Origin of the sequence: Halobacillus litoralis, from assembly GCF_009856355.1 — a bacterium.
In the GTDB taxonomy this organism is placed as follows: domain Bacteria; phylum Bacillota; class Bacilli; order Bacillales; family Halobacillaceae; genus Halobacillus; species Halobacillus litoralis_B.
Genome location: NZ_WMEW01000008.1, coordinates 54,511 through 108,352, shown reverse-complemented (window position 1 = coordinate 108,352; position 53,842 = coordinate 54,511). Strand labels below are relative to the sequence as shown.

Sequence of the window (53,842 nt, the reverse complement as noted above, 5' to 3'; positions counted from 1 at the left end):
TAAAAAGAACATCCTTCACGGCTGTGTAAGAATGCGTGTAGAAGCTTTCTGTGACCAGGAAGGGATCGAGTTCGTTGAAGAGACGTTCTCTTTAGAAGATCTGCAGGACGCGGATGAAGTCTTTCTATCCAGCAGTACGTCAGAAGTCATGCCGATTTTGAAGGTGGATGAGCTGACCATAGCTGATGGTACACCGGGGCCGGTTACCCGGACGCTTCAAAAGTGCTATGAACAGGATGCAGGCCTTCCGGAAGAGGCGTGTCTTTTCTCTATAGCAGCAGCTGAATAAAAGAAAATCTGCCGGCAGCCGGAGCGCTGCCGGCTTTCTTTGTGTGCAGCGGTTTCACGTATGCTATAATGCAGATGAAATCAAGGAAAGGGGCGGGAATCGTGCCGAATGTAAAACTGGAATTAACGCAGGACCAATATGAAAAACTAGTGGAAGCGGTGTTTCTTGGAACATGGATGGTCAACTCAACGAAAATGGAACTGGATGAGCAGTTTGAGGACGTCCGCGAAGCCGTTTTATCAAAATATAAAGAGGGCGGCCTGGAAGACAGGGTTACGCATCACGAGCAGCTGGGGGTCCACGATCTCGATGTGGATTATGAATCCAAACTGATGGATACCCATGTGGAAGAGTATGATGAATTCAGCTTCTGGGACAAGCTTGTGGAGAAACTTTCCGAGAAGGAATTGACCAACATCTATGGTCCTCTTGGAGATAAGCTCACAGAAGAACAGATGGAGAAGCGGATGAAAATTGAAGAAGAAATCGGCCGGAAACTTGAAGAAACAGGGGTCACACAATTATCATTTGAAAAATAAAACACAAAAAGCGTGATGAGAGCATCACGCTTTTTGTGCAGCATGTTTCTCTGGATCTGACCAGAGCCTGGCAATGGGACGGGCCCATTGGAAGGTCAGTTGGATGAGCGGGCCGAGCAGGATTGCTACAATCAAGGTCCCGAACCCTACAGGTGCCCCCAGTAAAAAGCCGATCAGCGCCATGCCTGACTCGGAAAAAATCCGGACAGAGCTTTTGGACTGGTTGGTTTTCTCGTTCATAATCATCATGAAATGATCGAGAGGGATGCGTGGGAAAGGGGTACGGAGGTATATGGAAATACCGACAGCCGCTGCCAGAAGACCGAGGGTGAATATCCCCCACTGGCCCCACCACACCTGCACATCCAGGTTTTCCAATGATCCATATAAAAACAGATCCAGGGTCCGGCCGCGCAGGATGATCGGAATTAACGATTCATACTGCGGCCGTTTCCGCTCAAGCCTGGCATTGACGAGAAGGAGGATGATAAAAGCTGCAATCATCACACTTCCGACCGTGACAGGTAAATGCATGGATAAACCAACAGCAATACTGTCGCCGGGACCGACGCCGAGGCCGGATTTTATTATTAAGGCAAGGCCGAGACTTGACACGACCAGGCCCACAACATAAATAATGAAGAGAAAGAAATACTTCATGATCGGCTCCTTTATACGTACACATTTGCTTTGTTCATCATATCGCTTGAAAAGTGCGATGTAAAGCAGAGCCGGCTGTAGATAAGGAGCATGGAAGGCTCCTATTATTATAGGAAGAGAGAAGGAGGATCCTCAATGAAATACGCTATTATTACTGGTACTTCCCGTGGACTGGGGGAAGCGGTGGCAGAAAAATTCATGAAGCAGGGCATCCACGTCTTAGGGATTTCCCGTTCAGGAAATGAAAAGCTTTCTTCACTCAAGGATGAACAAACGGGGAGTTTTGAGCATATTCCGGCGGACTTGAATGATACAGCGGACTTACAAAGAGCCGCCGCCGTAGTTAAGGAAAAAGCTTTTCATGCACAGACGGAATTCGTATACATCGTCAATAACGCCGGTGTCGTTGAGCCAATTGAAACAGCAGGGAATCTTGACGCGGAAGCGGTACAGAAGCACATGCAGATCAATTTGACAGCTCCGATTCTGCTCATCAATGAGCTGCTTCCGGCAGCGTCTGAGACCGGTGTCAAGCTGGGCATTGTCATGATAACATCCGGCGCTGCGGAAAAGAGTATTCATGGATGGAGTGTGTACAGCAGCTCCAAGGCTGCCTTAAATCGTTTTACAGAAACCCTTGCTCTTGAGCAGGAGGGCAGCGGCCATACGATCCTAGCCTTTAGTCCGGGGGTCATGGATACGGATATGCAGCAGGACATCCGTTCTTCCAGTGAATCTGCGTTTGCTGATGTGGACAAATTCAAAAAGATGAAGGAAGAAAATGCTCTTCGCTCTCCACAGGAAGTGGCAGATGTGTTGATGAATTTACTGCAGCAGGACGTTACCAACGGACAGGTGTACCGCTTATACGATCTCGTCTAATAATTGAAAAACCACTCTGGCAGGAGTGGTTTTTTTATAGATGCAGGCGGATGTGGGCCTGCTCTCTTTCAGCCTTTATCTCGACATGTCCTCCAATAGGAAAGGTGAAGATCGGGCTGGTGTGGCCGAAATCAGCATCCGCAATGACGGGTAGGGATGCAAGCTCCGGTTTACTTTCGATGACAGCCGTTAATGTCGGAAGGTCTACGTTCGACGCCTTTTGGAACCGGCCGATCACAAGGCCCTGGACTTGATCAAATCCAGGCTGATGGATCAGGGACTGCAGGTCGCGGTCGAATGTCTCCGGATTGGACAGTTCATCATCCTCTAAAAAGAGGACCGTACCCGCAAGCTCCGGCATAAATGCAGTACCCTGCAGCAGATTGAACGTACAAAGGTTCCCGCCGATTAAGGTTCCGGATGCCTGGCCCTCATGAATCACAACGGGACCCTGGTTGGGATAGAACGTACAATCCTCCTGATCGAGGTACCACGCATCATCGCTCCAGTGAGCGGCAGGCTCTATGTCTATGGCAGCGGTCGTCGTGAACATAGTGCGGAAATGTTCCAACGTGTAGGTCAGTCCTTGTTTCATTCCGAAAGTGGAAAAGTGGGGGCCGCTGTAGGTGACCAGGCCTGTTTTCTGATAGATGCTGTTTGACAAGGCTGTAATATCCGAATACCCGCAGAAAATTTTAGGGTGCGCCTGGATCAGGTCATAGTCCAGGTGGCTCAGAAGTTGATTGCTGTCGTACCCTCCAAGAGTCGTCAGGACAGCTTTGACGTGAGGATCCCTGAAAGCCTCGTGAATATCTAAAATTCTGTGTTCTACAGGATTGGATAGAAGCGCCGGTGCTTCCGCTGCGTAATTACTGTAGCTGACGGTAAAACCCATGTCCCTGAGTCGATGTACTGCAAGTTCCTGCTGATCGGGAGCGACGATGGACAAGCTTTTGGATGGGGAAATGACGCGTATTTCATCCCCATGCTTAAGTTTTTCAGGGATCATAAATCTCTCTCCTTTGTATGAATCTTTTTAATATACCAAATGGAGTGAAAAGTGTCCATGAATTGTTAAAATTTTGAAACGAAAAAGGTGATGATACGTAATGATAGAAAAGGGAGTGGGAAAAATGTGGGAAACTGTACTCGGGATCGCAAGTGTTCTTATCTTTTTCACTGTGGTTATTCTATTCTTTCGACGACATCCGCAAAGGAGTCAGCCAAAGACGCACCTGCATGAGACAAAACGTCATCCGTCGTTTTATACGTATACAGACTGGTCAGATGGCGGAGACGGAGGAGACAGCGGGGATTGAAAACAAAAAGAGGACGGAGGGATTTGTTATCATCCTTCCGTCCTCTTTTTAATCAGGAGGCTTGGGCTTGTTTTGCTGCTTCTTTATTGTTTTTCAAAAACATGTAAAGGGAAGCACCAAATATAGTGAGATAACCAGCGACACTCAACAAGTCGGGGATCTGGCCGAACAGCAGGATGCTGATCAATGCCGAGTAAACGACCGTGGAGTAGAAGAAGATGGAAATTTCACGTGCCGGAGCGAATTTATAGGCGATCGTCAGGCCGAACTGCCCGAGAGTAGCGAATGCACCCGCTCCCAGCAAATAGACCCACTGCTTCGCTGACATCGGTTCATAAAAAGCGATGGTGAACGGCAGCAGGCTTACCGTTGTGAAAAAGGAAAAGTAGAACACAATGGTGTAAAATTTCTCCTTGTCTCCAAGCACACGGAGCAGCGTGTAGGCTCCGGCAGCAAACACTGCAGAGAACAACCCGGCCGCATAAGGGATGAATTCCAGTGAAAAGGCCGGCTTAATAATAAGGAGTGTCCCTGCAAAGGCGGCAAGGATGGCGGCGATTTGATAAGGGCGTGTTCGTTCCTTTAAGAAAATGGCAGAAAATATAATTAATAAAAACGGACTCAGTTTATTCAGCATATCAGCGTCGGACAGCACGAGGTTATCAATGGCATAGAAGTACAGGACCATCCCGATTGTTCCGAGCGCAGACCTGGAAAGCAGAAGCTTCTGGTTTTCCTTTTTTCCGAACAGGCGCTCTTTATTGTAACGCACAAATCCAAAAGCGATAATGGCGGAAACGAGGTTTCGGAAAAGGGTCTTCTGTACCGTTGGAACGTCTCCGGACAGCTTGACTAAAGCAGCCATCATGGAAAAACCAAACGCTGATATAAGCAGTAATACAATGCCTTTATTACGATTTGTCATGATTCATGTTCCTCCAGTTGTTCTTAGGTTGTTCAAAAACACCTTTATCATCCTAATACAAATCAAAGAGGATGAAAAGCAGAAATACTTCCATGCTGTAAAAGGACAGGAGTCGTGTATAATGGAGACAGAAAAAATAGAGAAGGGACGATTGGTGTGATTTGTGCTCATCCCATCATTGTAAAAACAAGGACCATTCGTAACAATCAGCAGGTTTATGAGGAGAGGGAGGAACGTCTGGAGTTATACGAGGATTCGGTCGTATGCCCGGATGAAATACTCGAACGGAAAGACGTGCATGATGTCTCCTATAAAGCTTTTTCGCAGGGATCGGGCTTTCTTTATCTTCATACGATTAAAGGAGTCCGTACATTTTTAGTGAAGGAACATCCAGGAGCCTGGATGGATGCGTTCAGGACAAACGCATGACCAAAAGAAAAGTGCCGTTTGAGCCGACTCCCGCGGATGGTCGGGGGATTCAAGTGACAGCGGAGGGGAAACGTCTCTATCTCCGTGAGGTTCTCCCGGAGGACTGGGCGGAATTCCATCCGTATGCTTCGGACCCGGATACGGTTAAATACCAGCCCTGGGGGCCTCATACAGAAACAGATAGTAAATTTTTTGTCCGTCAGGTGTTGATTGATGCCCGGCAGAAATACCGCTCCCGTTATGTATTTGCAATCGTGGTAAAAGCGGACCACCATGTGATTGGAAATATAGAGTTGAACATTCAGGACTGGGATGGAGTAGGTGAAATTGGTTTCATTATTCATCACCATTACTGGGGGCGGGGATTCGCGACAGAAGCCTGCGGGCTGATGCTGGCCTACAGTTTTGACCACTGTGGACTCCATCGTGTCACAGCGCTGAGCAGTCCTGAGAACAAAGCGTCCCAGCGGGTGTTGGAGAAAATAGGAATGGTTAAAGAGGGAACACTGCGTGAGGATATTTTCGTGAAAGGTGCTTGGAGGGATTCCTCCATCTATGGAGTTCTCAGAAGTGAATGGGAAAAAAGAAAAAGCGGGAATTGATTTTATCCGTTCCCGCTTTTTCAGGCTGAAGGTAAATGCTTGGCAGGCCCGGGTTCCAAGCGGTCGTCATTCCTTTTACTCATCCAAAGACGGTCAGAGGAATCTCCGGGTATGAAAGAAATAAGCAGCCCCCCTGATAACAGCCTTCATGAGAAAAGGCTCTGGAACTTTTTTAAAGACAAAAAAGCCGGAACTGATTAACAGTTCCGGCTTTTATTTAATGATTGGATAATGAAGCATCAGCTTTATGATGGACAGCCAGCTTTTTGACAAGCTGGGAACTGTCTTTGTTGAGCCCGGCGATTTCGACTTCCTTGTTCTGTTCTCTGAACTTCAGAACAAGCTTATCAATTGCAGCTACGGCCGAATCATCCCAGATGTGTGCATCTGTGAAGTCGATCTGAACCGTATCCGCTTTTACGTTAAAGTCGAAGTGTTTCAACAGGCTGTCCGTTGAAGCGAAGAACACCTGGCCGGACACCTGGTAAACGATCTTGCTTACCGCTTCTTCAAAGTGCTCTTCAACATGGACTTTGGAAATTTTGGCCACAAAGAAGATGGCACTGAGAATGACACCAGCCAGTACACCTTTGGATAGGTCATGAGTATACACAACCGTTCCAACGGTGACCACCATCACGACAGTGTCCGTCACGGGTGTTTTATGCAGTCTCGTTAGAGCACTCCAGTCAAAGGTACCGACGGATACCATGATCATAATTCCGACTAGTACGGCCATCGGGATCTGAACAAGCAGATCGTTGAAAGCAATAATCAAAGTCATCATAAAGACACCGGCAACCAGTGTGGATAAACGGCCGCGTCCTCCGGAGGATACGTTGATGACAGATTGTCCAATCATCGCACAACCAGCCATACCGCCGAACAGTCCGGACACCACGTTGGCCACACCTTGTCCACGGGCTTCTTTGTTCTTATCACTGACCGTGTCTGTCATATCATCGACAATTTGAGCTGTAAGCAGTGATTCAAGCAGTCCGACAAAGGCAAGGGCAAGGGAAATCGGGAAAATAATCTGCAGCGTTTCAAAGTTTACTGGAATATCAGGTACAAGGAAGATCGGAAGTGTGCTTGAAAGCTCTCCCATATCTCCAACGGTTTTAAGTCCTGCTCCTGTCGTTACCGCAATGATCGTCATGACAACGATGGCAACGAGTGGAGAGGGGACAGCCTTTGTAAACCTTGGCAGTAGATAAATGATCGCAAGGGATCCGGCAACCATGGCATACATCGCAAGGCCTGCGCCTTCAAAGTGAATCAGCTGGGATGAGAAAATCAAAATAGCCAGGGCGTTTACAAAGCCGATCATCACCGATCTTGGGATAAACTTCATAAACTGCCCAATCCTTAAGGCACCAAGAATAAACTGCAGAATACCTGTCAGGATGGTCGCGGCCAGCAGGTACTCAAGGCCGTGATCCTTCACGAGCGTTACCATAAGCACAGCCATCGCTCCTGTTGCGGCCGAAACCATTCCCGGCCGTCCCCCTACAAATGCGATGACAACAGCGATACAGAAGGAAGCGTACAATCCTACCATGGGGTCGACTCCAGCGATGATAGAGAAAGCGATCGCTTCAGGAACGAGGGCCATAGCGACGACCATACCTGAAAGCACATCGTTTTTTACGTTTCCAAACCATTGTTGTTTTAATGTTTGTGTGTTCAATTGCGCACCTCTCTCTTAAAATTTTTCTGTATTACCCGCAGTAATACTTAATTCCGGCAAGAACGTTCAGATTATATCACCTATTGGTAGATTCACATAACCCCATGTAAGCGCATAAATAAACTTTTTTCTCTTCTTTTCTTCAAATATCTCTATGAAACTCTCTCTTGCCTGAGGAGGGGATTTTTTCTGAAGTGAAGTTTCCAATTCATGGAGAGGGTGTGGGCCGGTGAATATTTACATAGGCTTCCTATTCCATGGTAAAATGATGAAAAAAGAAGGGGGAGCCACTCATGTATAAAAATATATTGATTGCGGCCGATGGGTCCGATCATTCCATACGTACGGCAGAAAGAGCGGCAGAGCTTGCCGGTCTGCAGATGGGGGCACGGATCACCATCATCTATGTGGTGGACGTCGATCAGTCGAAAACTGATGTTCTTACCCAGGGAGATAAGGCGATGATTGATCAGAAACGCAAGCAGAGGCTTGAGCCGATTGAAGAGAGCCTGCGTGGCCGGGACGTTTCATATGAAGTGGTGATCCGTCACGGTGAACCTGGTCCGACCATTGTTCATTACGCCAATGACCACGATTTTGATATCGTCATCATCGGAAGCCGGGGATTGAACACGCTTCAGGAAATGGTGCTGGGTAGTGTCAGTCACAAAGTGGCTAAACGAGCGAAATGTCCGGTCATGATCGTAAAATAACAGGCAGAAGAGACGACTCTCTTCTGCCTGTTTCTTTGCTTACAGCAGCTTGTGGTAACGGCGTTCAGTTATTTTTTTCAAGGCCCTCTGCGTCAGTAATGCCAGCAGAAGAAAGATGATGAATAAAGCACCAGATACCGGCCAGAGGCCCTGCAGGCTTTTTATATTCAACACGATGACTAAAATCACTCCGAATACGAGTGCTTCGATGGCGAGAGGAACGATTCCGATAAACCGCCCCTTGAACACTTCCCGCTCATCTGTCCAGTCCAGTTTCGGGCTGTATAAATCCACCATCACCCCCGCGGCAGAGGCAATCCAGCTGATGAGTAGAGAAAGGATAAACCACGCTCCCCAAATCGGCAGAGGAATGTTGATCATCCATAAAGCGGCAGCACTTAACAGGATCAGCGAGATGGCATTCAGCAGGTAGGCCGTCAGCATTTTGCTCATGATCACCTTGGAAGGTGGAACAGGCAGATAAAGATGATTGAACCAGCTTTTTCCGTCTCTTGAAATCGAAGAGATGGAGGCAGGGTTCGATCCGAAAATAACGACCGAAAGCGCTGCGGAGGCCAGAATGACGGTTTTCCCGTTCATGTCGGCCAGCTGTGCGCCTGCTCCCCCGATAGGGCCGTCCATTTCCATAGTGATCAGGACAATGGCTAGTACAGGCAGGATCAGGCTTTGCACAAATATTTGAGTAAAGAAGGTGGGCGTGCGTAAGATCAGCAGGACCTCTTTTTTACACAAGCTGTAGATCAACGGTTTTTTCTTCACGTACCCTTCTACAGTATCCGCAGTAAACGTGTTTCTTTTTCCTCCGGATAAACCGAGCACCCCTTTGAAGTAAAGCTTCTGTCCGATAGTGAAAAAAAGAGCGATCCCTCCTGCGGAAATACCGATCATCAAGATGAGATACAGAATGCCCTGAAGGGATGCAGGGGCTGTAAGGGCCGAACTGCTGATGTAGGCAGTTGGAAAAAACTTCGTTACCAGCTCGAGCAGATTCCCCTGTTCAACCGCCAGCTGGTACATATCCTGATTTCCGCTTTCCAGGCGGATGACAACATTGATACCGATGACGAAAACAAAACCAAGAAGACCGGCAACCACCTTGCTTCGATCCTTATTTTTCGAGATATTCACAAAGCGCATGATGAACATGATGGCAATGGCGGTCAGTACGAACGGAAGCACCGGAAGAAGCAGCCAGATAAAAAAGGACCAGCAATAATAAAGAATCCCTGCCCCGCTGTGGAGGCCGTAAAACCCAAGAGCGGGAAGCAGGATAACCGCATTGATTCCGTAAAGCGAAAGGAACGGAACGGCGGCTTTTCCAGCTGCGATCTGATAGGGGTGAAAGGGAAGCGTGACAAACGATTCCACATCCTCTGCAAAGTAAAAAGAAGATAAGACCGTACCTATGGTGATAAAGCAGTAAAAAACGGTCATTAATACAAATAAGATCCCAAGGATGACTGCTTCATCCCCCGTCGGGCTGAAGGCTTCGTACATCACCGCGATCATTTCGTTTAACAGGGTGAGAATCAGCAGACCGAAGGGGATCATGACGACGGCTAAGATGAGATAGCCCGATTTTTCTGCTGTGCTCCGGTGAGCGAAGGACAGCTGCATTTTCACCATCAACTTCATCAGCTTCCACGTGTTACTCATTTTGTGTCAGCTCCAAAAACAGCTTCTCCAGATTGTTGTCTTCCTGGAACTGCTGCTTCATTTCCTTCATACTTCCACGAAATTGAACATGCCCTTTGTTTATAATCGCCACTTCATCACATAACTGTTCGACGACTTCCAGCACGTGGGTGGAGAAAAAGACGGTCTTTCCTTTAGCTGCGTGCTCCCGCATCATTTCTTTTAACGTGTAGGATGATTTAGGATCGAGTCCTGTTAATGGTTCATCGAGAATCCATACATCCGGGTCGTGCAGAAGGACACCACTGACGACAATTTTCTGGCGCATCCCGTGCGAATATGTATGAATCTGGTCATTCAGCGCTTCATAGATGTCGAAGCTTTTGGTTAAGTATTCAATTTTCTCTTTCCGGACGTTTTCCGGTACTCTAAAAACATCACCGATGAAATTTAAGTATTCCATTCCCTTTAACCGGAGGAAAATATCCGAGCGGTCCGGCACATAACCGAACTGATGCTTGGCTTTTATGGGTTCTTTACTGATATCCACGCCGTTCATCGATATGGAGCCTTCATCCAGTGGGAGGATGCCCGTCATCATCTTTATCGTTGTCGACTTCCCCGCACCGTTCGGACCTAGAAACCCGAAGATTTTCCCGTCCGGCACTGTCAAATCCAAATCTTTGACGGCTGCGTTCCCGGCAAAGTTTTTCGTTACCTGCTTGATTTCAATCATTCAATCCCTTCCTTCTTCAGGAGCTTATGAATGGTATACGAATCTTCGCTTCTGTCCGTTTCATATTTAAAGAAAAAGTTCATAATGCTCCTCGTTCAAATAGCGTCCGGGAAGCTTTATGGCTTTCTTTTCCACACCCCAGCATTGAAAGCCCAGCTTTTGATACAGCTCTCTTGCTGGTGTGTTCTCCGTAACGACGCTGAGATGAAGCACTTCAATTTCCACCGCAGCGGCATGCTGGATCAGTTCTTTGAGCAGCTGCTGTGCTCCACCTTTCCGTCTTACCTCGGGGGTGACGTACATCGCAACGATGGAGGCTTTGTGTCTGAATTTCGGGTGGGTTTCGCGCATCAGCGTTACGACCCCTGCCAGTTCCTCTTCAGAAAACAGCCCGAAGGTCCGGGTGTCTTTACTTTCAAGACGCTCAGCGGTCGTTTCAATCGGGTTTGGTCTTTGCTTTTCCTGTTCGTATGTCGTAATAAAAGCATCCGGGTTCGTCAGCAGAGCTTCGAGCCGCAGCTCATAGCAGGCTTCTGCATCCGACCGGTTTAATTCGCGTGTTTCCATGGGGGGAGCCTCCTTTTGTTGTTCCTAGCCTAGCCGAAAACTATGATAAAGTAAAGACATCCAGACCATAGGAGGGATCGTATGTCGGAGAAGGAAAAAATGTTGATGGGGGAGCTGTACCGCCCCTGGGATGATGAGCTGGTTATGGACAGGTCGCGGGCCAGGCAGATCACCCACGCATTGAATCAGACGAAGAACACCGAAGAGCATTACCGCCATCAGCTGATGGAAGATCTTTTTGGGACGATAGCCGGAGAGATGACTCTCGAACCGCCGTTTTACTGTGATTATGGTTACAATATTCATGTAGGAGACGGGTTCTTTGCCAATTTCAATTGTGTGTTCCTGGATATATGTCCGATTACGATCGGAGACCGTGTCTTGATTGGACCGAACGTTCAGCTGTATACCGCTCTTCACCCCATGGACAGGGAAACAAGAGCAAAGGGACTGGAATCCGGTCGGCCCATTACGATCGGTGATGATGTGTGGATCGGGGGAGGAGCGATTATTAATCCCGGGGTCACGATTGGAAACAACGTTGTGATCGGGTCGGGGGCGGTTGTTACCAAGGATCTCCCGGACAATGTGTTCGCCGCCGGCAGCCCGGCAAAGGTCATCCGCACAGTCGAATAAGGCTCCGGGGTAGTTTTGCCGGTATTTTTTCGTTATCATACAGAGGGATACTTGCATACGTAATAAGAAAAAGAGAGGATTGTATCACTATGATTAAACGTAAGAGTCAAAGAGAAATTGAAAACATGCACGAAGCTGGTAAGCTGCTGGCTGATGTCCATAAACAGCTGCGCTCCTTTATCAAACCGGGTGTCACAACGATGGAAGTCGAAAAATTTGTGGAAAACTATTTAGCCGAACGCGGAGCTACCGGAGAGCAGAAAGGGTATCAAGGGTACGAATTCACAACATGTGCCTCCATTAATGATGAAATCTGCCACGGATTCCCACGTGATGAGAAGCTGAAGGAAGGCGATATCGTAACCATCGATATGGTCGTCAACTTGAACGGTTACCTGGCTGACTCCGCCTGGACGCATGCGGTAGGCGAAATCAGCGACGAGGCTCAAAAACTGATGGACGTAACGAAAACGTCTCTATATAAAGGAATCGAGCAGGCAGTGCCGGGTAAGAGAATCGGTGATATCGGGCATGCCATCCAGGCATACGCAGAAGGAGAAGGATACTCGGTTGTCCGCGACTTCACCGGACACGGCATCGGCGAATCCATCCACGAAGATCCTTACATCCCTCACTTCGGCGCGGCTGGTAAAGGCGCCCGACTGAAAGAAGGAATGGTCATTACCATCGAGCCGATGATTAACATCGGGGACTGGGCGAGTCAGATGGATCAGAACAACTGGACGGCGCGCACAGTTGATGGCACGTTATCCGCGCAGTATGAACACACCGTAGCCATCACAAAAGACGGCCCAGTAATCCTGACTGAGCAGGAAGATGAATAAATAGAAAAAGCTTGTAGAGAAACCCCTTTTTCTCTACAAGCTTTTTTTCTTACCGCCTGGAGCGTAAGCCTCTTCCCTTTCCGCGGACGAGCGCCCGAGCTTCCGCAGGAGTGGAAGGAGGCACCGCTCCTTGGGAATTCTTTAAAATCGAAAAAGACTCTCCTCCATCCAGCTCCCCATTGCTGGATGGAAGGCAATATTCAACGTGGTTTTACACAGGCATCGGCACGAAGAGCGTTCGGTGGTGACGCCTGCGGCAATCATCCGACGATAAGCGGAACGTGCCCCTTCACACGACATGCGGACAACTCTAACTGGATGGGACGAACTTTTTCTACAGACGGAGAACAGCCATGAGCTGTTCTTTTCTGTGTTGAAAAGCGGACATAAAAAAACTCCCCTCGAAAGGGGAGTTTTTTATACGTTCTTATTTTTGAACGTTAGCTGCTTGTGGTCCACGCTGACCTTCTTCAATTTCGAAAGTTACAACTTGACCTTCTTCAAGAGTTTTGAAACCTTCTTCTTGAATAGCGGAGAAGTGTACGAAGACGTCGTCTTGACCTTCTACTTCAATGAAACCGAAACCTTTTTCTGCGTTAAACCATTTTACTGTACCTTCGACCATGTACAAAAACCTCCTGCGTGGAGAAACTCCACATTGTATTACTATTCTTGCTCATTCAAGTCCATCAAGACGACATCTTGCGAAACATCTTCTCTTGCATGACACTCTGATCGAACAACGAATAATTAACCATAGTATAACAGATGGGCAAAAGGAATGAAAGCCCTATTACAAAAAAGTTCCTTTTTACTCCTGAGGCTGCGTCATATACGCCTGATTCATTAATGACAGCAGGGCCCGCTCCACAAGGGTATCGACTTCATCAGGAGCTATGCGGGCCAGTTCGTACAATGGCTTGCCTTGTTCGAGAAGATGCTGGATGACAAGCCATCCGGTGTAATTGGCCTCTTTTTCAAAACCGGAGGCTCCTGTTCCTTTTGTAAAGGAGTAGAGCGCTTCGTAATCCGTGCGGTGCAGATGAGGCTGGATATTCATCATGACCCGGTTGGGTTCGCGGCTGCAGCTCTCTTCATCCCAGCTGAAATAAGGGTCAGGCATTCCGCTTTCTTCGAGTACTTCCAGCGTGGTGTGAATGGCAAGCCCCTCCTGGAAGATCAGCTGTCCAAGTGTACGGGTATGGCTGGGGGCGAGTCCGGACTGGCGGCAGTGAACGACTCTTGCAAGTTCCTGGATCAAACGTGTCTGACCTCCGGGGAGCTCGACAGGGAAGCAGAGAATATATTGATGTTTCTCCTGGATGACGAAAGGGTCCGTTTCAAATGTTCCGACGAAAAAGAGAACGTTTACATCCACGTAGGTGGTACTGTGGAGAATCTGCTTAATATGATCCACGTACTCATTCAGTTCGAGTGGACTGATATCGAAATATTGGATTTTATCGTAGACGTGATGGTACTTGGTCCAGGCATACTCCACCATTTCCTTTGCCAGCTGTCCCTGCTGGTAACCAGGTGGCGTATGGGGGAAATCATAATATTCCATCCATAGTTCATGCCGTTTATGGGGAGGTTCATGATAAGCCTGGTCATAAAACGTTAAGAAACGATCCAGCATTTGCGTGCACCTTACATCATCCATGGTGATCCCTCCGAATGTTTTAGGATTGTTTTAGAAATTCCAGCCGTTTGTTCCAAACATCATGAGCATCTTTTCCAATCCAGATTAAGTGGCTGTCGGCATTGACTTCGTAGATTTCACAATCAGGTACAGTGGATTTCAGCAGCAGGGCGTTTGTATAAGGGACGCTGCGGTCTTTTTGGGAATACATACCGAGGACGGGTACGTTCAGTTCATGAAGATTCTTTACATCATGGTCCAGGTCCAGGATAAAGCCTCTGCCAGGCTGGGACGTGGAGAGCATATCGTAGATGAACCGCCGGTCGTTGGCCGATAAATTGTCCAGGTAATCCTCTACGTCTTCCGTAGTCATATCAGCAAGAAGCTGCTTCATAACAAGATCAGGGAAAAGCTTAAGCATAAACTTGAGGCTCCCTGTGACCATTTTTTCTGCAGGACCGAACAGCATCATCGCCTTCTTACGGGATTTCCTGTCCCACGACCCTGTCAGGGCTGCTTCGAGAACGAGCCGGTCCACACGCTCCGGATATTTGGAAGCTAGAGCGATTCCGCTTGGACCTGCTGCAGATACAGCTATGACATGCACACGATCCAGGCTTAAATAATCGAGAACTTCCACGATGGTATCCGCGAATTCGTCCGGTGTACGTCCTGTCGAGGGTTCTGTGTAGTCATAGCCGGGTCGTGAAATGGTCAGCAGTGAAAATCCTTCATAAACGAGACTGCTGTGGGAAAGATCTGTATCTCTGCTGCAATGTCCACCCTTCAGCAGCAGCACAGGAGGACCTTCTCCGATATATGTAAATTCTACTATTCCGTTTGTTGAATCAAGCAGTGTCGTGGTCATGGGCTCATCCCTTTCTTTCTTTTTCCATACATTAAATATAAGCTATAATAAAAGAAAATGAAACATCAGACAATTCTGTTAAAAGGGGTGGAAAAGTGAGAATCGTGTCGATATGTCCAAGCAATACTGAAATTGTCGCCTATTTGAATCAGACGGAACTGTTGGTTGGTGTCGATAATTATTCTGATTATCCTGAGGAAATCAGGGATCTCCCAAAGCTCGGGCCTGATTTATCCATTGATATACAAAAGACAGCAGAATTAGAGCCGGACTTGGTCCTGGCTTCTTTGTCTGTGCCTGGCATGGAAAAAAATATAGAAGGGCTTGAAAAGGCGGGTCTTCCTTATATGATCATTGATTCCGACAGCCTGGCAGAGATCGGGGAGGATCTGAGGCGTATCGGCCATGAACTCGGTATGGGGGAGGAAGCAGATGTTAAGGCAGAGGAATATTTACAGGAATTGAAGCGCTTGGAGAACCAGGCTTCTCAACGTAAGGAAAAGCCTACATTGTACTGGGAGTGGTGGCCGAAGCCTGTGTTCACGCCTGGAGGAAAGAACTGGCTGACAGAACTCAGCCGGCTGGCAGGAGCTGAAAACATTTTTGCAGAGGAGGATACGGCCAGTTTTCAAACGGACTGGGAAGAAGTGAAAAAGCGTAATCCTGATCATATCTGTATGGTATGGGTCGGAGTAAAGGAAGAAAAAATGAACCCGGATCTTCTGAGGAAGAGGCCGGGGTGGGGGGGAATGAAGGCCGTAAGAAACGACCGGATCCATGTGCTTGAGGAATCGCTGTTCTGCCGCCCGAGCCCGAGGCTCTTGGAAGGCCTGGCAAAGTTAACAACCGTTCTTTAAATACAGAACGACGAGCAGGAAGGGGCTCGTCGTTTTTAATGAAGCTTCCGTTTATGTTTAGGAACAGCAAGTTCACGAAAATTGGAGGCAAGTTCGTTGAGCTGGCGTTTCAGTGTTTCCCCCGACATAGGGAGCCCGTGCCCGGTAATGGCTGTAACCGGACCCAGAGCGGCTAACTGCTGGACGGATTTTTCGGCTTCCTCCCAATTATGAGTAAAATAAGCCGGAGGTCCATGAACGTGCTGGTGCTGGATAAAAACAGCCATGCTGGATTCCTGTTTTACTGTAATGAAGGCGTCTCCAGCGAGCAGGGTGCCGTCACGCGGCCTGTATAAAGCTGCATGTCCAGGCGTGTGACCGGGCGTGTGAATGACCTGCCAATCAGGAAGAAACGGGAGCTTTCCATCGCTTGGGATGGCATGGATGTAACGGCTCAAGTCCGGCTGATGTGTAGGGAAAAATGGAGACATCAGGGCGAATAATCCTCCTCCGACCGTCGCATCTCCGACAGGATAATCCCGCTGATTGGTTACATAATCCATTTCCATTGGATGAATAAAGATGGGGACATTCCAATGGTCCGCCAGTTTTTTAGCTGAACCGACATGATCGAAATGGCCGTGGGTCAAAACGATTGCTTTCGGTGGACGGGAGCCATACCGCTTTTCCGCCGCTTCTATGATCCGCCGGCTGTAATGACTGATTCCACAGTCTACAAGAACCCAGTCGTCCGCCTGTTCTTTTCCTATAAAGATGACATTGACAATGAGCGTACGGTAAAAGGCCACATCCTCAAGAACTTGTTCAGTTTCTGCATGTTCCATATCTAAATGATGGTCCTGCTGTTCTTCATGTTTGTCCTGGTCCACACCTGTCACCTCTTTCAGGTTTTCTACTGCTTAGTGTGGGGATTTTTCTTTTGGATTATGCAATGCAGAAAGTGCAGGTCCTCTGGCGGCCCGGCGTTGCCCACCGGATCCTTCTGAAGTTCTTTTTTTGTTCAGAAAGATTGAGCTTGGAAGGGGAGGACCCTGAAAAAAGAGGAAGCGCCTCATAGGAATGAGGCGCTTCGGATTAGTTCGCTTTATGATAAGATTCTGCAGCTGCCGGGGCTATCGTTTTTCCTGTCAATCCATATAGGATGGTAAGCAGTGGTGATAACAGGCAGAAGAATGCAAACGGCAGATAATCAAGAACCGGAACACCAAGGACGCCGGAAAGGAAAACACCACACACACTCCAGGGGACGAGTGGGTTGATGACTGTGCCCGCGTCTTCCAAAGTTCTGGACAGGTTTTTTCGTGCCAGTCCGGCTTTTTCATAGACATCCTGGTAGGCCTCTCCTGTCAGCAGGATGGAAAGGTACTGTTCACCGATTGCAATGTTGATTCCGATTGCTGTAAAAGCCGTGGACAAGGTTGCTGATCTTGCAGATTTCAATGAGTCCTGGACACGGGTCAGGATGGCTGGAATCACGCCGGTGACGAAAAACAAACCACCGAGGGCCAACGCTAAAATAACAAGAGAAACGGTGAAGAGCATACTGTTCATCCCGCCCCTTGTCAGCAGTTCATTCACGACCTCCACTTCCGTACGGCCCTGGAATCCGCTGAACCAAGTCTGCCACAGTTCAGTCCAGGACAGGACCTCTCTGAATCCTGCCAGCATTGTAGCGGCCAGACTGCTGAGGGCCAGAGAAATAAAAGCTGGACGCTTGGTGATGGTCATTGCAACAAGGACGATCACCGGAATCCACGAGGTCCAGTGCATCAAACCTGATGCAGCGAGACCGGCCTGGAAGTTATCCAGCTGTTCAACATCCGGGTTTCGATCCGGAGAAAGAAATATAAAGAGAATAAACGTGATGATGAAGGCAGGAATTGTTGTCCACGCCATATTTTTAATGTGATCAAACAAGTCCACTTTGACAACGGTGGAGGCCAGGTTTGTCGTATCGGAGAGCGGCGACATCTTGTCCCCGAAAAATGCACCGGATACGACAGCTCCTGCTGTCATGGCAAGGGAGACATCCATCGATTCGGCCACTCCGATGAAGGCAACACCGACAGTGGCGGCTGTTGTAAAAGAGCTGCCGAGAGCAACACCGATCACAGCGGTAACGGCAAAAATAATCGCCAGGAACCATGGACCATCCGCGATCGTAAAGCCGGCATCCATAAGGACAGGGATGGTACCCGCTGCCATCCAGCTGGATATAAGAATGCCGATGACGAAGAACAGGAGCACCGCTCCCATTCCGGTCTGTGCTCCCTGTATCATCCCGTACTGCAGATCATTAAAGGACTTTTTCTTTAATAGACCATACGTGAGCATCAGCAGGATGCCTAAAAGGATCGGGATGTGTGGAACGGTCTGAAGCGATATAATAAAATAGCTGATCACTCCAATGGTCAGAACAATCATGAGTATGGATTCTGACAGTGATGGCAGGTGTTTTGGCTGTAAATGAAACATCTTTTCTCCTCCTTTAATCCATACAAAAAAGCTCCGCCCCGAAGAAAGGGACGAAGCGTCGCTCCGCGGTACCACCCTTATTGGTAAAGAAACGCTTCTTTACCCGCTCTGCTGGCTGTATCTTTTGAACCGTACTCTGTAATTCAAAGGAAGCCGACCCGGATTTTCACCTTCCATCCGGTCTCTGCTGGCTGTCTGACGGCCTTTTACTGCGGAGTACTTGATACAATTTTGTTATTCTTCTTTGCTTAAACGCTTTTCAGTAATGAAGTAAGTTGCATTTATAATATAAGAGCACCGGTTTCATGTCAATCTTTTTTCCTTGAGAAAACTTTCCACCGTCTCATCCATTGGGTATAATAATGGAAATTCAGAAAGGGGGTTAATTATGGAAACCCATGCTTTACATGAGCCTCATTCCTCTACAAGGCTGCACATGGTGCAGAAAGGAATCGCGGCCGGCTTTCCCATTATGCTTGGCTACCTGCCAGTGGCCCTGACGTATGGGGTACTGGCCGGGCAGTCCGGGATGTCAAATCTGGAACTCACATTGATGAGCGTGCTTGTTTTTGCTGGAGCCGCCCAGTTTCTTGCTGTAGGAATGGTGGCTGCTGGAACAGGCTTCATTGAAATTATTACGGCCACATTTGTTTTGAACTTCCGGCACTTTGTGATGGGGCTTTCCTTCGTCAATCGGCTGAAAACCATCGCCCTTCGTGCAAAGCTTCCATTAACGCTTGGGCTCACAGATGAAACGTTTACGGTTTCGGCCCTCTACAAAAAAGAAGCCTCCGAACCTTATGGGGCTTATTTCTATGCTTCTCTCATGCTGACCGCCTATGCGTCGTGGGTAGGGGGGTCCTTTATGGGCGGTGTGCTCGGAGATGTTATTCCTGCAAAGCTGAGTGACAGCATGGGCGTTGCTTTATATGCCATGTTTATCGGTCTTTTAATCCCTTCTGTAAAAAGAAATGGGCGGATTGCCATCATCGCTGTGACGGCTCTTCTCATTAACGCTCTTTGTCAAAGCGTGGGAATGAACCAAGGATGGGCCATTGTTGCAGGAACTCTTGCCGGTGGTCTGAGTGGGATTTGGTTATTAGAAGAGGAGGAGGAAGAGGAATGATCATCTGGATGATTATCGGTATGGCCGTCGTTACAGCCGTCCCCAGGTTTCTGCCTGCTTTCATCGTAGATTTTGTCCGCTTTCCGCGCTGGGTGGACCAGTGGTTGAACGCCATTCCTTATGCAGCTTTAGGAGCGCTCATTTTCCCCGGCATTCTGACGGTGAAACCGGATGCTCCGCAGGTGGGCGCTGCAGCAGGGCTTGCTGCTGTGCTGCTGGCCTGGCTCGGTATACATATTATCTTTGTCGTTTTGGGAGCGATTGCGACCGTTTTTCTATTAACGATGTAAGCACACCTGCCCAAGGGATGCATATCGTATAGGGATACTTCCGAGAAAGGAATTGATCGTTATGCATCGACAATTTGGCTTTCCTTTTGGGCAGATCTTCGGATTTCCTGGAGGCGGGCCCGGTGGTCAGCCGCCCCAGGGACCGCCCCCAGGAGGACCTGGTGGTCAACCGCCTCAGGGGCCGCCGCCCGGAGGACCTGGAGGTCCCGGGTGGGGTCCAGGCGGGCCTGGCGGACCCGGGGGACCAGGAGGACCCGGTGGTCCGGGCGGCCCGGGCGGCCCGGGCGGAATGCTGCCACCACCCCCTCCAGCCCCTCCATCCGGTGGGCAGGGTGCAGAGTTGTATGCTGTTGACCCGGGGTCCCTCTATGGATGTTTGTACCGTTATACATGGATCCGTCTTGTGAATGGAAGGTCGTTCTGGTTCTATCCAACCTACATTGGAAGAACATCTGTAGCAGGTTACCGCTGGCGCCCTGGTCAGCAGCGATGGGTCTATTCGGGGTTTGACACACGCAGAATCTCCAGTTTTTCCTGTCGATAATTGTAAACAAAAAGATGATGCAGTACGGGGCATCATCTTTTTGTTACAATAAAGAAAATAAATAAGAAGAAGGTGAACGATATGCCTCAGGTCAGAGAAGCACGTTTTGAAGATGCCGCGACTATTGCGGATATTCATGTGAAAAGCTGGAAATCCACATATAAAGATCTGATTGATGAAAGAGATATTAGTAATACGACTCTCGAGCACAGGATCACTTTATGGGAAACCATTCTCCGCAAGCCTTTGAATGGTCAAATAGCCTTCGTCATCGAAAATGATGAGGGACAGGTGGTCGGTTTTGTATCGGGGGGGAAGGAACGGACGAAAAGCTATGGCTATGACGGCGAAATCTACGCCATCTACCTTCTGGATGAGTATCAGGGCAAAGGCTATGGGAGGATACTTCTGCAGACTTTTGTGCGGGGCATGGCGGAGGCCGGCTATCAATCGCTGCTCGTCTGGGTGTTAACACGGAATCCGTCCAGCCGGTTTTACATAAAGTATGGAGCGGACCCCGTGGAAGCGGAAAAAGTGACCATTGGTCAGGGGACCTATGAGGAAACCGCGTATGGATGGAAAGATCTTCATACCCTTTCAGAAGCGTTAAAAGCATAAAGAAGCTCCTGCCTGGAGATGACAGGCAGGAGCCTTTATTCTTCGTAGGGCTCTATATGAATGTGTGCGTATCTGATGTCGTTCTGTTTTTTTAACAGAGCCTCCACTTCATCGGTGATGTCATGTCCTTGCTGGATGGTGATGTGTGGGTCCACGTGGATGGTCGCTTCAACAAGCGTTTGACTGCCCTGAAGTCTCGCCTTCACATCTTTAACGGCCCAGACCTCCGGGTGGTTGGATATCGTGGAGCGGATATGCTCCAACTGCCCTTCTTCATAGCCGTCGGTCAAACTGTGGGTAGCTTCCTTGAAAATGTCCCAGGCCGTTTTACATATGATGAGACCGACGATGAAACCTGCCAGAGGATCAAGCCAGAAGAGGCCGAACTGGGCGCCGAAAATCCCTACACAAGCCCCGATACTTACGAGGGCATCTGAACGGTTATCCTGTGCGGCAGCATAAAGCGAAGGACTGTTCACTTTTTGAGAGAGGTTTAAATTATAGCGGTATACACCGAACATGATTCCGGCTGCGCCTAGAGCGGTCCAGGCGGTCAGGAGCGACGGCTGGCTCGTTTCCTGATTAATGAGGTCCTGCACGGTTCCTATAATGACTTCGATTCCGACAGTCATCATGATGAAGGCCGCGATTAAGGAAGCAATCGTCTCTGCACGGAAATGGCCGTAATGATGATCCTCATCAGGAGGCTTGCGTGATATTTTAAGTCCGACGAGTACAGCGATGGAGGCTACCACATCGGTCGTATTATTCAAGCCGTCCGCCCGTAACGCTTCCGACTGGCCGGTATAGGCGATCAGCAGTTTCACAGAGGCAAGGACAAGGTAGGCAACGATACTGACCCAGGCCCCGCGCTCACCTCTTTTTAAATTTTCATATTCACTCATCCGCCTGTCACCTCCATCCTCTGTTTTTACAGCATGTTTTAGCTTACCAAAACGGCTGTTGGTGAGTCCAGAGAAAAAATGCTTCCCTTATCCATGTAGGTTGCCTCAGGTCAAATCCTGGATGGAAAGGAAGGTTATCTTGGTTTAAAGATTCTTTAGTTTTAAATAAATGAGGGCAGGGAATATCAACCATGTAAATCCTTAGACTCGATATTCATTTTAAAAGGAGAGATTTATAATGGCTGATGTGAAACTTGCGATTATTTATTACAGTTCTACAGGAACGAACTACAAGATGGCCAAGTGGGCGGAAGAGGAAGCGGAGAAAACAGATGCGGACGTGAAGCTTGTCCGTGTTCCTGAACTGGCTCCGATGGAAGCGATCGAACAGAATCCGGCGTGGAAAGAGCACTATACAGCAACAAAAGATGTGGTGCCTGAAGCCACAGTGGATGATCTTGACTGGGCAGATGCCGTCCTCTTCAGTATGCCGACCCGCTTTGGTAACGTTCCGGCTCAGATCAAACAGTTCATGGACCAGGCCGGTGGTTTATGGTTCCAAGGGAAGCTTGTCAACAAAGTCATCAGTGCAATGACTTCTGCGCAAAACCCTCACGGCGGTCAGGAATCTACGCTGCTGAACTTTTATACAACCATGTTCCACTGGGGATCGATCATCGCCACCCCTGGATATACCAACGATGCGGTGTTCGGAGCGGGAGGAAACCCATACGGAACGAGTGTGAGCGTGGACGGAGAAGGCAACATGAAAGAAGACGTGGAATCGGCTGTCCGCCACCAGGTGAACCGTACGCTTGAAATTGCAGGGAAGTTTGTAGAATAAGGAAGGAAGAAGGACGCAGTCGTTGAACTGCGTCCTTTCAGCTTGTAGAGAAACCCCTGTTTCTTTACAAGCTTTTTTCTTTCGTACCGCGTTTTCTTGACCAAGTCAGCTGAGGCCGTGCCCGCGGCAGGCATCCGCCGATAAGCGGAACGTGCCCTCTCAACACGACATGCGGACAACTCTAACTGGTTAACTCAGGCTTTTTTACTGAACGAAATAATTCCAGCTTGGAAATTTCAAAAAAATATCAGGCGGTTGAGTATGCTGTCCCCCTAGTAAACAAGCGGTTCAGCAGGTTTATAATGCTAGAAATCCGGGAATGATATAACTAAATATTCAGAAAACTTGTTGCGTTCTGCTAGCAAATCCTGCATAATGAAAAAAAGCATGAAGGGGGTAATCTCATGAGAAAGCAAAAGATCAATTATGTTATTCGTCGGAACCCCGGTTATAAAGGGAAAGAGATTACGGCAAAGAGAGAACTGTCTTTTGGAATACAACTAGCCTCGCGTCTGCTTTTGGATCATCTCAGCTATCAGTTCAATAAGGATCGTTTAGATAGAGAAATCAATCACGCTATCGACAGCGGCGATCGTGAAGCATTCGATCGACTAAGTCTGCAGTACCAGCCTTTTACATGGGAATAAAGCACAGCCGCTGAAGTGACAGCGGCTTTTTTATATGGGCCTGAACATCCTGTAGTTTAGGTAGAGATGTGGATATACAACTTCTTCCTGACAATGTTATAGTTGTTACAGCATCTTGAAAGTAGGAAGGGAATTACAGTGAAAAAATTACTTACCATGGCCTTGATCGGGGCCGCATTAACCGGGTGCTCCAACAGCCTTACCGATTCGGATGAAAAGCAGGCAGAGGAAGCTCCTGCCTCATCTGCAGCCCAGGAGGATGAAAAAGAGAGTACCCCCGCTTCAGGAGAAGCGTCGACTTCCCAAAATGAAGATATCGTTTTATCCAATGGAATGATTGAAGTTGGGAATCCAGAAAGTGTGGAAGTGGTCGTCAATAAGCAGCGAAAGCTTCCGGAAGGCTATACCCCTCCGGACTTAACCGTCCCGGATGTGCCGTTCTCTTTCGAGGAAGACCATCCGAAAAAGCAGCTGAGGCAGGAAGCGGCCGATGCACTTGAGGAGCTTTTTGAAAGGTCGGACCAGGAAGGAATGGATCTTGTGGCCGCTTCAGGGTATCGTTCCTACGAGCGTCAGGAAGCGATTTATGAACGGAATGTAGAAGTGTATGGCAAGGAAGAAACCGATACGTTTTCTGCGAGCCCGGGAACGAGTGAACATCAGACCGGTCTGGCGATGGACGTGACATCGGCGGAAATGGCGTTTAAATTGACCCAGGCCTTTGGTGATACGCCGGAAGGTGAATGGTTGGCGGATCATGCTTATGAATATGGATTTATTATCCGTTACCCGGAGGGGGATAACAACATCACCGGGTATAAATATGAACCGTGGCACCTTCGTTATGTTGGGAAGGAAGCTGCGGCTGAGGTTCATGAACAACAGGTGACACTCGAAGAATTCTTCGGTTACGAGCCGGTTGGTGAAGCTGAATGATCGAAAGCCTTTCCCTTGAGGGGAAAGGCTTTTTTAATAACAGATGCCGACACGTTTTTGGGAAAACTGATCGTTCAAAAGAGTTTGATAGGCGAAGACGGCCGTATCGCCGGTCGTCACTTTTTTACCATCCTCCGGAAGCATATCCAGCTCAAAGCGGACGCCGCCCTGAACATCTCCATCAGGCAGATAAGTGGGGCAGACAATCGTCCAATCGAGATCGGTGTTCTGCAGGTGCTTGTATACACCGGCGTGTTCTTCTGCAGCGAACGTTTTTCTCCGCTTGGATTCGGAACTTTCAAACCTGTATTTCCCGTCTTCAAAACGGCTGTCCAGAATTCCCGCAGTCCCGATACTCACCAGCCTCTTCAAGCCTTGACGGTTCATTTCCTCTGTAATGAGCGGAACCGCTTCTGTCAGCGTGTCGGTCTTGTCCGTGCTCAGTCCGGAGAATACCACTCCGCATCCGGTCAGTGCCTCCTTGATATCTTTCGGGTTCCTTGCATCTCCCTGGACCAGTTCGGCCCCTTCGATCATCTCTTCTGCTTTTTGAATGTTTCTGACCAATGCTTTTACTTCATGGCCCCTGTCTAACGCGTGCCGGATGAAACGGGCACTCACACGCCCTGTTCCTCCGATTACTGCTATTTTCATGCGGGTCACCTCAACTTTTGCAAATTTTTCCTCATGAAGGCTTTCATCTATGTTCTTCTGCTATTCTTAGAACTAAAGAGAGCGGGGAGGATGGCTGTGACGAAAAAGTGCAGCTGGTCTTGTACGATTTTGGAAACTCAGCGTTTACGACCATGATTACGGCGCTGTACTTTCTGTATTCTATTATGACGTGGCTGCGAAAGGAGTACAATCATCGCTTGCTGCGAGTTACTGGGGATATTCCCAGTCAGCCTCTGTTTTAATCGTTGCGCTGTTTTCGCCCCTTCTTGGAGCGGTTAGTGATCATACAGCTTTTAAAGAACGTTTCCTCATGTTTTTCGCATTGCGGGGAATGTCGGCTTTTCCGGGTCCCACGTGTTTGATGACGCTTTACTTCCTGTTTGCAAGCAAAAAAAAGAGCCGTTCCAAGGCTCTTTTCACCACTTTATACCCACTTGAGAAGTCAAGCGAGGTCTGCGTAACCTGTGCTTGATGAATTTAGTATAATCCATTATCTGAAAAATGTAAATAATCAGAAATAGAAACGTGGAAAATTGTCAAAAACACCCGTCATTCAGGTGATTGTTCAAAAGATTCTTGATACAATGAAAAAGCATAGAAAGAACTGAAAAGGGAGGATTTTTTATGGATTACCGCGTGGAAAAAGATACGATAGGTGAGATTCACGTTCCGAGTGAAAAATACTGGGGCGCACAGACGCAGAGAAGTAAAGAGAATTTCCCGATCGGTGATGAGAAAATGCCGAAGGAAGTCATTGAAGGCTTTGCTATTTTGAAGAAGAGTGCTGCGAAAGCCAATGCGGCCCTTGGACTGTTGGAGGAGGAGAAAGCAGAGGCTGTAGCGTACGCCGCAGATCAAATCATCGCTGGTGAGCTGGATGAACATTTTCCTTTAGTCGTCTGGCAGACCGGGAGCGGGACGCAGTCCAATATGAATGTGAACGAAGTGATCGCTTATGTGGGGAATCAGTGGCTCACTGAAAAAGGCAGTGAAACACGTCTCCATCCAAATGACGATGTGAACAAATCACAGAGCTCGAATGATACGTATCCGACTGCGATGCATATCGCTGCTGTCCGTAAAGTGGAGGATGTCGTCCTTCCTGCACTGACTCAATTGAAGCACACCCTTCAAGAAAAAATGGAAGCGTTTAATCATATTGTAAAAATTGGACGCACCCACCTTCAGGATGCGACACCTCTGACGCTCGGCCAGGAAATCAGCGGGTGGCACCGCATGCTTGAAAAGACGGAAAAAATGGTGATTGAGAGCAGTGAGTACGTGAAAGAACTCGCCATCGGCGGTACAGCGGTTGGAACAGGGTTGAACGCTCATGAAGATTTCTCTGATCAAGTGGTTGCTGAAATCAATGAATTGACCGGAAAAGGGTTTATTTCTGCGCCGAACAAATTCCATGCACTCACATCGCACGATGAGCTAGTACATACGCACGGGGCTTTAAAGGCAATGGCTGCGGATCTGATGAAGATCGCCAATGATGTCCGCTGGCTTGCAAGCGGTCCGAGGTGCGGTATTGGAGAAATTACAATCCCGGCGAATGAACCGGGAAGTTCCATCATGCCTGGAAAAGTGAATCCGACACAAAGTGAGGCTGTTACGATGGTTGCGGCGCAGGTGATGGGAAATGACGCGACAATCGGTTTCGCTGCCAGTCAAGGGAATTTTGAACTGAATGTATTCAAACCGGTAATTGCCCACAATTTCCTGCAGTCCGCCCAGCTTCTTGCTGACAGCATGGTTTCCTTTGAGGAGCGCTGTGTAAACGGCCTTGAGCCGAACCATGAGCAGATTGAAAAATATCTGCGCGACTCCCTGATGCTTGTGACGGCGTTGAATCCTCATATCGGGTATGAGAATGCAGCGAAAATAGCGAAAACAGCGTTTGAGAAAGACCAGACCTTGAAAGAAACAGCTGTGGAGCTTAACATTTTGACCGAAGAGCAGTTCGAGGAATATGTGGATCCAAAAGCGATGACAAAGCCAAACGCTAAGTAATATAGGAGCAGCCATGTGTCTCATGTTTTTCTCCATTAATTACCACTATCTTTTTTGACATAAAAACAAAACCTCCGACCCATACTACGATTACACAGGACAGGAGGTGAGACACATGGCTAACAACAACAGTTCAAACGAGTTGGTTGTACCTGGCGTACAACAAGCTCTAGACCAAATGAAATACGAAATCGCTCAAGAGTTTGGCGTACAGCTTGGTCCGGATTCTACAGCACGTGCTAACGGTTCTGTAGGTGGAGAAATCACTAAGCGTCTTGTACAAATGGCTGAACAGCAGTTCGGTGGATACCAAAAATAAATACGTGTGACGAAGGAGGAAGGGTGCGCCCTTCCTCTTTATTTTTTTGAGAGAAGTGGACATTATGCATGAATGTGGTCTATGTAACGGATGGGGAGAAACCGAACGCTCCTGTCCGCGGTGTGAAGGGGTGATGAAGGATCAGGGCAGGGTGACGGATTTTTTCGATGAATACAGCCCTTATCTGGATCTTACCTGTACGGACCTTGTTGATGGAGACGTGGATTCCTCCGTTCAGAATGAATGTGTTCATCTTTTTGTTTGTGGAAGCTGTGGTCTGCAGGATATTCAGACCACATAATCAGAGGCAGGCCCAAGTCTCTGTCCTGGTGGAAGGCTCGTACGATGATGGCTTCGTTTAGTCCTCGAACGGGCTTTTTATAGGATGGCCGCCAAAGCATGCAGCGCTTTTCAACTGCAGGGGTTATTGAATAAAAAAAGCAGCCCCGGGGCTGCTTTTAAAATCAGTGGATGCGTTCTTCCGTTTCTTTATCAAAAAAGTGGACTTTGTTCATATCGATAGCCAGGGTAATCTGATCTCCACCGTTGATGTCGGAACGGGAATCGACACGTGCGATGAATTCCTGGTCATTCAATTTGGAATACAGATAGGATTCGGAGCCCATCAGCTCAGCTACTTCAATATCGGCGGTGATTTTCTTATCCTGGTTGGCATCAATAAAGAGCGGCTCATCATGCATATCTTCAGGACGTACCCCTAAAATGATTTCTTTGCCGATGTAGCTCTGGTCTCTCAGAGGCTTCATCTTTCCTTCCGGTACAGCGATCTTAATATCTCCCAGTTCAATATGACCGTCGGCGAGCGTACCGTGCAGGAAGTTCATAGCCGGGGAACCGATGAATCCACCGACAAAAACGTTTGCTGGTTTGTCATAGACCTCTTTCGGCGCGCCGACCTGCTGGATAATTCCATCCTTCATGACCACAAGACGAGTAGCCATGGTCATTGCTTCGGTCTGGTCGTGGGTAACGTAAATGGTCGTTGTCTGGAGACGCTGGTGAAGCTTTTGGATTTCCGCACGCATCTGTACACGGAGCTTGGCATCCAGGTTGGATAAAGGCTCATCCATTAAGAATACTTTAGCATCACGGACAATGGCACGGCCTAAAGCGACACGCTGTCTCTGTCCGCCTGACAGCGCTTTCGGTTTACGGTCTAGTAAAGCTTCCAATCCAAGAATTTGAGCGGCATTTTTTACGCGGCGTTCAATTTCCGACTTGTCCATTTTACGCAGCTTCAAACCAAAAGCCATGTTGTCATAGACGTTCATGTGCGGATACAAGGCATAGTTCTGGAAAACCATGGCGATATCCCGGTCTTTAGGTGCTACATCGTTCATCCGTTTGTCATCAATCATAAAGTCTCCACCGGTGATTTCTTCAAGCCCTGCAATCATACGAAGCGTGGTAGACTTCCCACAGCCGGACGGGCCTACAAAAACAATGAATTCCTTATCATTGATGTGCAGGTTGAAATCATCAACAGCTTTCACATCTTTATCATACACTTTATCAATATTGTTCAGTTTCAGTTCTGCCATTGGAAAATCCCCCTGTTTTTGTAATCGCTTTCTTAACTGGTTTCAGTGTACCGAAGTTTCTGAAAACGGTAAATGGACAAAGTGCACAAAGCTCACAGGTGTGAGTTTGTGCACTTTGTCGAATTTACAGCTGTAGATGTAAAAGGGCGAGGTAGGTGATGACCGCCCCTTTGAAATTTTTTATATCCAGATCCGTTTTTTCAATGAACTTATCGACACGGTACTGCAGGCTGTTCCGGTGCATATAAAGCCTTTTCGCTGCCAGGGACGTATTGGATCCGGATTCAAGGAAAACCTTGATGGTCTGGAGCAGGTCCTTGTCTTCCAGCACCTCCTGGAAGATCGACTGCTCAATCTGGTGCCAATCGGTGTCGGGAAGATCGTCGACGTAGAAATAGGGAATAATATCCTTGTAGGAGACCACACCGGGCAGGTGATATCGATCTGCCAGATCCGCTCCCTTCAACGCCCATTCCAAAATGGCCCCGGCTTCTTGTAAATGGGAACTGAAATGACTGGTGAAGAACTGAATGTTTGTATAAAAGTCACTCATGAGGACATCCGGAATGCCTTCGAATGTAAGGACATCCTGATCGTCTGAAAAGATCTCCTCGACAATGTAACCAGACCTGTCCGACTGCCAGAGGAGAGGCATGCGTTCAGGGAATAGAGACTGAAGCGCTTCTTTTATCGTGCTTTTTTCTGTCGAAGAGTCATCAAACGTAAATAGGATGAAACGGTAGGACAGCGGCCAGGAGACCCCTGGTTTCAGCTCGCCTGTCCGGACAAGGTCCTTCCAGGCTGCTTCCCTTTCCGTGCAGGTAACGGAATGTCCTTCAAAAGGGCTGAGGAAGATGGATAACAGTTCCAATTCCTGCTTGTTCCTTTCTGTTTTAGGAATGGCTATGATTTCTTCTTCCGGCGACAGGAAGTAGTCCCACTGGTCTGTATCGCCGGCTTCTGTTTCGGTGATCACCCTCAGGGAGGGGTAGATGTGCTGGAGTTGATGAATGACAGACATGAATCTCTTCCTTTTTACTAGGATATTTACTATTATAGTTATACAATGTAGAAATCCGCAAAGTCCATTGATCTCTATACATGATACGTCAGAAGGAGAGGGGGGAACGCTGTGGAACACGTAAAGGAACAAAGTATATACGGACAGGAAACGAAAAACCGGTTAAAACGCGTCGAAGGCCAGGTGCGGGGTGTCCTTAAAATGATGGATGAGGAAAAAGACTGTAAAGATGTCATCACCCAGCTGTCAGCGGCACGTTCAGCGATGGACCGGGCTATTGGTTATATTGTAGCCAAAAACCTTGAGGAATGTATCCGCGTTGCACACGATGAAGGAGAATCTGCTGAAGATTTGATCAATGAAGCTGTGCAGATGATTGTAAAAAGCCGCTGAAAAAAGCTGTCTCTGTTGGATGAAGGTCCATCAGAGACAGCTTTTTTATTTTTCTCCAGGATCCTGTTTCCGGTTGTGCTGAGTGGGAATTTCATGGGCCTCTCCGATTTGTTCCCTTCCGTAAACCGGTGCCACAGTCCCGCCGGCCATTCCTTCGTTAATCATCCGATCAATATCCAGTTCGAACTGATCTTTTCCTTCTGCTGCCTTCCTCTTTTCGTCCTTCATGACAATCACCTCCTTCCTTCATAGGGTGACCCGTTTGAAGAGGAATCATGAGAACAGATATTTTTTCATTTCTCTCGTTTGGCATACGCCACGTTTTTCCATTATACTTGGTACACTACGATAGAAAGAGGTTGTACGATGCACCCAATAGTTCTAATTCTTTTAATGATGGGGATCGGGGCCTTGATCGGTGGAGTGACGAACTCGCTTGCGATTAAGATGCTTTTCCGTCCTTACCGTGCCATATATATAGGGAAATTCCGGGTACCATTCACGCCGGGACTTATTCCTAAACGACAAAATGAATTAGCCCGGCAGCTCGGGAAGATGGTCGTTAATCACCTGCTCACACCTGAGGGGATCCGTCGGAAACTGACAGAACCTGCTTTTGTTTCACAGATGACCTCCTGGGCTGAAGGAGAGGCGGAAAGATGGCTGAAGCAGGATAAAACCGTCCAATCGCTCCTGCAGGATTTCCAAATGGATGTTTCTTCGGAGGAAATGAGAACAAAGACGGCTGTTTGGATCGAACAACGGTATCACAAGCTTATGCATGAGTACAGACAACAGGAAATCAGGGAACTGCTGACGCCGGAATGGACGACGAAAGTGGATAACGGCGTGGACCAGGCAGCAGAGCACATCCAAAAAAGTATCGAGAATTACTTCCGGAGTACAGAAGGAAGAGAGAAAGTTTCCGCCCTGATTGATCATTACATGGACAACCAAGGGTTTTTAGGCAGTATGATTTCCTCTTTCCTTGGACCGGACGGGCTGACTGAACGTCTCTATCCAATTCTGCTGAAGTATGTGTCTGATAAGGAAATGAGTGAATGGTTGAAGACGATGCTTCACGCAGAGAAAGACAAATGGCTTGATATGCCGCTCGAATCGGTGGAGGAACGAATCGGATCTGATGAAATCGGCCGCATGATCGGCCGGACGACGGCAGAAGCTCTTCCCTTCGATCAATGGCTGGGGCGATCGGTTGCAGACTGGACCGCACCTATTCAGGATAAGGTGACCAAACAATGGGTGCCTGTCCTGATTAACAAAGCCGTCGACGTTATTTCTGATAAGGTGGAAGGAATGATACAGTCTGTTAGGCTGGCGGAAGTCGTCCAGGAGGAAGTGGAGGCTTTCCAGGTGGATCGTCTGGAAGAAATGGTTCTGGGCATCTCCAGAAGGGAATTCAAGATGATCACGTATCTAGGGGCTCTCCTCGGTGGTTTGATTGGGCTGCTGCAGGCAGTTCTCGTCATGGTGATCGGATGAACCCCTATTCCTATACAGACTTCAGTGAGTCTGTTATAGTGGGGTAGGAATGTTAGAAGTACGAAATTACAGGAGGGCTTATTTTATGGCAAACCTATACGATTACGCTTATGATTTGGAAAAAGCAATCCGCAACAGTGAAGAATTCACGAGCTTGAAAGAAGCTTATGAAGCGGTTATGAATGATGAAGCAGCGAAAACAATGTTTGATGATTTCCGTCAGACACAGATGACGCTTCAACAAAAGCAGATGCAGGGAGAGGAAATCTCTGAAGAAGAAGTGGAGCAGGCTCGTAAAGTGGTAGAACTTGTACAGCAGCACCCACAGATTTCCAAGCTGATGGAAGAAGAACAGCGCCTGAACACGGTCATCAATGATATCAGCCGCATTATTACAAAACCGCTGGAAGAGCTTTACGGTAACCCGGAAGAGCCGCAGCAGTAATACAACAGACCACCGTTTCGCGGTGATCTCCGCCTGCAGAGAAACCTTGTGTTTTTCTGCAGGCTTTTTTTATGCCGTGCATGTCCTTTCCCCGCCGGGCTTTTCTGACAATCTGATGGAATATTGTCGACCTTTGCAGGAGAAGACAGGCGCCCCGGCGAAATGTAACGAATAGAAGACATTATTGAATCCAGGGGGAGAAATATGGGCCACGTTAAAGTTGAAGAACAGGATAATGTTGTGCACATTACGTTGGACCGTGGAGAAAAATACAATGCGCTCGGAACGGAACAGCTGGCTGAATTTGCCTACGTTCTCGATCAGGTGCAGCATTCAGAGGCACAGGTTGTCGTATTATCGGGAAACGGGGACGGCTTTTGTGCCGGTGGGGACCTTGCTATGATGCAGGCAGCGGCTGACCGTGACATATACGACCAGGTGATGGACGATATTGAATATATCGTGAAGTCCTTTTATACAATGCCGAAAGTTGTGATTGCGGCTGTTCATGGGCCTGTCGTGGGACTTGGACTGAGTATTGCCTTATCAGCGGATTATGTGATGGCAGAAGCAGGGAGCCGGTTGTCGATGAATTTTATCGGCATCGGACTCGCGCCGGACGGGGGAGGTCACTTCTGGCTTCAGGAAAGGCTGGGCACCCATCAGGCCAAACACTTTACCTGGAAGGGGGAGCAGATGTCCGCTTCCGAGGCTTATGAATACAAGCTGATTGACCAGGTTGTTGAAGGGCCGGTTCAGCAGGAAGCACGGAACCTTGCTGAATATTGGAGCCGGAGGCCGCTCCGATCCATGATTGCGACGAAGGATATTTATCATAAATATGGGCTGCAGAAGCTTCAAGCCTACCTTACAGAAGAAAGGGAAACACAGTGGAAGTTGAGACACACAGAGGATCATAGGGAAGGTGTGCAGGCCTTCATGGAAAAAAGAACTCCGAAATTTCATGGAAAATGAATGAAGAGCCGCGCTTGATAAGCGCGGCTCTTTTCAGCGGTGGAAAAGAACCAGCCGTCCATCAGGAGATACACAGCGGTGGGTAAACTCACTGTACCCATGCTCCGTCAGTTTGGCCGTCCCTATTTTTTTCGCTTCCTCATCATGTTCAGCTTCAAAGTTCTCATCAAGTACATTCGTTCCGTCTTTTTCGAATACGGTTAAGTAGTAGCGTTTCATGGATGTCCCCCTCAAATGAATAGTTGTTCATTTTATTACATTTGTCATTTGAAGGCGGAATTCCTGCAAGAAGCTTCAAGTTTCTGCATTTTTAATTTGTAAGCTCTGTTAAAGTCTGTGGTTGATATTTTAAACGATTACTAAATCGCCTCCGTCTGGAATCAGGGGTCCGGTCCGTTGTTTACTCAGGGCATGGGATGGCAGGGAAAACCGTCCGCTTTCCGCGGGGCTCGCGGTACCCCGCGGAAAGGGAGTCATTCCCAAGGCCGCCTCATCCAAATCCCATGACAGAAAGGGGTGATCTGAGCTCACATGCTAAATAACAACACCAAGCAATAACAGAGCCAATTTGTAAATAAATTGAAACTTCTGAGTAGACAGATCCGTAAGATAAAAGGAAAGGGGAGGTTACGGAAATGACCTTGCGGTTGGAGAATGTAACAAAGAAGTTCGGCTCGTTTACAGCTGTGGACCATTTATCGATTGAAATACCTGAACAACAGATTTTCGGCTTTCTTGGAGCGAACGGAGCGGGAAAGACGACGACGTTCCGCATGATCCTCGGCCTGTTGGACCAGACAGAGGGCGCTATTTCGTGGAATCAGGGCCCTATTGGCTATGGAGAAAGTCATTTGATTGGATATCTTCCTGAAGAACGGGGACTGTATCCGAAACTGAAGGTGAAAGAGCAGCTTGTGTACCTGGCTAAGCTCCGCGGGATGTCTAAGAAGGATGCAGTAAATGAAATCGATCACTGGCTGGAACGTTTTAAAGTACCGGAGTATAAACAGAAAAAGGTGGAAGAGCTGTCGAAAGGGAATCAGCAGAAGATTCAATTCATATCGGCTGTGCTTCATAAGCCGAAGCTGCTTATTCTGGATGAGCCGTTTTCCGGGCTGGATCCTGTCAATGTAGAAATGTTGAAGGATGCGGTCGTAGGATTGAAGGAAGCGGGGACATCCATTGTGTTTTCCTCCCACCGTATGGAGCATGTGGAAGAACTGTGCGAAAGCCTCTGCATCCTTCATCATGGAGCACCGGTCGTACATGGCAGGCTGAAGGAAATCAAGCGGTCATTTGGAAAGAAGAATATCCGCATTCATGCAGATTTCGATACATCCTATTTACGGTCTTTCAATGGTGTGACCAAGTATAAGCCGCTGGCTGAAGGCTGTGAACTTCAAATCACTGGGGAAGAGGCAGCCGGGGATATTTTCGAATCGCTTCATGGAAGAGGGTTTGTCCGTACGTTTGACTTGGAAGAACCAACACTGAACGATATCTTTATTGAAAAGGCAGGGGCTTCGTATGAATAAATTTTTCATTATGATGGGCCATACATATAAAAACAGGGTGAAATCTAAATCCTTTGTGATTACGACGCTCATTATGCTCGTGTTTATTTTCGCTGTATCGAATCTTCAAACTTTCATTGAGATGTTCAGCGGGGAAGAAGATGAAAATCGAATCGCTGTTCTTTCCGAAAGTGAAACGTGGACGGCGGCTTTCGAAAGGAGCCTCGCTTCCAGTGACGCAGCCGTGGCGGAAGTTTATGAAGGGACACTGGAGGAGGCGAAACAGGAGGTTGAAGATGGAAAATACGAAGCTGTGGTAGACATCCGGTCAGGAACCGGGGAGCTCCCGGAAGCAACGTATTATGCCAACCAGATTGCGAACATAGAAGCAAGTGAGCCTGTCCGGCAGGCGCTGCAGCAGGTGAAGATTGAGCAGGTGACCGAAGAGGCAGGCGTAGCTCCGGAAACGCTGCAGCAGATATCAGCTCCGGTGTCGTTTGAGCTGCAAGCCCTTGAGGAACGGGCGAAATCGGCTGAAGAACTTAACCAGACGCGCGGAATCGTATACATCATGCTGTTCTTTATGTACTTTGCCGTTATCATGTACGGTCAGATGATTTCAACGGAAGTAGCGACGGAGAAATCCAGCCGGGTGATGGAAATCTTAATTTCCAGCGTGTCTCCGGTTTCCCAGATGTTCGCTAAAATTATCGGCATCGCACTCGTAGGGTTGACCCAGTTTGCCATCTTCCTGTCGGTGGGGTACTTCAGCATCCAGCGCAGCGTAGAGGCGGGAAGTGCTTCGTTTATAGGAGGACTGGGGCTGACCGAGATTCAACCTTCGACCATCATTTATGCCGTTGTATTTTTCCTGCTGGGATACCTGCTGTTTGCGACTCTTGCAGCGACGCTCGGATCTCTCGTAAGCCGCCTGGAGGATGCCCAGCAGATGACCGCTCCGATGGTCATGCTCATCGTGGCTGCTTTTATGATTGCGATGTTCGGGCTTGCTTCTCCGGATTCGGCTTTTATTACCATCAGTTCTTACTTCCCATTTTTCACACCGTTGATTATGTTCCTGAGAGTCGGCATGCTGGATGTGCCGATATGGGAGGTTTCCCTCTCCTTAGCTGTGCTGGTCGGTTCGATTGCGCTGCTCGGATGGATCGGAGCAAGAATTTACAGAGGAGGCGTTCTCCTTTACGGAAAATCCTCCTCCTTAAAGGATCTGAAAGCAGCTCTGCAGCTTTCGAAAAAAGAGAAATCTTCCTGAATGATTCCGCCCTTGGCAGGGCGGTCTTTTTTTATTCACACGCTCAAAAGCGAACGTGCATTCGCTGTGAGGCTTTGTTAAAATAAAGAAAAGGTGGAAAGAAGGAGCGGAAGATATGGGGAATGGGATTACATTTGTTCACAGCGCAGATCTGCATATGGACAGCTTGTTTAAGACGAAGGGACATTTGCCGGAGGAACTGCTTGAACGGCTGCGGGCAGGGACCTTTGAAGCTTTCGATCGTCTGATTCAAGTGTGCATAAACGAACAGGCGGATTTTCTCCTGATCGCCGGGGATGTCTATCATGAGGAACTGCGCAGTCTGAAAGCCCAGGTCCATGTACGTCGTGGGTTTGAGAAGCTGCAGAAGCATGACATTCAAGTCTATGTCAGCTTTGGTAATCATGATTTTACGGGAGGGGCGGAGCATGCGGTCTCCTTTCCGGAGAACGTACACGTTTTTCAGAGCGAAGAGGTCCAGGCGTTTCCTTTTTATAAGGAGGGAGAGCGGCTGGCGCATATTTATGGATTTTCCTATGAAACAAGAGCGGTGAAGGACCATAAAGCCCGGGAGTTTCAAAAGACGGGCCATCCTCTGTATCATATTGCCATGCTTCACGGCAGTCTGGAAACGAAGACCGATCATGATGTTTATGCTCCTTTCACATTGGAGGAATTAAAAAACAAGGGTATGGATTACTGGGCTCTCGGTCATATCCATAAACGGGAGGTTCTGTCTTCAGACCCGCTCATTATCTATCCCGGAAATATTCAAGGCAGATCCCAGAAGGAGCAGGGCTCGAAAGGATGTTACGTGATAGAAGAAAAGGAGGGGGAGTGGAAGTCCAGGTTCCAGCCTCTGCACAGCTTTGTTTACGAAAGTGTCTCCTATCCTGTTCCTTCTTTAGAACACCCGAATGATTTGGAGCGGGTATTAGAAGATGCGAAGCGTCAGATCACAGAAAGCGGGGCTTCTGTAATGCTGTCTGTAACGCTTGAAGGCAGTGGCAGCCAGTGGAAGCGCTGGTGGTCTTCAGGTGTCATGGATGAATGGAAAGATATCGTCAACGAAAATGAAGACCTTACACAAGAGGGCTGGGTTTGGATTGAGGATGTCCGGCTGTCGGAGGTCGTAAGCTGGAACGAAGAAGACCTTCACGGGCCTCATTTTACTGGTGAATTCCTGAAAAAAATAAATGAAGCTGATCATGAATCCGTAGATACGTGGCTGGCTCCGCTGTACGGACATAGAAAGATGTCGCGGTTTGTTCCTGCTCTTGACGAAGAAGAACAGGCGGAAGTGCTGGAAAAGGCAAAAACAGAAGCTGTAAATCAATTGATGGGAAGCGGGGATGACGGCTTTGATCATTCATAAGTTACATATCCATGGTTTTGGGAAGTGGACCGGTTTTTCACTTTCTTTTGCTGAGAATCAGCCAAACATTGTTACAGGAAGGAATGAGGCAGGCAAATCCACGCTTTATCATTTCTTTTTATACATGTTCTTCGGCCTCCCGTCTAAGCAGAGGGAATCGTATATGCCTAAACAAGGCGGTGGTCTTGGAGGGACATTGACGATAGAGACGGCAGAGGGGGAAATGGTGACTATCGAACGGTTCCACGACCGTCATAAAGGACAGGCCCTCTGCCGGAACTCCCATGGCAGGGAGTATGGGGAAGAATGGTTGAGAGAACAGCTGAACGGTCTGGAGCGGGAGAGTTTTGAAGCTATTTTCAGCTTCAATGCGGACGATCTCCGTCATTTGGAGACGCTGTCTGCAGAAAGCCTTGGAGAAACACTGCTGGACATCGGCCTTACTGGATCGGACCGGATCAGCCGTACAGAGAAATGGCTGGAAAGAAAAGTCGACGAGCGTTTTAAACCGCAGGGAAGAAAGCCCGTCATCAATGAGCAGCTGCGTGTGGTTGAGGATCTTTATAAACAGACGAGGGCGCTGGAGAAGGAAGAACAGGCCTACCTTCAGCTGCTTGAGGAAAAACAGCAGGCGGTGAATGAAATTGAAGCCTGTGAAAAGGATTGGAAGCGGAAAACCAATGCGTTGTACCGGGTGGAGCAGCTGTTGAAGGCCAGACCGGTACTCTTGAAGTATCATCAAGCGGTGGAGGAACTCCGCCGTCAGGAGTCCATTGTCTTTCCGGAAGGAGGAAAGGAACGGTACAGGCAGCTCAAGGAAAAAATCCTCCCCCTCCAGTCCGAAAGAAAGCTGGTGGCCTCTGATGTCGAAGCTGGAAAAGAAAAGCAGGAAGCTCTATCGGCAGCTTATCAGCCTCAATTCCTTGAAGAGGCAGAGGTTCTTTTACAACAGCGGCCGGTCTCGGAAAAGCTGGCTTATGAGAAGGACCGACTGTTTAAGGAAACCGAGCGCAGACGGGAGGAGCTTTCAAAGGAAGTCCAGTCCCTCGATATTCCTCTGACAGTCGAAGAACTTGATGATTACACGTTTCCTTTTTATATAGAAGAAACGTGGAGGGATTTGAAAAATGAAGAGCAGACTCTGGATCGGGAACGTTCCTATATTCATGAACAAAGTATGGATCTCGAGCGGGAATTTCAACATGTGGAAGCGAAGAAGGGTGAATTGGAGCAGGAAATCATCAGTGAAGACGAAGCGGCCGCTCTTCAGTCCACGATTCAGGAGGTTTCAGGGGCTGCTGCGGCCCGTCGAACCTCAAGGAACAGCGGGGGAGGCCGTCCGAACCGTGCGGCCCTGTTTGTCGGGGCCGTTGCTGTCTTCTCGTGCGGGGCAGCAGCCTTTATGGCAGGAGGAAGTTTTCTATGGCTGATTCTTGGGCTGATTTTATCTTTGGGGATGGGAATGTACGCTTACCAGCTTCCCGGGCATGTCCATCCAAAGGTCCCTGACAGCAGAGAGGCAGAAGTTGAAAAAGCGCGCGGGATACTCCGGAGAAATGAAGAGCGGAGGACGGAATGGAAGCACGTTCATGAACAGTGGAAGCAGTTGAATCATGAAGACATCCGCCTTCAGGAAAAGGAAAGTCTTGCTGCCCAGCGTGGGCGAAGGCTGGATTCCCGGGTGACGGAACAGAGAAGTCTTTATCCTTTTCTAACCAACCTGGATCTAAAACACTGGGAAACTTTGTTTCATAAAGTCGTTCAGCTTCGTGAAAAAAGGGTGGCATACATTCGGGATGTAGAGCGGATCAAGGAGCTTGAAAGGGATGAGAAAAAGGTTGCAGAGGAATTGAAAACGTTTTATAAATGTTTGAATTGGGAATTACTAGATCATACGGTCCATACAAGCTGGAACGAATTGAATGAATGGATTAAACAGCAGGAGCAGTTGGAACGGGATGTCCATGAAAACAAGGAATCCCTGCGAGCATTAGAGCGCCGTCTTAAAAAAATCACGTATCAGCTGCAGGGTTATCTCGATGAAAGAGACCAGCTTTTTGAAGAGTGCGGGGTTGAGAGTGAGCCATCCTTCTACCAGAAAGCAGAGGCAGCGGAAACGGTAAAGAAACTGGAGGAGGAAGCCGCTTCCTATCAGCTTCAAATGGAAGGCATGTTGTCAGAAGCCGATCAGGAAGATGCCGGTGTATGGGAGCAGGTGCCCGAGGAAAGCCGGCTGCTTACAGACATCGACCAGCTTAAACGGGATGTGGAGCACCTGGAAGTCCGGCAGTCCGAAGGCCGCCAGAACCTCGCGGACGTCCGCAGCCGGCTCGAGCATATGGAGCATTCAGATGAACGGTCCGCTCTGGCCCACCGGTATCAGGTCGAGAAGGAGAAGCTGAGAGAACTGGCAAAGGAATGGGCCGGTTATCAGGCGGCCCTCCAAGCTTTAAGGGAAACGAAGCAGTCGTATCAATCCACGTATCTTCCGGCTGTTTTGACGGCGGCTGAGGGTTATTTCCAAGTACTGACGGATCGTCGGTATCAAAGCATTGCAGCTGATGACCATGACCGTGCAATGACAGTGCTCGATCGGGATGGGGTTCTGTTCGCTCCGGGAGAATTATCTAAAGGGACGCGTGATCAGTTATACATATCCCTGCGTCTCGCCCTGGGTGAAACGATGGCTGGTCAGAAGCCTCTGCCCTTTTTAATGGATGACGCGTTTGTTCATTTCGACGAAAGCCGGCTGAAGAAAATGACAGCGATTCTCAGGACAATCTCCAAGCGCCACCAGGTCATTCTTTTTTCGTGGAGAAATGACCTTGAACAAGTATTTACAGATGCGAATATTCAGCGATTAAAATAAATTGAGGTTTAGGTCGCAATCTCAGGACTTTAATGATAAAATGTTCTAAGATTACATGAGCATTATGCAATTGGAGGGTTTCCATTGCCAGAAACAAATAATAAAGACTGGACGAAATACGAAGAAACAATTGAACAATTCATTCAGGTGATTGCTAAAAATATGAGCCTGTACGGGGTGACTCCTTCCATAGGGCGCCTGTATGGCGTGTTGTACTTCTCCGAGGAGCCGATGACGCTGGATGATATGCGTGAAGCTCTTGAGATGAGTAAGACAAGTATGTCCACAGGTGTCCGGGCTTTGTCTGATATGAAAATGGTGGAACCTTCCTTTAAAAAAGGAGTCCGTAAAGACTTGTACAAGTCGGAAGAAGACTGGTACAAATCCTTTACATCCCTTTTTGGGAGCCGGTGGAGACATCATACAGAAACAAACATCGAAGAAGCGGATGAGGCGGTTCAGGAACTGGAATCTCTTCAGAGCCGCACGTCAGATGAAGAGTTGAAGGAAAAGATCCAGGTGGATATTGACCGTTTAAAATATGCCCAGAACTACTACCGCTGGTTGATGAAGTTCATCCATGTTGTTGAATCCGGGGAAATTTTTAAATACGTCCCGAAAATTGATCAAAAGAGTGAATAACATAAAAGACTGCCCCGGCTTCCTCCATCCATAGGAGAGAAGCACGGGGCGTTTTTTTTATGGAAGGGAAGCTTGTTCATATTCAAGCATCCTTGTACATAGGCTAATGGTAAACAGGGCAGGGAGGAACAGCGGATGCTATTCGGTTTGCCGATCTGGGTATTTTTATGTGTTGCTTTTATATTTTTCAGCGGTTATATGGCCTTTCGGGCGATGAGAGCGGAACATTCATTGGAGCAGGAATTCATTGAAAAAGAGGGTCAGGTGTATTTAAAAAGGATAGAGCGGGAAAAGCAGCGGCGGGGAAAACAGAAAATGACGTCAAATTAAAAAGCCGGGTGAAGGCTCACCCGGCTTTTTATTATTCTTCTGTATTCTCTTCTTCACTGCCTGATTCTTCATCTGCGGCTTCGCCTTCTTCAGACGAATCATCGAACAAACCTTCGAATTCATCAAGCTTCACATCGATTTCGGCATCTTTTTCAAGCTGATCCATCTTCTCTTGAAGCTGTGCCTGGTCGACCTGCTGGCTGACCAATGTGCGGCGGATTTCATCTTTGGTATCTTCATAAGACTCGATATCTTCTTTGTCGCGCTTGTCGGTTACTTTAATGATATGGTAGCCGAACTGTGTTTCCACAGGTTCACTGACGCTGCCTTTTTCCAGCTCGTATGCTTTCTCTTCAAATTCAGCGACCATTTGACCAGGGCCGAACCAGCCAAGGTCTCCACCGTTTTCAGAAGAGCCGTCTGTGGAGTATTCTTCAGCAAGTTCTGCGAAGTCCCCGCCGTCATCCAGCTTTTTCTGAACTTCTTCAGCGGTTTCCGCATCTTCTACAAGAATATGGCTTGCTTTAACTTCTGTTTTCATGCGTTCATAATACTGCTTCATTTCTTCTTCTGTAATCTCGACATCTTCGGATGCCGCTTTTTCCTGAAGAAGGCTCATACGGATGGTTTCCTTAAAGGCATCTTCATCAGAAAATCCATTCTGCTCAAGAACCGTTTCAAACTGTTCTCCGTACTGGTCTTTCAACGTCTGCAGTTCTTCTTCAACCGCTTCATCGGAAACTTCATAGTTGTTGGCCAGCACTTCTTTCATGACAAGGCTTTGAAGTACCTGCTCGCCATACTGGCTTTTCAGTTCCTGATAGAACTCTTCTTTCGTCACTTCTCCATCTTTCGTCTGGACGACTACTTCAGAATCGTCTGCGCTTGATGAACAAGCCGAAAGGGTAAAGACACTTGCTGCCAATGCAGCAGTAATGGCTACTTTTTTCATGTGCATGACACTCCTAAAACATTTTGTAATTTTTCATGACGTAGAGGTTATAGAAACAGCCTATGAGTAAATATAACACATTTTCCCTGTTCTATACTATAATGTTCAATGAAAAAGGAAAGCCTGCTTCCATCCTCAGCCTTTCCTAATCCAGAAGAATATAAAACAGGCCGCTGAAGGGATCAGCGGCCTGGGTCATTATAGTGTATTTAAGACTTCCACATAGGATGAAATGAGTAAAATTGTGATCAGCACATTAATTGTTCGGAATACACGAGTCTGCTTCTCGTTCGACATTTTCGTTTTTAAGCATAAGGAATGTGTGAGTGAGTTAAACACGAATAAAATGACGAGCGCGTACAAGCTGAAACCAAATGCCATGTTGATGAACCTCCTTTATTCCCTATGAAACCACTCTATCAAAGTTTCCCTGGATTGAACAGGAAAACCCTGTTCCTGTTCATAAAAAAACAGCGCTCCGTATGAACGCTGTTTGTGATTTTATGCTTTCGGCTGGTGGATGAGAATATCATAGCCGTCTTTGGCATTTTCAATGATGCATTTCTTCGGTGCTTTGGCGAAATGACTGACGTAAAGAAAATCAGAAAAAGACAGGCCGATATTAACGGAGGCAAACAGCACCAGATAAGCGAAGTAATTCGGGAAGACATAGCTCATGACGAGTGTTGGAACAGTAATCAAAAAAGTCGGTGCCAGCGCCATCATCATGGACATTTGTTTGGACAGCCTTGTCTTGCATTGATAGGTGAACGTTGGTACGCAGCGTTTCCTGAATTTAAAGTGAACCCGAAGCCGCTTATAGCTGAGCATCAAAGGCAGCATATGCATAAGCCTGTGAATCGACGGCAGAAAGAACAGAATGACCAGAAGCGGTATGAAACCATGGTCGTTCATATCATGCGTCGCATGGATCATGGAAAACGGCAGGTAAAGAATTAAAAAGGACAAGAGTCCTGTGAGAATAGACATGATATAAACACGGTTTAATCCGAATTCTTTATTGATGTTCACTGATTTCCAGCAGTTCATCATAAGAATCCCCCCTTACTACAAAAAATGCTGTGATTTTATTATGATTATCGATATGATAGGAGTACGTTTTCTCTAACGTTTTATTAGCACAAGACGAATAATAGTATGTTTAGAGACAAAAAGCAATAGGTTTTTCGTAAAAAATACCGCTGAAGATTTCACTGGATATAAAAACGGTGGTAACCCCTGCTGTGACAAGGGTGAGAGCGAGTGGGGAGGGAAATGTATGAAGAATGTGAATCTTTGTGACACTCTTTCTTTTCAACTGAAATTATTGAGCAGCATGAAGGAGATTGACCGCTATCCTTTTACTAAATTAGTGATTGAAAGAAATTTAACAGAACGGGAATATGACGAGACGATGAACCTGCTCCAGACCCTCTCGGATATCTATGAGGCAGAGAGGGAAGAGGGGCTGCTGGATTACTCTTCGTTACTCTTTCACTATGCGGGGATGGTGTGCTGGAAGCTTCCGATTACACAATCACTCGCAGCCCTTCATAGCGAGGGGTATTATAAAGAACTGACAGAGCTTCTTCTGTCTTATACATAAAAAACCCCTTTCCCATGCATGGCAGGAAAGGGGTTTACACATATAAGTCCGCGTTTATGAGATAAAAGCACTTGGAGCCTTAAGAAGAACGAGACTTCTGTGACTTTTGTTTGTACTTTTCCAAATCCGTCGGTTCCGACACCAAAGCCTCTTCCTCAATGTTTTCAAGGGAACGCTCCAATATCTCCATATATTCATCGCCGTAAATCTCTTTAATGAGGGCGGATAAATCCAGGAATTCAGGAAGTTTACCAAACATCTCGGTCATCGGCATGACACCTTTGAGCACCGAATTGTCATCCGGATCGTACTCATTGAGTGTGGATTCCAGAAGGTCATTTCCTTCAGGAGTCAATTCCACATAAGTATTCCTTTTGTCATTCTCACGTTTGGAGAATTGAAGAAGTCCACGTTCCTCCATTTTCTTTGAAAAATTGAAAGCAGTAGAAACGTGCATCACACCATATTTGGATATTTCAGAAATGCTGGCCCCTTTAAGGTGGTAGGCAATCCATAGAATATGATGTTCATTGATGTTTAACTGAAAAGGTTTGATCCAGTTCTGCCAGTCCTTCTCGATGGCTTTCCAAAGCGCTTTGGACAATTGTGCCATTTTATGACTATAATAAATGGCTTCTCGCTTTGTGATCTTATCCTTCACCAATTTCACCTTCTTTGGGTATATTCTTAATTCTATTGTGCCAGAATTGGCGGCAATAGGAAAGTTATAATATGCTGCACCATTAACCTATTCCCTCTTTATAATAATATAAAACTTTCTGTATTTGACAAGGTGTAAAAAACAGAAAAATGATAAAAAAATACCAGTAAACACTTGTTTACTGGTGAGAAGCCCGCTAAGGAGCCGGTTGAAGACTTTGGAGCGCTTTCAAAAGACGGGTGTGAAAATGGATCATTTCCTGCATCCGCTCCTGTAATAATACTGCTTCATCCTTTTCCATCTGTTTTACACAGCCTTTAAAATTTTCTTTCATCTGTCCTTCCACAGCCGATAATTCCTTTTCCTGTTCAGCTACGGCTGTCTGCCATTTTTGTATGTAGGAAGTCATAAAGGTTTTGTAGAGGTTGGCGGTGGATGTATATAAATCCTTCCGAACCCCTTTTTTCCACACACGTTCAACCAGTCCTTGATCGGATAAATTCCGGATACCAGTGCTCATGGCCGTCTTGCTTTTTCCCAGCGCGCTGCTCATCTCATCCAGCGTCATCGGCGATGGATGAAGGTACAGGGTGACAAACAAGCGGGAGTCAGCCATGGATAAACCGAACATCTCCAGGGTTTTAGAAAATTCGTGTATGACTTTCATCTGGATGTCTTCCAGGTTGTGGTGATCGTTTCCTCCCATATGCTCCTCCTTTTTACGTTCTACGACTACATTACTATAAATGGTAATCCGAGGAAAACCAGAGATTGGTGAGCATTTTGTCGAAATTAAACGAAATATGAAGCATTACACCCTTTAAATTACGTACAGTTTGAACTGTACGTAATTTTTGTACTTATTTTAAAGTAAAGTGCGTTTGAACTTTTAGTTTTAAATAGGTTACAGTGTATAAGGTACTAAGTTCAAAGTCACAGTTTGAGATTTTTAGAAAATGAGGTGAAAACGTGCCGGTCATACAAGTAGAAAATTTATCAAAGATTTTTGGTAAAAACGCCAAAAAGGCGACGAAATACTTAGATGAAGGACAAACGAAAGAAGAAATTTTAGAAAAAACCGGAAATACGGTAGGGGTAAACCGAGCCTCCTTTAACGTCGAAGAAGGAGAGATTTTCGTCATTATGGGGTTATCCGGCAGTGGGAAATCCACACTTGTACGTCTGATCAATCGTCTCATTGAGCCGACGGAAGGAAGTGTACTCATTGACGGGGAAGATTTAGCGAAGATGGACAGCCGCTCCCTCCGGGAGGTCAGACGTCAGAAGCTAAGTATGGTCTTTCAGAAATTCGGGTTGTTCCCACATCGGACTGTCCTGGAAAATACGGAGTTCGGCCTTGAAGTTCAGGGCATTGATAAATCGGAAAGAAAGAAAAAAGCCGAGGAATCTCTTGAACTGGTTGGTCTTGGCGGGTACATCCATCAGTTCCCGGGGCAGCTTTCCGGGGGCATGCAGCAGCGGGTCGGACTAGCCCGGGCGCTTGCCAATGATCCTGAAGTTCTTTTAATGGATGAAGCCTTTTCTGCTTTAGACCCATTGATACGTAAGGAAATGCAGGATGAGCTCCTTGATCTGCAGGAGACGATGAAGAAAACGATTTTGTTCATCACTCACGATCTTGATGAAGCTTTAAGAATCGGCGACCGTATCGCGTTGATGAAGGATGGACGTATTGTTCAAATTGGAACGCCGGAAGAAATTCTCGTGAATCCTGCCAACGATTATGTTGAGAAATTCGTAGAAGATGTCGACCGGTCGAAAGTATTGACGGCTGAAAACATTATGAAAAGGCCGGAAACGGTGGATGTCGAGAAACATGGCCCAAGGACGGCTCTTGAAAGAATGCGTAAAGAAGGTCTTTCCACCATCTATGTGACGGACAGCCGGAGAAATCTTCATGGATATGTTACAGCTGATGATGTATCAGAGGCAGCCAGGGAGGACGTGAAGGACTTGAAAGGCATTCTCCGGACCGATGTTCCCCAAATTCAAAGTTCAACATCAATGCAGGAGATCTTCGACATCATCCATGATGCCCCTGTTCCAGTGGCTGTCGTTGATGATGGGAAGCTGAAAGGGATCATCGTACGCGGCGCGGTCATCGCAGCACTTGCAGGAAATGAGGTGAATGTAAATGGAATCGATTCCTAAAATTCCAGTAGCCCAATGGGTTTCAGATGCAACGGAATTAACGACAGAAACATTTGGATTTTTATTTGATTTTATAAAAAATGATTTCGGAGACTTTATCGAGCTTGTAGCAGAAGACTGGTTGATGGGAATTCCAGTGTGGCTGTTTATCGCGGTCGTTGGAGTGCTCGCTTTCTTTGTCTCCGGGAGGAAATTCGGTTTGACGGCTTTTTCCGTGATTGGTCTATGGTTCATACATAACCAGGAACTGTGGGAAGAGTTGATGAATACCTTCACCCTTGTTGTGTTTGCCAGTCTGATTTGTGTCATTGCGGGCATTCCGCTTGGGATCTGGATGTCGAAGAGCCGGACGGTGGAAAAGATTTTCACTCCTGTTCTGGACTTTATGCAGACGATGCCGGCTTTCGTTTATTTAATTCCAGCGGTAGCGTTCTTTAGTATCGGAATGGTACCAGGTGTTTTCGCATCTGTTATTTTTGCTACACCGCCGACGGTGCGCTTCACAAACCTGGGTATACGCCAGGTGTCTCACGAATTGATTGAAGCCTCTGATTCCTTTGGTACGACCGGCGTACAGAAGCTGTTCAAAGTCCAGCTGCCGATGGCAAAGAAAACGATTATGGCTGGTATCAACCAGACGGTCATGCTTGCCCTTTCGATGGTCGTTATTGCTTCGATGATCGGAGCCAAAGGTCTTGGACAGACGGTTATTACCGGGTTGCAGCGTGCAGAAGTAGGTACAGGATTTGTCGCAGGTCTGGGTATTGTCATCCTGGCCATTATCATTGATCGTTTTACTCAAAACCTGAATACACAGCGTGGCGAGCAGTAAAGAGAGAAAAGACCATGGTCTTTTTCTAATACACACATTTTTCAAAGGGGAGAGATTTACATGTGGAACTGGAAACGTTTAGGTATGGCAGCAGGGTTGTCACTGACATTGATTGCTGCAGGATGTGGGTCATCAGAAGAAGAGTCGTCCGGAAGTGATTCTTCATCAGAAGACGTCAGCTACGGAGAAGAAATGGACTATGAGATTACCGGTGTGGAAGCAGGTGCCGGTGTTGTCAGTAAAGCTCAGACAGCTGTAGAGGAGTATGACAGCCTGAAAGGGTGGGAGGTTTCCACATCATCCTCAGGGGCCATGGCTGCTGCTCTCGGAGAAGCATACGAGGATGAAGAGCCGATTATTGTCACAGGTTGGACACCGCACTGGAAGTTTTCTAAATATGATCTGGAATATTTAGAGGACCCTGAAGGCATCTTCGGTGAAGAAGAGCAGATTAAAACGATGGTTCGCGAAGGACTGGAAGAAGACAAGCCGAACGCTTATAAGATTTTAGACCAGTTCAACTGGACAACCGAAGACATGGAATCTGTCATGCTGGATATCAATGAAGGCAGCAGTGAAGAAGAAGCCGCTCAAAAATGGATCGAGGAAAATGAAGATCTTGTAGCTGAGTGGACCAAAGGAACGGAAGAAGTAGAGGGTACCGAAGTGAAGCTTGTGTATGTGATGTGGGACTCTGAAATTGCTTCCACTCATGTCGTTGGAGAAGTTCTGAAGCAGCAAGGCTTTGACGTCACCCTGACGTCCCTGGATAACGGGCCGATGTGGGAATCTGTAGCCTCTGGAGAAGCTTCCGGAATGGTCGCAGCTTGGCTGCCGGTCACTCACGGAAGTCAGTATGAAAAACACGAGGACAGCATTGTGGACCTTGGTGCCAACCTGGAAGGCGCTAAAATCGGTCTTGTCGTTCCATCCTATATGGATGTTGATTCTATTGAGGACCTGACACCGGCTGAATAACAACTGAAATAGGATTTTCCGGATATGTTAAACCCGTACAGTGAGGAGAAAGTCCACTGTACGGGTTTTTATTTTTCTCCTGCGCCCCTGCCTGGATGGAATAGAAAAAACCCCCGTCTGGACAACGGGGGTTTACGGTTTATTGATGGTTGATGACTTCATGACTGGGCTGGGAGGGATCCGTGTTCTGGTCGACTTTCGCTTTTTCCTCCAGCTCCTTCAGGCTCTCTTCAATCTGCTCCAAATATTTCTGGATGTTTTTCTGGTGAGGCTCAACGGTCCGTTTCCAGCTTTCGATAGAGGTTTTTACATCTTCGGAAAGCTCCTTGATTAACTCGGCACCTTCTTTGGATGTCTGAGTGATCTGGTCCCTGAGCTGCATGCCATCCTCTTTCAGGCTCAGCACGGTATTCTTCAGGTTTTCGCTTTTCAGTCTGGCATTTTCACGAAAATCCCTTCCGGATGAAGGGGCGTTAAATAGTGTGCAGGCGGCTCCGATGACACCTCCCGCTAAAATACCCAGAGCTAACGATTTTCCATTTGGCATATCCGTCCATCTCCTTTCAGATCCATTTCCATGGTTCTATTTTCTCTTAATATGTAAGAATGAAACCTTAAAATGATAAAAAACATCTGTCGTTTTAAGTATAACAAAGGCACTACAGAAAAGTAGTGCCTTTGATGACTGACAAGGTTACGACGCCTGCCGGACCGGTCCTGCCATGGAAGAACGTTTGAGGATCTTCGTGGCAATAGGATACATAACGGCAACAAACAAGATATTGAAGGCCGCAGCTGGGAGAACGACTGTGGCGAACATTACGCCAAAGCTCGCTTCCATCAGACCGATGATATAGAGAACAACGCCAAGGAAAATGGATCCACTGATCATTGTTCCAATACCGGCAAGGATCGGCTGCGTCAGTTTATGATTAGAGATTTTTTTCGTCAGCAGTACAAGTCCAAAGAAAGCGAAGGCTGTCAATGGTTTGTCAATCAAGTTGGCAAGCTGTCCGCCGGGTACTGTCGTAGTCAAAGCAGCGATAAAACCGGTGGCTAATGACAGAAGCAGTACATATGGGGCTTTCGGGAACATCAGTATTCCAAGGAACATCATGGCCAGCATCATGTCCGGGCGCATCCCGAAGAAAAACGGTGGAGCCACCGCATGAAGCACAGCACCAATACCAACAAGCAGGGACAACATTACTAATACTCGAATATTCATTGAACATCTCTCCTCAACTATTCTAATCTCTTCTGAATGACATTCCAGACGTGTCCTTCTGACCGCCTGCGAATGCATACTCGTATTATACAAAAATCAGCATGGAAAATCAAAAATGACCCTTGAAGTTAATGTGGAATCCGTCCGCTGATTTCCCCGGCAATCGCCTGAAGCTGTTCGGGGGAGTAATCATCGGAATGGACTTCCCATTTCGCTCCGAACCCATCATCATCCCCATACCTCGGGATCAAATGAATATGTAGATGGAAAACGGACTGTCCGGCTGGTTCTTCATTGTTGTTCAGCACATTCAAGCCCTCCGGCTCGTACGTTTCCTTAATTGCATTGGCAATTTTAGGAACTCTGGCGAAAAGAGCTGCTGCTGTGTCGGGGTGGGTGTGGTAAATATCTTTGCAGTGTGTTTTAGGGATGACGAGCGTGTGTCCCTTCGTCACCTGACTGATATCAAGGAAAGCATACACTTTTTCATCTTCATACACTTTAGCGGACGGGATTTCTCCGTCAATAATCTTACAAAAGATACACGATTCTGCCATGTCTGACACTCCTTTCATTATTGCCTGTATTGTATCATAAGCAGCAGCGGGCGCCCATTGTTGAAATGCCTGCCCGGCGTGTATGCCGAGGAAAAATATGATAAAATTCATTCAGATGGACCAATGAAAAGAGGGATAGCATGCAGTCTTTGTTACATATTGAAAACCTCCACGGAGGCTATACGCATAAAAACGTCCTGCACGGCATCAGTCTTGATGTGAAGCCCGGCGAAATCGTAGGGTTGATCGGATTGAACGGCGCGGGCAAAAGTACAACAATTAAACATATCATCGGATTGATGCAGGCGAAGCAGGGAACGGTTTCCATCAACGGCACCCGTTTCGATGAAGACCCTGAGAAGTACCGGCAGCAGCTGGGGTATATCCCGGAAATGCCGATTCTCTATGATGAGCTCACACTCTATGAGCATCTCCATCTGACAGCTATGGCCTACAACATCCCTGAAGATGTTTTTAAGAAGCGTCTTGATCCATTACTGAAGGAATTCCGTCTGGAGAAAAAGCTGAAATGGTTTCCCGTCCATTTCTCTAAAGGGATGCGTCAGAAGGTGATGATCATGTGCGCCTTTTTAATAGAGCCGGAACTTTATATCGTGGACGAACCGTTCGTAGGTCTCGATCCTCTTGGGATCCAATCCTACCTGCAGATGATGGAGGAAATGAAGGAGAAGGGAGCGGGTATTCTCATGTCCACCCACATCCTGGCGACAGCGGAGAAATACTGTGACCGTTTTGTTATTCTTCACGACGGGGAGATCCGGGCACAGGGGACGCTGGCAGAGCTGCGTCAATCTTTCGGGCGTCCGCACGCTTCCCTGGATGATATTTATGTCGAGCTTACAAAGGAAGAACAGCATGATTAATGCGAAAGAATTCTGGACAGCGCGTTTTTCCGGGCACCTAAAAGAAACGAGCCGGTATTTGAAATACATGTTTAATGGTCATATTGCGGTCGCCATGCTGTTTTTCATTTCAGCCTCGGCCTATTATTACCAGCAGTGGCTGCAGGATCTTCCGGAGAACTTTCCCACGGCTTTGGTCACTGCTGTGGCTTTTGGATTTCTAGCCGGCTACAGCCCGGTGCGGACGCTTCTGAAAGAGCCGGATCTAGTATTTCTCCTCCCGGCTGAATACCAGCTCAATGATTATTTCAAGCGGTGTCTCTACTACAGTTACCTCGTCCAGCTTTATTTAATCTTCCTTGTGGCCGCTGCTCTCGGCCCATTATATCTGGCGTCTTTTCCAACTCTTGGAGGCAGTCACTATTTCATGATGATCGGTGTCCTCCTGGTGGTGAAGGCTTGGAATATGCTTTCCAACTGGTGGATGCTGAAAGAAAGGAATGGTCGGACCCGCCTGATGGACCAGGGAGCTAAGGCCCTCTTGAACGGCTTCATTTTCTTCTTTCTGGCCCGCGGGGACTGGGTGTTTGCCGGCATTGTGACCGTTCTGCTTGCCGGGCTCGTCCTCTACACGTATACACTGGCAAGCCGAAAGGCCGGCCTCGTCTGGGACCTGCTCGTGGAAAAAGACCAGCAGCGGATGCGGGCTTTTTACCGGATCGCCAACATGTTCACCGATGTTCCGCATTTAAAAAACACCGTAAAGAAAAGACACGGCCTTGTCCGGATGCTTGCGCAGGGGATTCCATTCCGGCAGGATCACGCCTTTACCTATTTGTTCCGGATTACGTTTGTCAGAAGCAGTGATTATTTAGGAATGTATCTCCGGCTGATCCTTATCGGGGGGCTCGCCATCTGGTTTGTCCCGAACGTCTGGGTGAAAGGGGCATTTGCCCTGCTGTTCCTTTACTTGAGCGGGTTTCAAATGATGACCCTCTGGAATCACCATCGTACCATCATCTGGCTCGATCTTTATCCTGTGCAGCAACAGTGGAAGCAGAAGGCAGTCCTGCAATGGCTGAGGATGATTATGCTATTTCAGACGGTCGTTTTCGGACTGCTGCTTGCTCTCCAATTTCAATGGACAGGGATGATCGGTATCTGGGTGCTTGGTACCTTGTTCAGTTATGCTTTTGTACAAACGTATGTTAAACAACGACTAAACTAGAAAAGAAGGCTGCGTGGAGCAGCCTACTGGCTTTAGAAAAAGCCTGAGTTAACCAGTTAGAGCTGCCCTTTTGTCGTGTGAAGGGTTACTTTCCGCTTATCGGTGGATGAATGCCGCGGGCACGCCCTCAGCTGACTTGGTCAGGAAGACCGCCTGCCCAAGTAGATCTTCGGCCCGTGCTGTTCCCGCAGGCGTCACCACCGAACGCTCCTCGTGCCGACGTTAGAATATATTGCGCAGGGTCGCAGATGCAAAAGAACGGCACGGGCTGCGCTGTTGGCGCTTGTGTGGAAAAGAAAAAGGGAAAGCACAGGCGCTGATGACGGCTGCCTGCCGAAATATGAAAAAGAACTCCCAAGGAGCGGTGCCCCTTCCACTCCTGCGGAAAAACGAGTGGTTCGAGATCGCCGAGCGTGGGTTTTGCGAGGAAGCTCGGGCGCTCGTCCGCGGAAAGGGAAGGGGCTTTCGCTCCTGGCGGTAAGAAAGAAAAAAGTTTGTAAAGAAACAGGGGTTGCTCTACAGGCTGAAGGCTGCGTGGAGCAGCCTTCTTTTTTGAAGGAGGATGTTCATTGAACTATGAACAAAAGGTTAAAAAAGAAGCCGTACGCTGGAGCCGGTCCCTGGACAAACGGTCTGCCCTTCTGCAGCGGACGTCAAAGCCGTTTCAGCAGCGGATCAACAACCGAATCCCCGGCCGCATTCATAAGCTGATGACAGAGAGTGTCCGTTCCATGATCGAAGCCGCCTTAACCACTTCTGAATATCTCAGACCTGTGGCTGTAGAAGATTGGACCTGGGAAGAGCGGGAGAGGAAGGTTAAAGAACTACTGAAGCAGTATAAAAGGACGGCATCACTGGAAGGGGCCGGGACGGGGGCTGGCGGTATATGGCTGGGGCTCGCTGACTTTCCTCTGCTGTTAAGTATTCAAATGAAGTTTTTGTTTGATGCAGCACAGGTATGTGGGATGAACATCCATTCCTATGAGAACCGAGTGTACCTGATGCACGTCTTTATGCTGGCTTATTCCAGTGATGAAGTGAGGAAGCAGACGAAGGAAAAAGTGATGAATTGGAAGGACGTTCCGATTGAAGAAAAGATTGTGGACTGGAAAACCCTCCAGATGGAGTACCGGGATACGCTGGATATAGTAAAGCTGCTCCAAATCGTCCCCGGCATCGGTGCCGTCGTCGGCTTTGTTGCCAATGGACGTTTGTTGGAGCAGCTGGGGGAGACGGCTCTACAATCCTTTCGTCTCCGGTTTCTTTAAGACCCGTGTTTTTCCTGGTAGCTCATATAAGCCTGAAACAGTGTCTTTGCAGCATGAGGCAGTGCAGACTCGTCAAAGTCAAATTTTGGATGGTGGTGCGGGTAGTAGTGATCCGGAATCTGAGCTCCTGTAAAGTAGTAAGCGCCGGGCTTCTCCAATAAGTAATAAGCGAAGTCCTCTCCGGCCATAACGGGTTCTACTTCCTCGGTAACAAGGGAATCGGACGCTTTATGCGCATGTTCCAAAATGATTTCGGCTTCATCGGAGTGGTTGATGACCGGTGGATAACCTTTCTCATAAAGGAAGTCATAGTCGGCGTCATATCCCTGGCATGTTCCCTTGATG

Annotated in this window: 65 protein-coding genes (2 of these 65 running past the window's edge); 37 read left to right on the top strand and 28 right to left on the bottom strand. The window is 47.7% G+C overall.

What is annotated here, in order from left to right:
• Window positions 1–289: the 3' end of a D-amino-acid transaminase gene (dat, locus tag GLV97_RS12690; RefSeq protein WP_160834805.1), read on the top strand. The gene continues 599 nt to the left of window position 1, outside the view; the window shows 289 of its 888 coding nt (coding positions 600–888); its start codon lies beyond the left edge, outside the window; its stop codon occupies window positions 287–289.
• 101 nt (window positions 290–390) lie between these two features.
• A complete protein-coding gene (locus GLV97_RS12685) occupies window positions 391–828 on the top strand; it encodes a hypothetical protein (protein ID WP_160836416.1) in 438 nt (145 codons plus the stop codon).
• Window positions 829–852: 24 nt separating this feature from the next.
• On the opposite strand, the gene GLV97_RS12680 is transcribed toward GLV97_RS12685, so the two are convergent.
• Window positions 853–1,488, bottom strand: a complete 636-nt coding sequence (locus tag GLV97_RS12680; RefSeq protein ID WP_160889788.1) for a YczE/YyaS/YitT family protein — start codon at window positions 1,486–1,488, stop codon at window positions 853–855.
• 135 nt (window positions 1,489–1,623) lie between these two features.
• On the opposite strand from GLV97_RS12680, the gene GLV97_RS12675 reads away from it, so the two are divergent.
• On the top strand, window positions 1,624–2,370 hold the full coding sequence (locus tag GLV97_RS12675) for a (S)-benzoin forming benzil reductase (RefSeq protein ID WP_160834807.1): 747 nt from the start codon (window positions 1,624–1,626) through the stop codon (window positions 2,368–2,370).
• A gap of 34 nt (window positions 2,371–2,404) precedes the next feature.
• Here GLV97_RS12675 and GLV97_RS12670 read toward each other — a convergent pair whose 3' ends face one another.
• The gene (locus GLV97_RS12670; RefSeq protein ID WP_160889787.1) at window positions 2,405–3,379 is read right to left on the bottom strand and encodes a S66 family peptidase; all 975 of its coding nucleotides are present in this window, start codon (window positions 3,377–3,379) and stop codon (window positions 2,405–2,407) included.
• Window positions 3,380–3,503: 124 nt separating this feature from the next.
• On the opposite strand from GLV97_RS12670, the gene GLV97_RS12665 reads away from it, so the two are divergent.
• Window positions 3,504–3,689 carry a hypothetical protein gene (locus tag GLV97_RS12665; RefSeq protein ID WP_160834809.1) on the top strand — a complete coding sequence of 62 codons (186 nt, stop codon included), beginning with the start codon at window positions 3,504–3,506 and terminating at the stop codon, window positions 3,687–3,689.
• A 52-nt stretch (window positions 3,690–3,741) separates the two neighbouring features.
• Here GLV97_RS12665 and GLV97_RS12660 read toward each other — a convergent pair whose 3' ends face one another.
• Entirely contained in the window at window positions 3,742–4,614 is an 873-nt protein-coding gene (locus GLV97_RS12660; RefSeq protein ID WP_160834810.1) for a DMT family transporter, read from the bottom strand.
• A 114-nt stretch (window positions 4,615–4,728) separates the two neighbouring features.
• Between GLV97_RS12660 and GLV97_RS12655 the strand changes: the two genes are divergently transcribed.
• Together GLV97_RS12655 and GLV97_RS12650 are read left to right on the top strand one after the other, a co-directional pair.
• On the top strand, window positions 4,729–5,043 hold the full coding sequence (locus GLV97_RS12655) for a hypothetical protein (RefSeq protein WP_202409543.1): 315 nt from the start codon (window positions 4,729–4,731) through the stop codon (window positions 5,041–5,043).
• The gene (locus GLV97_RS12650) at window positions 5,040–5,645 is read left to right on the top strand and encodes a GNAT family N-acetyltransferase (RefSeq protein ID WP_202410637.1); all 606 of its coding nucleotides are present in this window, start codon (window positions 5,040–5,042) and stop codon (window positions 5,643–5,645) included. The genes GLV97_RS12655 and GLV97_RS12650 overlap by 4 nt, the downstream gene beginning before the upstream one ends.
• A gap of 217 nt (window positions 5,646–5,862) precedes the next feature.
• Here the strand turns inward: GLV97_RS12650 and GLV97_RS12645 are convergent, their stop codons facing one another.
• Complete coding sequence (locus GLV97_RS12645) at window positions 5,863–7,335, bottom strand: SulP family inorganic anion transporter (RefSeq protein ID WP_160889786.1); 1,473 nt, start codon at window positions 7,333–7,335, stop codon at window positions 5,863–5,865.
• A 293-nt stretch (window positions 7,336–7,628) separates the two neighbouring features.
• On the opposite strand from GLV97_RS12645, the gene GLV97_RS12640 reads away from it, so the two are divergent.
• On the top strand, window positions 7,629–8,048 hold the full coding sequence (locus GLV97_RS12640) for a universal stress protein (RefSeq protein WP_160889785.1): 420 nt from the start codon (window positions 7,629–7,631) through the stop codon (window positions 8,046–8,048).
• A gap of 39 nt (window positions 8,049–8,087) precedes the next feature.
• Here GLV97_RS12640 and GLV97_RS12635 read toward each other — a convergent pair whose 3' ends face one another.
• The 3 genes from GLV97_RS12635 to GLV97_RS12625 all read right to left on the bottom strand — a co-directional run bounded on the left by GLV97_RS12635 (window position 8,088) and on the right by GLV97_RS12625 (window position 11,007).
• Window positions 8,088–9,725: a putative ABC transporter permease subunit gene (locus tag GLV97_RS12635; RefSeq protein ID WP_160841676.1), complete on the bottom strand. Its 1,638-nt coding sequence runs from the start codon at window positions 9,723–9,725 to the stop codon at window positions 8,088–8,090.
• Window positions 9,718–10,440, bottom strand: a complete 723-nt coding sequence (locus GLV97_RS12630) for an ABC transporter ATP-binding protein (RefSeq protein WP_160841675.1) — start codon at window positions 10,438–10,440, stop codon at window positions 9,718–9,720. Before GLV97_RS12630 ends, GLV97_RS12635 begins: the two co-directional genes overlap by 8 nt.
• Window positions 10,441–10,506: 66 nt before the next feature.
• On the bottom strand, window positions 10,507–11,007 hold the full coding sequence (locus GLV97_RS12625) for a GNAT family N-acetyltransferase (RefSeq protein ID WP_160834815.1): 501 nt from the start codon (window positions 11,005–11,007) through the stop codon (window positions 10,507–10,509).
• An 81-nt stretch (window positions 11,008–11,088) separates the two neighbouring features.
• Between GLV97_RS12625 and GLV97_RS12620 the strand changes: the two genes are divergently transcribed.
• Entirely contained in the window at window positions 11,089–11,643 is a 555-nt protein-coding gene (locus GLV97_RS12620) for a sugar O-acetyltransferase (protein ID WP_160889784.1), read from the top strand.
• Window positions 11,644–11,732: 89 nt separating this feature from the next.
• Complete coding sequence (gene map, locus GLV97_RS12615) at window positions 11,733–12,488, top strand: type I methionyl aminopeptidase (RefSeq protein ID WP_160889783.1); 756 nt, start codon at window positions 11,733–11,735, stop codon at window positions 12,486–12,488.
• Window positions 12,489–12,915: 427 nt separating this feature from the next.
• On the opposite strand, the gene GLV97_RS12610 is transcribed toward map, so the two are convergent.
• From GLV97_RS12610 to GLV97_RS12600, 3 genes are all read right to left on the bottom strand, one after another.
• Entirely contained in the window at window positions 12,916–13,113 is a 198-nt protein-coding gene (locus GLV97_RS12610) for a cold-shock protein (protein ID WP_008634702.1), read from the bottom strand.
• A gap of 186 nt (window positions 13,114–13,299) precedes the next feature.
• Window positions 13,300–14,151, bottom strand: a complete 852-nt coding sequence (locus tag GLV97_RS12605; protein WP_160834818.1) for a hypothetical protein — start codon at window positions 14,149–14,151, stop codon at window positions 13,300–13,302.
• Window positions 14,152–14,170: 19 nt separating this feature from the next.
• Window positions 14,171–14,998, bottom strand: coding sequence for an alpha/beta fold hydrolase (locus GLV97_RS12600; protein WP_160834819.1), 828 nt, complete (start codon window positions 14,996–14,998; stop codon window positions 14,171–14,173).
• A 95-nt stretch (window positions 14,999–15,093) separates the two neighbouring features.
• Between GLV97_RS12600 and GLV97_RS12595 the strand changes: the two genes are divergently transcribed.
• Window positions 15,094–15,855 (top strand): helical backbone metal receptor, encoded by a 762-nt coding sequence (locus GLV97_RS12595; RefSeq protein WP_160889782.1) that lies wholly within the window; start codon window positions 15,094–15,096, stop codon window positions 15,853–15,855.
• A 35-nt stretch (window positions 15,856–15,890) separates the two neighbouring features.
• Here the strand turns inward: GLV97_RS12595 and GLV97_RS12590 are convergent, their stop codons facing one another.
• Together GLV97_RS12590 and nhaC are read right to left on the bottom strand one after the other, a co-directional pair.
• On the bottom strand, window positions 15,891–16,724 hold the full coding sequence (locus GLV97_RS12590; RefSeq protein ID WP_337192751.1) for an MBL fold metallo-hydrolase: 834 nt from the start codon (window positions 16,722–16,724) through the stop codon (window positions 15,891–15,893).
• 205 nt (window positions 16,725–16,929) lie between these two features.
• A complete protein-coding gene (nhaC, locus tag GLV97_RS12585) occupies window positions 16,930–18,330 on the bottom strand; it encodes a Na+/H+ antiporter NhaC (RefSeq protein ID WP_160841671.1) in 1,401 nt (466 codons plus the stop codon).
• Between the two features lie 388 nt (window positions 18,331–18,718).
• On the opposite strand from nhaC, the gene GLV97_RS12580 reads away from it, so the two are divergent.
• Together GLV97_RS12580 and GLV97_RS12575 are read left to right on the top strand one after the other, a co-directional pair.
• Complete coding sequence (locus GLV97_RS12580; protein WP_160841670.1) at window positions 18,719–19,456, top strand: AzlC family ABC transporter permease; 738 nt, start codon at window positions 18,719–18,721, stop codon at window positions 19,454–19,456.
• A complete protein-coding gene (locus GLV97_RS12575) occupies window positions 19,453–19,746 on the top strand; it encodes an AzlD domain-containing protein (protein ID WP_160841669.1) in 294 nt (97 codons plus the stop codon). Before GLV97_RS12580 ends, GLV97_RS12575 begins: the two co-directional genes overlap by 4 nt.
• A gap of 59 nt (window positions 19,747–19,805) precedes the next feature.
• On the opposite strand, the gene GLV97_RS20270 is transcribed toward GLV97_RS12575, so the two are convergent.
• Window positions 19,806–20,138, bottom strand: coding sequence for a hypothetical protein (locus GLV97_RS20270; protein WP_160889781.1), 333 nt, complete (start codon window positions 20,136–20,138; stop codon window positions 19,806–19,808).
• A 233-nt stretch (window positions 20,139–20,371) separates the two neighbouring features.
• Here GLV97_RS20270 and GLV97_RS12565 point away from each other — a divergent pair, with 233 nt between their 5' ends.
• Complete coding sequence (locus GLV97_RS12565) at window positions 20,372–20,908, top strand: GNAT family N-acetyltransferase (protein WP_160834825.1); 537 nt, start codon at window positions 20,372–20,374, stop codon at window positions 20,906–20,908.
• 35 nt (window positions 20,909–20,943) lie between these two features.
• Here GLV97_RS12565 and GLV97_RS12560 read toward each other — a convergent pair whose 3' ends face one another.
• The gene (locus tag GLV97_RS12560; RefSeq protein WP_160834826.1) at window positions 20,944–21,813 is read right to left on the bottom strand and encodes a cation diffusion facilitator family transporter; all 870 of its coding nucleotides are present in this window, start codon (window positions 21,811–21,813) and stop codon (window positions 20,944–20,946) included.
• Window positions 21,814–22,051: 238 nt separating this feature from the next.
• Here GLV97_RS12560 and wrbA point away from each other — a divergent pair, with 238 nt between their 5' ends.
• The 3 genes from wrbA (at window position 22,052) to GLV97_RS12545 (ending at window position 24,240) form a co-directional block, all read left to right on the top strand.
• On the top strand, window positions 22,052–22,657 hold the full coding sequence (gene wrbA / locus GLV97_RS12555; RefSeq protein WP_160834827.1) for an NAD(P)H:quinone oxidoreductase type IV: 606 nt from the start codon (window positions 22,052–22,054) through the stop codon (window positions 22,655–22,657).
• Window positions 22,658–23,061: 404 nt separating this feature from the next.
• On the top strand, window positions 23,062–23,304 hold the full coding sequence (locus GLV97_RS12550; RefSeq protein WP_160834828.1) for an IDEAL domain-containing protein: 243 nt from the start codon (window positions 23,062–23,064) through the stop codon (window positions 23,302–23,304).
• A 138-nt stretch (window positions 23,305–23,442) separates the two neighbouring features.
• Complete coding sequence (locus tag GLV97_RS12545; protein ID WP_337194103.1) at window positions 23,443–24,240, top strand: M15 family metallopeptidase; 798 nt, start codon at window positions 23,443–23,445, stop codon at window positions 24,238–24,240.
• Between the two features lie 33 nt (window positions 24,241–24,273).
• Here the strand turns inward: GLV97_RS12545 and GLV97_RS12540 are convergent, their stop codons facing one another.
• Window positions 24,274–24,894: an NAD(P)-dependent oxidoreductase gene (locus tag GLV97_RS12540; RefSeq protein ID WP_160841667.1), complete on the bottom strand. Its 621-nt coding sequence runs from the start codon at window positions 24,892–24,894 to the stop codon at window positions 24,274–24,276.
• Window positions 24,895–25,084: 190 nt separating this feature from the next.
• On the opposite strand from GLV97_RS12540, the gene GLV97_RS12535 reads away from it, so the two are divergent.
• The 4 genes from GLV97_RS12535 to GLV97_RS12520 all read left to right on the top strand — a co-directional run bounded on the left by GLV97_RS12535 (window position 25,085) and on the right by GLV97_RS12520 (window position 27,551).
• A complete protein-coding gene (locus GLV97_RS12535; protein WP_337194102.1) occupies window positions 25,085–25,387 on the top strand; it encodes an MFS transporter in 303 nt (100 codons plus the stop codon).
• Window positions 25,388–25,539: 152 nt separating this feature from the next.
• Window positions 25,540–26,931 (top strand): class II fumarate hydratase, encoded by a 1,392-nt coding sequence (fumC, locus tag GLV97_RS12530; protein WP_160889780.1) that lies wholly within the window; start codon window positions 25,540–25,542, stop codon window positions 26,929–26,931.
• Window positions 26,932–27,046: 115 nt separating this feature from the next.
• Window positions 27,047–27,250: an alpha/beta-type small acid-soluble spore protein gene (locus tag GLV97_RS12525; RefSeq protein WP_027956559.1), complete on the top strand. Its 204-nt coding sequence runs from the start codon at window positions 27,047–27,049 to the stop codon at window positions 27,248–27,250.
• Between the two features lie 64 nt (window positions 27,251–27,314).
• Window positions 27,315–27,551 (top strand): hypothetical protein, encoded by a 237-nt coding sequence (locus GLV97_RS12520; protein WP_160889779.1) that lies wholly within the window; start codon window positions 27,315–27,317, stop codon window positions 27,549–27,551.
• A 163-nt stretch (window positions 27,552–27,714) separates the two neighbouring features.
• Here GLV97_RS12520 and GLV97_RS12515 read toward each other — a convergent pair whose 3' ends face one another.
• A complete protein-coding gene (locus GLV97_RS12515; RefSeq protein ID WP_160834832.1) occupies window positions 27,715–28,812 on the bottom strand; it encodes an ABC transporter ATP-binding protein in 1,098 nt (365 codons plus the stop codon).
• Between the two features lie 124 nt (window positions 28,813–28,936).
• Window positions 28,937–29,833: a PucR family transcriptional regulator gene (locus tag GLV97_RS12510; RefSeq protein ID WP_160889778.1), complete on the bottom strand. Its 897-nt coding sequence runs from the start codon at window positions 29,831–29,833 to the stop codon at window positions 28,937–28,939.
• Window positions 29,834–29,944: 111 nt separating this feature from the next.
• Between GLV97_RS12510 and GLV97_RS12505 the strand changes: the two genes are divergently transcribed.
• Window positions 29,945–30,226: a metal-sensitive transcriptional regulator gene (locus GLV97_RS12505; RefSeq protein WP_160834834.1), complete on the top strand. Its 282-nt coding sequence runs from the start codon at window positions 29,945–29,947 to the stop codon at window positions 30,224–30,226.
• A 45-nt stretch (window positions 30,227–30,271) separates the two neighbouring features.
• Here the strand turns inward: GLV97_RS12505 and GLV97_RS12500 are convergent, their stop codons facing one another.
• The gene (locus tag GLV97_RS12500) at window positions 30,272–30,454 is read right to left on the bottom strand and encodes a hypothetical protein (RefSeq protein WP_160834835.1); all 183 of its coding nucleotides are present in this window, start codon (window positions 30,452–30,454) and stop codon (window positions 30,272–30,274) included.
• Window positions 30,455–30,592: 138 nt separating this feature from the next.
• Here GLV97_RS12500 and GLV97_RS12495 point away from each other — a divergent pair, with 138 nt between their 5' ends.
• From GLV97_RS12495 to GLV97_RS12485, 3 genes are all read left to right on the top strand, one after another.
• On the top strand, window positions 30,593–31,729 hold the full coding sequence (locus GLV97_RS12495) for a DUF445 domain-containing protein (RefSeq protein ID WP_160834836.1): 1,137 nt from the start codon (window positions 30,593–30,595) through the stop codon (window positions 31,727–31,729).
• Window positions 31,730–31,814: 85 nt separating this feature from the next.
• Entirely contained in the window at window positions 31,815–32,174 is a 360-nt protein-coding gene (locus GLV97_RS12490; RefSeq protein ID WP_160834837.1) for a YlbF family regulator, read from the top strand.
• A gap of 204 nt (window positions 32,175–32,378) precedes the next feature.
• Window positions 32,379–33,149 (top strand): enoyl-CoA hydratase, encoded by a 771-nt coding sequence (locus GLV97_RS12485; RefSeq protein ID WP_160889777.1) that lies wholly within the window; start codon window positions 32,379–32,381, stop codon window positions 33,147–33,149.
• A 33-nt stretch (window positions 33,150–33,182) separates the two neighbouring features.
• Here the strand turns inward: GLV97_RS12485 and GLV97_RS12480 are convergent, their stop codons facing one another.
• A complete protein-coding gene (locus tag GLV97_RS12480; RefSeq protein WP_027956550.1) occupies window positions 33,183–33,368 on the bottom strand; it encodes a YhzD family protein in 186 nt (61 codons plus the stop codon).
• 416 nt (window positions 33,369–33,784) lie between these two features.
• Between GLV97_RS12480 and GLV97_RS12475 the strand changes: the two genes are divergently transcribed.
• The 6 genes from GLV97_RS12475 to GLV97_RS12450 all read left to right on the top strand — a co-directional run bounded on the left by GLV97_RS12475 (window position 33,785) and on the right by GLV97_RS12450 (window position 41,152).
• Window positions 33,785–34,684, top strand: a complete 900-nt coding sequence (locus GLV97_RS12475; protein ID WP_160834839.1) for an ABC transporter ATP-binding protein — start codon at window positions 33,785–33,787, stop codon at window positions 34,682–34,684.
• Window positions 34,677–35,936 carry an ABC transporter permease gene (locus GLV97_RS12470; protein WP_160889776.1) on the top strand — a complete coding sequence of 420 codons (1,260 nt, stop codon included), beginning with the start codon at window positions 34,677–34,679 and terminating at the stop codon, window positions 35,934–35,936. The genes GLV97_RS12475 and GLV97_RS12470 overlap by 8 nt, the downstream gene beginning before the upstream one ends.
• Before the next feature lie 115 nt (window positions 35,937–36,051).
• Complete coding sequence (locus GLV97_RS12465; protein WP_160889775.1) at window positions 36,052–37,311, top strand: metallophosphoesterase family protein; 1,260 nt, start codon at window positions 36,052–36,054, stop codon at window positions 37,309–37,311.
• Window positions 37,289–40,180: an AAA family ATPase gene (locus GLV97_RS12460; protein WP_160889774.1), complete on the top strand. Its 2,892-nt coding sequence runs from the start codon at window positions 37,289–37,291 to the stop codon at window positions 40,178–40,180. The genes GLV97_RS12465 and GLV97_RS12460 overlap by 23 nt, the downstream gene beginning before the upstream one ends.
• 84 nt (window positions 40,181–40,264) lie before the next feature.
• Window positions 40,265–40,822 carry a GbsR/MarR family transcriptional regulator gene (locus GLV97_RS12455; RefSeq protein ID WP_160834843.1) on the top strand — a complete coding sequence of 186 codons (558 nt, stop codon included), beginning with the start codon at window positions 40,265–40,267 and terminating at the stop codon, window positions 40,820–40,822.
• A 135-nt stretch (window positions 40,823–40,957) separates the two neighbouring features.
• A complete protein-coding gene (locus tag GLV97_RS12450; RefSeq protein WP_160834844.1) occupies window positions 40,958–41,152 on the top strand; it encodes a sporulation YhaL family protein in 195 nt (64 codons plus the stop codon).
• A gap of 31 nt (window positions 41,153–41,183) precedes the next feature.
• On the opposite strand, the gene GLV97_RS12445 is transcribed toward GLV97_RS12450, so the two are convergent.
• From GLV97_RS12445 to GLV97_RS12440, 3 genes are all read right to left on the bottom strand, one after another.
• Window positions 41,184–42,104, bottom strand: a complete 921-nt coding sequence (locus GLV97_RS12445; RefSeq protein WP_160834845.1) for a peptidylprolyl isomerase — start codon at window positions 42,102–42,104, stop codon at window positions 41,184–41,186.
• A 198-nt stretch (window positions 42,105–42,302) separates the two neighbouring features.
• Window positions 42,303–42,485, bottom strand: a complete 183-nt coding sequence (locus GLV97_RS20000) for a hypothetical protein (RefSeq protein ID WP_027956542.1) — start codon at window positions 42,483–42,485, stop codon at window positions 42,303–42,305.
• A gap of 120 nt (window positions 42,486–42,605) precedes the next feature.
• Window positions 42,606–43,157: a DUF3267 domain-containing protein gene (locus tag GLV97_RS12440; protein WP_160841662.1), complete on the bottom strand. Its 552-nt coding sequence runs from the start codon at window positions 43,155–43,157 to the stop codon at window positions 42,606–42,608.
• Between the two features lie 226 nt (window positions 43,158–43,383).
• Here GLV97_RS12440 and GLV97_RS12435 point away from each other — a divergent pair, with 226 nt between their 5' ends.
• Entirely contained in the window at window positions 43,384–43,710 is a 327-nt protein-coding gene (locus GLV97_RS12435; protein ID WP_160834847.1) for a DUF1878 family protein, read from the top strand.
• A gap of 79 nt (window positions 43,711–43,789) precedes the next feature.
• Here the strand turns inward: GLV97_RS12435 and GLV97_RS12430 are convergent, their stop codons facing one another.
• On the bottom strand, window positions 43,790–44,380 hold the full coding sequence (locus tag GLV97_RS12430) for an HTH-type transcriptional regulator Hpr (protein WP_373562339.1): 591 nt from the start codon (window positions 44,378–44,380) through the stop codon (window positions 43,790–43,792).
• A gap of 187 nt (window positions 44,381–44,567) precedes the next feature.
• Window positions 44,568–45,077: a GbsR/MarR family transcriptional regulator gene (locus tag GLV97_RS12425; RefSeq protein WP_160889773.1), complete on the bottom strand. Its 510-nt coding sequence runs from the start codon at window positions 45,075–45,077 to the stop codon at window positions 44,568–44,570.
• 263 nt (window positions 45,078–45,340) lie between these two features.
• On the opposite strand from GLV97_RS12425, the gene GLV97_RS12420 reads away from it, so the two are divergent.
• Genes GLV97_RS12420 through GLV97_RS12410 form a run of 3 tightly spaced genes read left to right on the top strand, consistent with a single transcriptional unit; the run spans window position 45,341 to window position 48,353 of the window.
• Window positions 45,341–46,543 (top strand): betaine/proline/choline family ABC transporter ATP-binding protein, encoded by a 1,203-nt coding sequence (locus GLV97_RS12420; RefSeq protein ID WP_160841660.1) that lies wholly within the window; start codon window positions 45,341–45,343, stop codon window positions 46,541–46,543.
• Window positions 46,527–47,375 (top strand): ABC transporter permease, encoded by an 849-nt coding sequence (locus GLV97_RS12415; RefSeq protein WP_160834851.1) that lies wholly within the window; start codon window positions 46,527–46,529, stop codon window positions 47,373–47,375. The genes GLV97_RS12420 and GLV97_RS12415 overlap by 17 nt, the downstream gene beginning before the upstream one ends.
• Before the next feature lie 60 nt (window positions 47,376–47,435).
• Window positions 47,436–48,353 carry a glycine betaine ABC transporter substrate-binding protein gene (locus GLV97_RS12410; protein ID WP_202409545.1) on the top strand — a complete coding sequence of 306 codons (918 nt, stop codon included), beginning with the start codon at window positions 47,436–47,438 and terminating at the stop codon, window positions 48,351–48,353.
• Between the two features lie 139 nt (window positions 48,354–48,492).
• Here the strand turns inward: GLV97_RS12410 and GLV97_RS12405 are convergent, their stop codons facing one another.
• From GLV97_RS12405 to GLV97_RS12395, 3 genes are all read right to left on the bottom strand, one after another.
• The gene (locus GLV97_RS12405) at window positions 48,493–48,900 is read right to left on the bottom strand and encodes a YtxH domain-containing protein (RefSeq protein ID WP_160834852.1); all 408 of its coding nucleotides are present in this window, start codon (window positions 48,898–48,900) and stop codon (window positions 48,493–48,495) included.
• A gap of 147 nt (window positions 48,901–49,047) precedes the next feature.
• On the bottom strand, window positions 49,048–49,581 hold the full coding sequence (locus tag GLV97_RS12400; RefSeq protein ID WP_160834853.1) for a tryptophan transporter: 534 nt from the start codon (window positions 49,579–49,581) through the stop codon (window positions 49,048–49,050).
• A gap of 128 nt (window positions 49,582–49,709) precedes the next feature.
• The gene (locus GLV97_RS12395; RefSeq protein WP_160834854.1) at window positions 49,710–50,138 is read right to left on the bottom strand and encodes an HIT family protein; all 429 of its coding nucleotides are present in this window, start codon (window positions 50,136–50,138) and stop codon (window positions 49,710–49,712) included.
• 140 nt (window positions 50,139–50,278) lie between these two features.
• Here GLV97_RS12395 and GLV97_RS12390 point away from each other — a divergent pair, with 140 nt between their 5' ends.
• The 3 genes from GLV97_RS12390 to GLV97_RS12380 all read left to right on the top strand — a co-directional run bounded on the left by GLV97_RS12390 (window position 50,279) and on the right by GLV97_RS12380 (window position 53,497).
• The gene (locus GLV97_RS12390) at window positions 50,279–51,022 is read left to right on the top strand and encodes an ABC transporter ATP-binding protein (protein WP_160834855.1); all 744 of its coding nucleotides are present in this window, start codon (window positions 50,279–50,281) and stop codon (window positions 51,020–51,022) included.
• Window positions 51,015–52,229, top strand: a complete 1,215-nt coding sequence (locus GLV97_RS12385) for an ABC transporter permease (protein ID WP_160834856.1) — start codon at window positions 51,015–51,017, stop codon at window positions 52,227–52,229. The genes GLV97_RS12390 and GLV97_RS12385 overlap by 8 nt, the downstream gene beginning before the upstream one ends.
• Before the next feature lie 569 nt (window positions 52,230–52,798).
• Window positions 52,799–53,497, top strand: coding sequence for an EcsC family protein (locus GLV97_RS12380; RefSeq protein ID WP_160889772.1), 699 nt, complete (start codon window positions 52,799–52,801; stop codon window positions 53,495–53,497).
• Here GLV97_RS12380 and GLV97_RS12375 read toward each other — a convergent pair.
• Window positions 53,494–53,842, bottom strand: partial view of an amidohydrolase gene (locus GLV97_RS12375; RefSeq protein ID WP_160834858.1) — the 3' portion only. The gene runs 830 nt beyond the window's last position; only the last 349 of its 1,179 coding nucleotides appear in the window; its start codon lies beyond the right edge, outside the window — the gene reads right to left on this strand; it ends in the stop codon at window positions 53,494–53,496. The genes GLV97_RS12380 and GLV97_RS12375 overlap by 4 nt on opposite strands.

Excerpts from the sequence above, each read along its gene's own strand:
- GLV97_RS12540 (WP_160841667.1), bottom strand. The coding sequence starts at position 24,894 with ATGAAAATAGCAGTAATCGGAGGAACAGGGCGTGTGAGTGCCCGTTTC.
- wrbA (WP_160834827.1), top strand. The coding sequence starts at position 22,052 with ATGGCTGATGTGAAACTTGCGATTATTTATTACAGTTCTACAGGAACG.
- GLV97_RS12490 (WP_160834837.1), top strand. The coding sequence starts at position 31,815 with ATGGCAAACCTATACGATTACGCTTATGATTTGGAAAAAGCAATCCGC.
- GLV97_RS20270 (WP_160889781.1), bottom strand. The coding sequence starts at position 20,138 with ATGTATAACGGTACAAACATCCATAGAGGGACCCCGGGTCAACAGCAT.
- GLV97_RS12575 (WP_160841669.1), top strand. The coding sequence starts at position 19,453 with ATGATCATCTGGATGATTATCGGTATGGCCGTCGTTACAGCCGTCCCC.
- GLV97_RS12425 (WP_160889773.1), bottom strand. The coding sequence starts at position 45,077 with ATGGGAGGAAACGATCACCACAACCTGGAAGACATCCAGATGAAAGTC.
- GLV97_RS12600 (WP_160834819.1), bottom strand. The coding sequence starts at position 14,998 with ATGACCACGACACTGCTTGATTCAACAAACGGAATAGTAGAATTTACA.
- GLV97_RS12405 (WP_160834852.1), bottom strand. The coding sequence starts at position 48,900 with ATGCCAAATGGAAAATCGTTAGCTCTGGGTATTTTAGCGGGAGGTGTC.
- GLV97_RS12450 (WP_160834844.1), top strand. The coding sequence starts at position 40,958 with ATGCTATTCGGTTTGCCGATCTGGGTATTTTTATGTGTTGCTTTTATA.
- GLV97_RS12480 (WP_027956550.1), bottom strand. The coding sequence starts at position 33,368 with ATGAAACGCTACTACTTAACCGTATTCGAAAAAGACGGAACGAATGTA.
- GLV97_RS12550 (WP_160834828.1), top strand. The coding sequence starts at position 23,062 with ATGAGAAAGCAAAAGATCAATTATGTTATTCGTCGGAACCCCGGTTAT.
- GLV97_RS12620 (WP_160889784.1), top strand. The coding sequence starts at position 11,089 with ATGTCGGAGAAGGAAAAAATGTTGATGGGGGAGCTGTACCGCCCCTGG.
- GLV97_RS12520 (WP_160889779.1), top strand. The coding sequence starts at position 27,315 with ATGCATGAATGTGGTCTATGTAACGGATGGGGAGAAACCGAACGCTCC.
- GLV97_RS12400 (WP_160834853.1), bottom strand. The coding sequence starts at position 49,581 with ATGAATATTCGAGTATTAGTAATGTTGTCCCTGCTTGTTGGTATTGGT.
- GLV97_RS12415 (WP_160834851.1), top strand. The coding sequence starts at position 46,527 with ATGGAATCGATTCCTAAAATTCCAGTAGCCCAATGGGTTTCAGATGCA.
- GLV97_RS12410 (WP_202409545.1), top strand. The coding sequence starts at position 47,436 with ATGTGGAACTGGAAACGTTTAGGTATGGCAGCAGGGTTGTCACTGACA.
- GLV97_RS12465 (WP_160889775.1), top strand. The coding sequence starts at position 36,052 with ATGGGGAATGGGATTACATTTGTTCACAGCGCAGATCTGCATATGGAC.
- GLV97_RS12565 (WP_160834825.1), top strand. The coding sequence starts at position 20,372 with ATGCCTCAGGTCAGAGAAGCACGTTTTGAAGATGCCGCGACTATTGCG.
- fumC (WP_160889780.1), top strand. The coding sequence starts at position 25,540 with ATGGATTACCGCGTGGAAAAAGATACGATAGGTGAGATTCACGTTCCG.
- GLV97_RS12635 (WP_160841676.1), bottom strand. The coding sequence starts at position 9,725 with ATGAGTAACACGTGGAAGCTGATGAAGTTGATGGTGAAAATGCAGCTG.
- GLV97_RS12625 (WP_160834815.1), bottom strand. The coding sequence starts at position 11,007 with ATGGAAACACGCGAATTAAACCGGTCGGATGCAGAAGCCTGCTATGAG.
- nhaC (WP_160841671.1), bottom strand. The coding sequence starts at position 18,330 with ATGTTTCATTTACAGCCAAAACACCTGCCATCACTGTCAGAATCCATA.
- GLV97_RS12485 (WP_160889777.1), top strand. The coding sequence starts at position 32,379 with ATGGGCCACGTTAAAGTTGAAGAACAGGATAATGTTGTGCACATTACG.
- GLV97_RS12460 (WP_160889774.1), top strand. The coding sequence starts at position 37,289 with ATGACGGCTTTGATCATTCATAAGTTACATATCCATGGTTTTGGGAAG.
- GLV97_RS12660 (WP_160834810.1), bottom strand. The coding sequence starts at position 4,614 with ATGACAAATCGTAATAAAGGCATTGTATTACTGCTTATATCAGCGTTT.
- GLV97_RS12640 (WP_160889785.1), top strand. The coding sequence starts at position 7,629 with ATGTATAAAAATATATTGATTGCGGCCGATGGGTCCGATCATTCCATA.
- GLV97_RS12390 (WP_160834855.1), top strand. The coding sequence starts at position 50,279 with ATGCAGTCTTTGTTACATATTGAAAACCTCCACGGAGGCTATACGCAT.
- GLV97_RS12560 (WP_160834826.1), bottom strand. The coding sequence starts at position 21,813 with ATGAGTGAATATGAAAATTTAAAAAGAGGTGAGCGCGGGGCCTGGGTC.
- GLV97_RS12470 (WP_160889776.1), top strand. The coding sequence starts at position 34,677 with ATGAATAAATTTTTCATTATGATGGGCCATACATATAAAAACAGGGTG.
- GLV97_RS12675 (WP_160834807.1), top strand. The coding sequence starts at position 1,624 with ATGAAATACGCTATTATTACTGGTACTTCCCGTGGACTGGGGGAAGCG.
- GLV97_RS12395 (WP_160834854.1), bottom strand. The coding sequence starts at position 50,138 with ATGGCAGAATCGTGTATCTTTTGTAAGATTATTGACGGAGAAATCCCG.
- GLV97_RS12665 (WP_160834809.1), top strand. The coding sequence starts at position 3,504 with ATGTGGGAAACTGTACTCGGGATCGCAAGTGTTCTTATCTTTTTCACT.
- GLV97_RS12580 (WP_160841670.1), top strand. The coding sequence starts at position 18,719 with ATGGAAACCCATGCTTTACATGAGCCTCATTCCTCTACAAGGCTGCAC.
- GLV97_RS12525 (WP_027956559.1), top strand. The coding sequence starts at position 27,047 with ATGGCTAACAACAACAGTTCAAACGAGTTGGTTGTACCTGGCGTACAA.
- GLV97_RS20000 (WP_027956542.1), bottom strand. The coding sequence starts at position 42,485 with ATGGCATTTGGTTTCAGCTTGTACGCGCTCGTCATTTTATTCGTGTTT.
- GLV97_RS12445 (WP_160834845.1), bottom strand. The coding sequence starts at position 42,104 with ATGAAAAAAGTAGCCATTACTGCTGCATTGGCAGCAAGTGTCTTTACC.
- GLV97_RS12605 (WP_160834818.1), bottom strand. The coding sequence starts at position 14,151 with ATGGATGATGTAAGGTGCACGCAAATGCTGGATCGTTTCTTAACGTTT.
- GLV97_RS12510 (WP_160889778.1), bottom strand. The coding sequence starts at position 29,833 with ATGTCTGTCATTCATCAACTCCAGCACATCTACCCCTCCCTGAGGGTG.
- GLV97_RS12385 (WP_160834856.1), top strand. The coding sequence starts at position 51,015 with ATGATTAATGCGAAAGAATTCTGGACAGCGCGTTTTTCCGGGCACCTA.
- GLV97_RS12515 (WP_160834832.1), bottom strand. The coding sequence starts at position 28,812 with ATGGCAGAACTGAAACTGAACAATATTGATAAAGTGTATGATAAAGAT.
- GLV97_RS12670 (WP_160889787.1), bottom strand. The coding sequence starts at position 3,379 with ATGATCCCTGAAAAACTTAAGCATGGGGATGAAATACGCGTCATTTCC.
- GLV97_RS12435 (WP_160834847.1), top strand. The coding sequence starts at position 43,384 with ATGAAGAATGTGAATCTTTGTGACACTCTTTCTTTTCAACTGAAATTA.
- GLV97_RS12610 (WP_008634702.1), bottom strand. The coding sequence starts at position 13,113 with ATGGTCGAAGGTACAGTAAAATGGTTTAACGCAGAAAAAGGTTTCGGT.
- GLV97_RS12500 (WP_160834835.1), bottom strand. The coding sequence starts at position 30,454 with ATGAAGGACGAAAAGAGGAAGGCAGCAGAAGGAAAAGATCAGTTCGAA.
- GLV97_RS12680 (WP_160889788.1), bottom strand. The coding sequence starts at position 1,488 with ATGAAGTATTTCTTTCTCTTCATTATTTATGTTGTGGGCCTGGTCGTG.
- map (WP_160889783.1), top strand. The coding sequence starts at position 11,733 with ATGATTAAACGTAAGAGTCAAAGAGAAATTGAAAACATGCACGAAGCT.
- GLV97_RS12475 (WP_160834839.1), top strand. The coding sequence starts at position 33,785 with ATGACCTTGCGGTTGGAGAATGTAACAAAGAAGTTCGGCTCGTTTACA.
- GLV97_RS12495 (WP_160834836.1), top strand. The coding sequence starts at position 30,593 with ATGCACCCAATAGTTCTAATTCTTTTAATGATGGGGATCGGGGCCTTG.
- GLV97_RS12630 (WP_160841675.1), bottom strand. The coding sequence starts at position 10,440 with ATGATTGAAATCAAGCAGGTAACGAAAAACTTTGCCGGGAACGCAGCC.
- GLV97_RS12440 (WP_160841662.1), bottom strand. The coding sequence starts at position 43,157 with ATGATGAACTGCTGGAAATCAGTGAACATCAATAAAGAATTCGGATTA.
- GLV97_RS12650 (WP_202410637.1), top strand. The coding sequence starts at position 5,040 with ATGACCAAAAGAAAAGTGCCGTTTGAGCCGACTCCCGCGGATGGTCGG.